Raw genomic sequence first — 57671 nt, forward strand, 5'->3', positions numbered from 1 at the left:
CTTGTTCATGGTGGATGGTTTGTTGTTTGCTGGTTTCCGACTTCGACAATCAGATTCTCAGCTGAAACCTCCACCGCCTACAATCTCCCGCCTCAACTCCCCCGTACACCACTTCCGACTTTAGCTCTTCTGCAATCCGGCATTTCTGCTGCCTGTCCTTGAGCGGACGGCTCGCCTCGGAAGGCGAATGTTTATACAGGGTCGACTTCTGCCGGACACAGAACGTCGACGGCGGCTACCTCGACTGTCTCGGCGTCGGACCGGGTTCGGCCAACAACGGACCTTCGCCCACGCTTGTGCACGGACGTTCGAGCGTCGGCTTCGACCCAGGCAACGGACGTTAGCGTGCCAATTGCGTCGGTTGTGTCGTCAGCCGAAGCCGACATTGGGGGCCGAGCGGTGCGACATTATGGAGTGTCCGCTATCAAGATACGGAATGCGCTCGACTGTTCAGCGTGAAGCCTGCGGAGAAACTCAATCTTTGCCTTCCGGTGCTGCCAGCCCACGAAGGTTCCACAGGGGAACAAGGACTGTCTTGTCTTCGCTATTTTCCGTTGAATGATGAGCATCAACGGAAGGCGACAACAATAGGGCCGCCTTTTGGGCGGCCCTATTGTCTACCTGCAGAGCGCACGATACGGTTTGAACGCCTCTCGCAACTCAGGAGACAGCCCGTCAGGTCGACGAGTTGCCTTCAACGGTCGTCGCCATCGCGACCCGCAGACGCCGGCCGCGGCGGGCTTACGGTAATGGCGGCGCCAGTCAGTACCCAAGCCCGCTGGCTGGGCGCAAACCGCGGCGCCAGGGAGCCGTCATTGATTTCGCGCGTCACGGCAAAGCGACGGAACGAAGTCGCCGGCAAGAACAGACGGGAATTGTCCGGGAACCCATCGCTGGCCGTATCCACGTCTCCCTCGCGTGCCGAAATGACGCCGTCGCCATTGGTATCGACCCGTTTGACTTCGGCCACATAGGCGTCGTACAACCGCTGCGGGAATGGCGTGCCCTGCTCGAACGATGCCACTCGCACGTAGGTGTCCAGGTAGATTTCGTGGGCCAGTCCGCTCGGGATGAAGCGCTGGCGGTATTCCCGCTGGTTATCGACTGTGGCATCGAATCGGTCGGGGTCGCGCGGACCTGCACCACCCAGCGGGGCCGCATTGTTCGGATCGTCACCATAGTCGATCGGACTGTTCTTTACGCCTGCCGGTCCAGAGCCGGGAATCAGTGACGAGAGCGCGCCAACTTTGCCGGCTTCAAAGGTACCGGGGATACCGCCGGTAAAAGGCAACTCGTAGAGTGGATGGATCCAGTTGGTCGTGTAGTTGAATTCCCAGTAGCCGTGACAATCAGACTGCTGCATGCAGTTGAGCGCCCCCATGCTCAGCTGGATCGGCACGATATTGGTCTGGCGGTCGGGGAAGTGGTCTGAAGCTTCGGGCAAATGCGGTGCCTTGCCATCCATTGTGAATAGCTGGCCCGGCACGTTGTGGTGCGTGCCCATCGCCCGCAAGGCGGCCGCGTCCGCGACTGTCATTGTGCCGAACTGGGCGTGCCCGTCGGGACGGGGTGGTGCGACATTCGGCACTTGCAAATCGTGGATCATCCAGCCCTCGTACCAGCCGCTTTCGTTGTTAATCACAAACAGATATGACAGGTCGGTAAATACATCGATGAAGGCGCGAACGTTATTGGGATCAGTGGGCAACCCCGGCTTCGGCTCGACCACCAGGCGTACCGCACCGATGGTTGGCAAGCCGCAGTTGGCGCCAGTTGCCGTCAGCATCGCCTTGTCGTTGATGCCCGGGAATCGTGTCGTGAACGGATTGGGTTCGAATCCTACTGTGGACAGCAGGTAATACTGGAACAGCTGGCTCGGTTTGTCGGCCTCGGCATAGGCCTGAATCGGCAAATAGGTATGGGGCCGCTCGGCTATCCTTTGGAGGAGATCCTGCAGCGGATCTGGCAGGTGCGCGATGTCGCCGCGCTGGCGCACCAGCGCGGCGTCAGCGGCAGCGTTCGGATTCGGATGGCAAGGTGGCGGCGGCTGTTCTGCGCATGCCTGGCCTGCGGCCAACGCGCCGATGAAGGCGGCAGCGGACAGACTGGCAGCTCGAGAAGCCAGTGGTCTGAAGCTGCGGGGCTTGAATAGCGATTTCATGATTGCTCCTGAGGTTGACCCGCTTCGACGGACAGATCTGCGGTTAGGTATTGATGTGTGGCTTAACCTCCTTTGAAAGTTGAGTCGCGGGTTGTCCATGGCCGGGCAGCGGGTCGCCTGTCTCGACCATGACGCTGCCTCGCGGTGGGCAACCCGCGAGGCGATGTGACTGGGTGAAATCGGCAAATCGGATGCCGCGAGAGAAGTGTCGAGTAAACGGGTTGGAGGAAGAGATATTCCGGGCGCAGCTAAGGAATGCAGCGGCAGTCATGCCTGTCGGATCCATTGCGCGCGTACTAGCCGCAACATCCGGCTGTATTCGCGCACTACCTTAAGGCAGGCTGAAGAAGTCGCCGTTCGTCGTTGCCGCAGCAGCAAAGTTGCGTCAAGTTGCAGGCGTAACGGCATCGCCGTCGTTTGATCGCGCCACGCCGCCCTCGGAAGGCCGATGGCGTCCAATAGCGCATTTGCGCGCGCGGTGAAATCCGGACTTGCTTGTCCCGCGATTCATTTTCGTCGCACCGCCAGAGCGGACGCTCGACATGGGTTGTTACGGCCGTGCAACCAACGACAGCGATGGCCGTTCATGTCGCTCAGCGCGGGATGTCGGATGATCGCTGTTCCGGAGTAAGCTGCCGTTGAGGTGACGGAGCTTCGAACGACGGCAGTGCGTCGAAAGTACGCGTTCGCCGAACGGAGCACGAGATTCAGAGCGGATGGTTGGCGAATGCCCGGTTAGCGTGCTTCAGCCGACTCCCGCACGCCCACACATCAATGACCGCAAAGGCCGACAGAACAAACCTCAAGACACAAGACAGGATGACTTGCCGGCTGGCTCCGAGGGATGAATGACCGCCGCATCCTCAAAAGCTGCACATGATGTGGTGCTTGGCCCGGTGTCCGGAGTGGGCGAATCCGCCCAGTCGCGATATGGGGCAACTAGCAATGTGCTGTTCGATGCGCCGCGTGATGCGTGATCTACACATCCTTTGAAAACTGATCGTTGCAGGCAGATCGAATGGCAGCGCGTTGGTCCACTCTGACAACCCTGCGGACGTTTCATGGAAACGTGAAGTCTGGCAGACTCTTCTGGCTACTAGCGGATAGGGGTTTTCCCTGATGGGGCAATCGGGCATCTAATTGTGATGCACAGATTCCATGAGTGGCCGTCCGCGCCGGAGCCGACAACAGCCGATGGATCTCCGAGAAAATAGTTTAAGTATTTGTTTTTAATGTAAATTATCCGGCGACCTCGAATTTTTGTTGCGTTGCAAGATTCAGACTTAAGCGAACAAAGTTCAAACTCAAGCGAATCTCGAGACCAGCACTGCCGCTACTCCTCACTTCTTGAATTTGTCACTACCCGTCCATATAATTAGCACTCGCTGCACGAGAGTGCTAACAACATCTCCGGTTGGCTCAGCCAGCCGGGTTTTCTCAGCGTTCTTCAGTCTCAATCAGAGAGGAGTATGTATGAACCTTCGTCCTTTGCATGATCGCGTGATCGTCAAGCGCCTGGATCAGGAAACCAAGACTGCGTCGGGCATCGTGATTCCCGAAGCCGCAGCGGAAAAGCCGGATCAGGGCGAAATCCTCGCAGTCGGCCCGGGCAAGCGCGACGACAAGGGCGCAGCCATTGCGCTCGACGTAAAAGTCGGCGACCGCGTCCTGTTCGGCAAATACGCAGGCCAGACCGTCAAGGTCGACGGCAACGAATTGCTGGTAATGCGCGAAGAAGACATCATGGCCGTGGTGCAGAAGTAAGCGCAAGGTCGCTACTTCCCCGGTTACATCCAAAGTATTCAAGGAGTTAGAAGATGGCAGCTAAAGACGTCGTATTCGGAGATTCCGCCCGTGCCAAGATGGTCGAAGGCGTGAACATTCTCGCCAACGCCGTGAAGGTCACGCTGGGTCCGAAGGGCCGCAACGTGGTCCTCGAGCGCAGCTTCGGCGGCCCGACGGTCACCAAGGACGGTGTGTCGGTCGCAAAAGAGATCGAACTGAAAGACAAGCTCCAGAACATGGGCGCGCAAATGGTCAAGGAAGTCGCTTCCAAGACCAGCGACAACGCAGGCGACGGCACGACGACCGCTACGGTTCTCGCGCAATCGATCGTCCGCGAAGGCATGAAGTACGTCGCATCGGGCATGAACCCGATGGACCTGAAGCGCGGTATCGACAAGGCCGTTACAGCCGCAATCGAAGAACTGCGCAAGATCAGCAAGCCGTGCACGACCAACAAGGAAATCGCCCAGGTTGGCGCGATCTCGGCGAACAGCGATTCGTCGATCGGCGAGCGCATCGCTGAAGCAATGGACAAGGTCGGCAAGGAAGGCGTGATCACCGTCGAAGACGGCAAGTCGCTGCAAGACGAGCTGGACGTCGTCGAAGGTATGCAATTCGACCGCGGCTACCTGTCGCCGTATTTCATCAACAACCCGGACAAGCAAGTCGCCGTGCTCGAGAACCCGTTCGTGCTGCTGCACGACAAGAAGGTGTCGAACATCCGTGATCTGCTGCCGGTGCTCGAGCAAGTCGCGAAGGCTGGCCGTCCGCTGCTGATCATCGCTGAAGACGTCGAAGGCGAAGCGCTCGCAACGCTGGTCGTCAACAACATCCGCGGCATCCTGAAGACCGTTGCCGTCAAGGCTCCGGGCTTCGGCGATCGTCGTAAAGCGATGCTGGAAGACATCGCGATCCTGACCGGCGGTCAGGTCATCGCTGAAGAAACCGGCCTCACGCTCGAGAAGGCAACGCTGGCTGAACTGGGCCAGGCGAAGCGCATCGAAGTGGGCAAGGAAAACACCACGATCATCGACGGCGCTGGCGAAGCTGCAAACATCGAAGCACGTGTGAAGCAGGTTCGCACGCAAATCGAAGAAGCGACCTCGGACTACGACCGTGAAAAGCTGCAAGAGCGCGTTGCCAAGCTGGCAGGCGGCGTTGCAGTGATCAAGGTCGGTGCTGCGACCGAAGTCGAAATGAAGGAAAAGAAGGCACGTGTCGAAGACGCACTGCACGCAACGCGCGCGGCTGTGGAAGAAGGCATCGTGGCCGGTGGCGGCGTCGCGCTGATCCGTGCACGTAAGGCAATCGATGGCCTGAAGGGCGCTAACGCCGATCAGGACGCAGGTATCAAGATCGTTCTGCGCGCAATGGAAGAGCCGCTGCGCCAGATCGTCACCAACGGTGGCGAAGAAGCGAGCGTCGTCGTGGCAGCGGTTGCGGCTGGCAACGGCAACTACGGCTACAACGCAGCGACCGGCGAGTACGTCGACCTGGTTGACGCAGGTGTCGTGGACCCGACGAAGGTGACGCGCACGGCGCTGCAAAACGCAGCTTCGGTTGCCGGTCTGCTGCTGACGACCGACGCAGCTGTCTGCGAACTGCCGAAGGAAGATGCTCCGATGCCTGGTGGCATGCCCGGCGGCATGGGCGGCATGGGCATGGACATGTAATTCCGCTCGGGCCTCGTGGTCCGGCCGCGTGGTTGACCACAGCGGCCGGGTCACGGACGAGGCCCGGCTGGAAGTCCATGTGGGGAGTGCGCCGCGAGGCGTGCTTCCCAAACGAACAAACCCGCTTATGCGGGTTTTTTCGTTTGGGGTCGGCGTTGACGTGGGGACCGGGGGGGCGCTTGTGGATGCCCGCCGTGCGGATCAGGCGCCTGCCGTGTGAGCGGAACGATCAGTCGACGTTCCGAGGCACTTTTCGCGCAGGTAGTCGAAGATCTGCGCGACGCTTTCCTCGCGGGGGAGCGTTCCCGTATCGACGTACAGGTCGGGATCGATCGGCGCTTCATAGGGCGCTGATACGCCGGTGAACGAGCTGATTTCGCCAGACCTCGCTTTCGCGTAAAGACCTTTGGGATCGCGGTTCGCGCAGATGGCGAGCGGGGCGCACACGTAGGTCTCGACGAACTTGTCGGGTCCGATGATCTCGCGCGCCATCGCCCGGTCTTCGCGTATCGGCGAAATCAGCGCGGTAATCACGATCAGGCCCGCGTCGTTCATCAACTGGGCGACGTGCGCGACGCGGCGGATGTTTTCGCGCCGGTCGTGGCGCGCGAAGCCGAGGTCGCTTGCCAGACCGTGGCGGATATTGTCGCCGTCGAGCACATAGCAGGCATGACCGAGCGCGATCAGCTGCTCCTCGAGCGCGAACGCGAGCGTCGATTTGCCGGCGCCGGACAGGCCGGTCAGCCAGATCGTGGCCGGCGTCTGATCGAATAGGCGTATGCGGTCTTGCACCCCAATGTTGCCGTGGAAGCGTTGCACGAAGCTCGGCGGCTCTTTCATGGATAAGTTCTCCCGACTCTTCTGGCTCACTCGCAGTGCCAGCCTTGCCGCCACGTGCCGGCGTTGTGCAGGCGTTCGGTGGAATTGGCGATCGTAACGCAAAAGCCTTCCGGGATGCCGTCCGGCAGTGGAATCGAAAATCCGCTGTTCGAGCTGGGATAGCCGGCGCTCGCTACATCGGGCCGCGGCTCGCCGCTGTAGCCGGTCGCGACGATCTGCGCGCCGACCCGCACTTCGAGCGGCACCTGTCGCTCGGGCCGGCTCAGATTGACCGCCCAGCCCGACACCCCGGCGTCGCTCACCGTGTCGACGAAGCCCTCGAAGAGGTCGATCGGCGCGCGCTGGCAGCTTTGCGCGAACTCCAGATAGGCGTCGATCGGCGCGAGATCGAAGCGGCGGATCACCTGATGCACGCGCGACAGGAACGAGCCGTCGAAGCCAAAAACCGGCGAGCTATAGACGTGAGGATTCTCGAGCTGATTGATTTCGGACTGAATCAGCCGGACCAATTCGAGCGCATTCGAAAAGACGCTGCCTGTATCTTTCGCATAAGCTTCGACGATCCGATTCGCGTCGTCGAACAGCTCGTAATCAAAGCGATTGTCCGCGATAAACTTTTTTCTTGCTGCCTCGCTGATGTGAGCCTTGCCTTTCGACGCGCCATTGGTGCGATTCGTTTCGAAATAAAACGGTAGTTTCATCCCGGTCGAACCGCAAAGCCGCAGTAAGAATTCACTCATCTCCTCACAGGCGCCGACGGTCTCGATCTGCTCACGCAAATGGATTTGCGCGACAGCGAGGCTCGCTTCGTCGACCACCGGTTCGCCGCTCAGCATCTGCACGAAAAGGTTCTTGCCGGCGAGCGATTCGCTGACCCACTCATCCAGCGACAGCGCGCCTTGCTGCGCCAGAGCCTCGGGCGTCGACACGCTGACGCCGCGCGTGACCTCGCCGTTCTTGCCGTTCGCCGCATACCAGTAGTGCGAGACTTGCCGTGCGAGCGGATCGCGCAGGATCGTGCAGTAAGTGAGCGGATGTTTGATCGCCCGATGAATGCCATACGGTTGATGCCCGCCGCCGACCTGCGTTTCGAGCAGCTTTGCGCGGCAGTTTCCCCACCCATCCTGATCCCAGATAAAGCTAATGAATTGGTCACTACCTTTATTCAAATCAAAACACGAAATTACGGTCGAGCCGCCGCATTTCGGTGGATGGATGAAAAAGCTAGGGAAAGACATGTGGTGACATATGACAGTTCGCGATCCGTAAAGTCTAGCCAAAGGGTGTCGCGGAGGTTGTAACGTTTAATTACGCGGCAAAACGTCTGTTGCCGCGGCGCCAGCATCATTTCATGCTGTCATGCGAAATGGATTGGCCAGAGCGTCCACAATAGGCGCGGGGCGCGGCAGTAGCGATAGCGGGCATCGAATTGCGCTATTCATTTGGAATAAATCGAATGAAAATTCGCCGTAACCACGAAAGAGGCATGTAATAAAAAACCCGCCAAAAAGCGGGTTTTCAATCAATACAAACGAATGACGGGGTCAGTGCCGTGCTTCTCCGGGCGCCGCACCCTTGCCTTGCGCTGGCGGGGTTTCATCGTCGTCGCTGCTGCGCGCCCAGAAGAAGCGATCGGGCATGTATGCCCCCATGCCGGGCCGGAACGCATTGCGCACCGCCTGATACAGATACTCCTGGCTTTCGCGCACCGCTTCCGCCGGCTCCTGGCCGTTAGCGAGCAGCGCGGCGATCGCCGCGCCGAGCGTATCGGTCAGTCCGGTCAGCCGATGAGGCGCGCGGTCCCACATGTCCTGACGCAACTGGCCGTCCTCGCTGAACAGCGTATTGACGAGCCGATGCGTGCCGGTTTCGGTCGACAGAATGTACTCGCAGCCCTGCGACAGCAGATGCGAGATCGCCGCGTCGAGGCTCGGCGCCTCGGCGTCGCCGTCGGGCTGCGCGAGCGCGAGCAGCGTGGACGAGTCGGCGACCAGCAGCGTGGTTTGCGGCGCGAGCAGATCGGCGATCGCTTCGCGCAGTTCGTCGGCGGCGAGCACGTGTTCGTCGTCGAGCGTGAAGTCGGGGACGAGGATCAGCGGGATGTCGTCGTAATCGGCGACCACTTCGGCGATCGCGCTGACCACTTCGGCGCGCGTGCACGCGCCAACCTTGAACGCGGCGATCGGCATGTCCTCGAGCAGCATGCGCGCCTGCGTCGCGACGACGTCCGGGTCGAGCCCGGTGACTTCGTCGCAGTTCGCCGAATCGCGCACGGTATAGCCCGTAAGCACCGAAACGCCGTGGCAGCCCATGCTGGCAAGTGTCAACAGGTCCGCCTGCAGGCCTGAGCCGCCGGTGGGATCGGAGAGGCCGAAGGTGAGGACGATCGGAGGCGTGTCGCTGGGCATGAAAATGGATAAAGAAAGCAGGATTTCGGCGCGCAATGCGCAATTGGCTCAATTATGCGGCCTAAACCGTGGAGAGGGCGTTTTTTCGCGCGGCGGGGATCGCGAGAGGCTGGCTCGCGGCCCGCTGACGCGGGGCGGACGGGGATTGCTTCGAGGTTGCCACGCTAGCGCCGCGAGCGTCGCCCGCACACCGCTGAAAGCCGGTCCACGTTACGGTTGCGCGTTTTCGATTGCTAGGCATGGGGGCGGCAACACGGTACCATCATGGCTCCCGCTTCCACGGACTCAACGACGCGACAAAAGAATGGAATATCAAAGCTGGATGTGCCTGATTTGCGGCTGGATTTACGACGAAGAGGCCGGCTTGCCGGACGAAGGCATTGCGCCGGGCACGCGCTGGGAAGACGTGCCCATCAACTGGACGTGTCCGGAGTGCGGAGCGCGCAAGGAAGACTTCGAAATGGTCCAGATCTGAAGTTGGGCAAGCCACCGGCGTCGGCTGGCCGGCCGTTGCCTGGCTGATCGATGGTTCCGGCGCCGCGGTTTGACGGGTTCATGCGACACGCCGCATGCGGCGCCGCCAAAACCTCGTCCCGAGGTTCGATCCCGAAATTCAGCGGCGTCATTCGCCGCGTAATTCCTGCAATCGCTTGAAGCGTCCGGCGCGGCCGGTGCCCGTCTGAGCGCGCCGGCGCGGAACATCGCAGCGCGCGTCGTGTCGCAACGGTAGTCTGTCATTGTCCTGTCGCCGGTTCGCGCGTTGGCCGATCACTCAGCACGCGGCGCGAAGCGACGGCCCCGTCAGCTTCGTGTCGCCTGCCCATGACTTTTCGATCCGCAGCACCCGTTTCCATCGATGCACTGCCGAACCCGCGCGGCGGCGCGGTCCGCCCCGCGGAACTGGCGCTCGCCGAGGCGTCGCTCGCGTTCGAGCAGCGCGACGAGAGCGGTGCCGCGCTGCTGCGCGCGTCGCACGCGCTGCGCACGGCGGGCTGGCTCAGCGCCCAGCGTTTCGCCGACACGCTCGTGCGGCTGTCGCCGCTCGCGTGCGGCGAGCCAACCGAAGCGGAAGGCGCGCGGCCGGTGTTCGGCGCGGCGCTGCACGACTTCCGCGCGGCGCTCGAGCGCCACAACCTGCGCGAGCTCAGTTGCTCGCCGACGCTGTTCGACCACTATCGCGAGCTGTGCGCGCAACTGGTCGAACCCGCGCCGGGCTCCGCCGTCGCGTTCGAAGACCTCGCGCTGTACGGGCGGCCGGTGCCGCCGGCGTCGCTGCACGTGCAATCGGCCGATCAGCTTGCCCATCTGCGGGCACGCTACGAGCGCGCGTTGCTGCCGGTGCTGCGCTCGCAGGCCGACACGGGCAGCGCGGTGGCGCTCGCGGTCACGAATGCCGCGCTCGACGAGCTCGACGCCGTGTTCGTCGAACTGGCTGGCCCCGATCCCTATGATTTCTGGCGGCTCGCGCGCGCCTGCGCCAAGGCGCTGCGCGCGCGCGGCCACGCGATCCGCGATATCGAGGCACGGCGCTTTTACGCGCGCTGCAACCTGGCGCTCGCCGATCACGCGCGCGGCATCGAGCGCGCGCCGCGTTCGCTGGTGCGCGCGACGCTCGCGCTGCTGTGGCGCGATTACGCGCTGTTCGGCGCGGCGCCGCAAGACGCCGACCAGGTCGAGGTGTTGCACGACTACGGCTTGACGGTCGACTGGCACGTCGCCGGCACGCAGTCCTCGGAAGCGCTGTGGGAGGCGGGCGCGCTCGAGGCGCAGGCGCTGCCGCACACGCGCGATCTCGGCGTGCTGAGCGTCAACGCGAGCGCGTATGAAGACTTCCTGCAGAGCGCCGACGCGTCGATCGAGGCGCTCGCCGCCCATGCCCGTGCGGCCGATCAGCCGGAGAAGGCCGACCCGAGCGAAGCGCTGCAGGCGGGCGACGCCGCCTACCGGCTCGGCTCGGCCGCTTGCGCGCTCGGCCTCGGTCACGTCGCGCTGCTTGCCGATGCGCTCGGTCTCGCATGGCGGCGTCGCGCGCATGCGGGCGTCGCGACGCCGGCGGTGCGCGCGCACGTGATCGTCGGCGCGCCGCCCGCCGATACGCTCGAACAGGCCGCCGAGGCCTTGCGCGCGACGCTGCACAAGGTCGCCGCGGGCGTCGCGCCGGTCCGCGGCAGCCTCACGCAGGCGGCGCTCGGCGCGCTCACGCGCGCGATCGAGCAGGGCGGCGCGTGAAGCGCGGCCCGCGCCGCGCCGAACGCGCGACGTGGCCCGCGACTTGCGTCCGTAACGTCTCGACTCACGCGCACACGACGGGCAGAAGCCCATTGTGACAACACACCTTCCCGCCGCTTCGCGACGCCCGCCGAACGCGCCGTTCTGCGCGGTGTTTCGGCGCCTGATCGCGAGATGGCGCGAGTCGCGCGCGTGATAGAGTGCAACTTGATCCGGCGTCGATGGCGCGGCACGTCGCATGCAGCGCAACGCGCTGCAGCGCTCAAAGCAGCCCGCCATCCCGCATCGTCTTTGCTAAAATCCGAACTATGTCCAAGAGTACCGATCGCATCAATCTGACCAACCAGTTCCTGATCGCCATGCCGAACATGGCCGATCCGACATTTTCAGGAACGGTGGTCTACCTTTGCGATCACAGTGAGCGCGGCGCGCTCGGCCTCGTGATCAACCGGCCGACCGATATCGACCTGCAGGCGCTCTTCAATCGCATCGATCTGAAGCTCGAGATCGAACCGCTTCTCCATGTTCCCGTGTATTTCGGCGGCCCGGTGCAAACCGAGCGCGGTTTCGTGCTGCACGATCCGAAAGGCGGCAGCGCGTACACGTCGTCGATGTCGGTGCCCGGCGGGCTCGAAATGACCACGTCGAAAGACGTCCTCGAAGCCGTCGCGAGCGGCACCGGCCCGGAACGCTTTCTGTTGACGCTTGGCCATGCCGGTTGGGGCGCCGGTCAGCTCGAGGACGAAATCTCGAAGAATGGCTGGCTGACCGTCGAGGCCGATCCGAAGATCGTCTTCGACGTGCCCGCTGAAGATCGTCTCGAAGCGGCGCTCGCGCTGCTCGGCGTGTCGCTGTCGATGCTCTCGGGCGAGGCCGGGCACGCATGAGGGGCCGCGCATGACTGTGCCGGCCGGACGTGAGGCGACGCTGCTTGCGTTCGACTACGGAGAGAAACGCATCGGCGTCGCGGTCGGCAATTCGCTGACGCGCCGCGCGCGGCCGCTCGTCGTGGTGCAGAACCGCAGCAAGGAGTATCGCTTCGAAGCACTCGGCAAGCTGATCGCCGAATGGAAGCCCGATGCGCTGGTGGTCGGCTTGCCGATGCACCCCGACGGCACGCCGCACGAACGCACGCAACTCGCGAAGCGCTTCGGCAACCAGTTGAACGGCCGCTTCAATCTGCCGGTCACGTGGGTCGACGAGCGCTACTCGTCGGTCGAGGCCGAGGCGGAAATCCGCGCCGGCAACGCCCGCGCCGACATGCTCGATGCCGAAGCCGCGAGCATCATCCTCCAGCAATATCTTGACGGACTTTCCGACGATCATGAGTTCCATTGACGCCGAAGCGCTGTATCGCGCGTTGCTCGACCAGATTCGCGCGGCGTACGGCGACCATCTCGCCGCCACGCAAGACGGTGCCGAAGCGGCGGTACTGGCCGGTATCCATAGCGGCGGCGCGTGGATCGCCGGGCGGCTCGCGCGTGACCTGAAGCTGGCGAGCTTCGGCGTGGTGAACGTCGCGCTGCATCGCGACGACTACGCGAAGAAAGGGCTGCACGCGCAGGCGAGCCCGACCTCGCTGCCGTTCGCGGTCGACGGCCGCCGCATCGTGTTGGTCGATGACGTGCTGTACACGGGCCGCACGATTCGCGCGGCGGTGAACGAGCTGTATGACTATGGCCGGCCGGCATCGGTCGAACTCGCGGTGCTCGCCGATCGGGGCGGACGCGAGTTGCCGGTGGCGGCGCGCTTCGTCGGTGGCGTGGTCGACGTACCCGCCGACGCGACGCTCGTACTGGCCCGTGAAGACGACGGCGCCGGCGGCCAGCGGTTTTCTTTTCACACTGAGGCACGCGTCGATTGAAACGCGCGTGAGCGGCGTGTCGACGCGACCTCGATCACGTCGAAGCCCGTATTTGACGCAGGTACATCATGAACACGGCCACCCAGGCTCCGCAAGATTCCTCCGCCAGCGCATCCGAGCGCTTCCGCTACGGCTTCCTGAAGGGCAACCCGCAGCTCACGAAGAACGGCGAGCTCAAACATCTGCTGTCGATCGAGGGGCTGCCGAAGGCCATCGTCAATCACATTCTCGAGACCGCCGACCAGTTCGTCAGCGTGACCGATCGGGAAGTGAAGAAGGTGCCGCTGTTGCGCGGCAAGTCGGTGTTCAACCTGTTCTTCGAGAACTCGACGCGCACGCGCACCACGTTCGAGATCGCGGCCACGCGGCTGTCGGCCGACGTGCTGAACCTGAACATCAACGCGTCGTCGACGAGCAAGGGCGAATCGCTGCTCGACACGATCAACAACCTGTCGGCGATGCACGCGGATCTGTTCGTCGTGCGTCATGCGTCGAGCGGCGCGCCGTTCCTGATCGCGCAGCACTGCGCGCCGCACGTGCACGTGATCAACGCCGGCGACGGCCGTCACGCGCACCCGACGCAGGGTCTGCTCGACATGTACACGATCCGCCACTACAAGAAGGACTTCACCGGGCTGCGCGTGGCGATCGTCGGCGACATCCTGCATTCGCGCGTCGCGCGCTCGGACATTCATGCGCTGACCACGCTCGGCGTGCCCGAGGTGCGTGCGATCGGGCCGCGCACGCTGCTGCCGGGCGGCCTCGAACAGATGGGCGTGCGCGTGTTCCACAACCTCGACGAAGGCCTGAAGGACGTCGACGTGATCATCATGCTGCGCCTGCAGAACGAACGCATGAGCGGCGCGCTGCTGCCGTCGTCGCAGGAGTACTTCAAGAGCTGGGGGCTGACGCCCGAGCGTCTCGCGCTCGCCGCCCCCGATGCGATCGTGATGCACCCCGGCCCGATGAATCGCGGTGTCGAGATCGACTCGCAGGTCGCGGACGGCCCGCAATCGGTGATCCTGAATCAGGTCACGTTCGGTATCGCGGTGCGCATGGCGGTGATGGGGATCGTCGCGGGCAACAACGACTAAGCAACGACTGATCAGGAAGCCGAACATAGGCTGAACCGCAGGTTTAACAAAGGCAGCGCATGAAGATTCATATTCAAGGCGGCACGCTGATCGATCCGGCAGCGGGCACCGAACAGCAGCAGGACGTCTTTATCGAGGCGGGCAAGATCGCCGCCCTCGGCAACGCGCCGGCCGGCTTTCAGGCCGAGCGCACGATCGACGCACGCGGCCTCTTTATCGCGCCGGGTCTCGTCGATCTATGCGCGCGTTTGCGCGAACCGGGCTACGAGCACAAGGCGACGCTCGGCTCCGAAATGGCCGCGGCGCTCGCGGGCGGCGTGACGAGTCTCGTGTGTCCGCCGGACACCGATCCGATGCTCGACGAACCGGGCCTCGTCGAGATGCTGAAGTTCCGCGCGCGCAACCTGAACAAGGCGCACGTGCATCCGCTCGGCGCGCTGACGGTCGGTCTCAAAGGGCAGGTCATCACCGAGATGGTCCAGCTGACCGAGGCGGGCTGTGTCGGCTTTTCGCAGGCCGATACGCCGATCGTCGACACCCAGGTGTTGATGCGCGCGCTGCAATACGCGAAGACTTATGGCTTCACTGTCTGGCTGCGTCCCGTCGATGCGTACCTCAGCAAGGGCGGCGTCGCCGCGAGCGGCGCGCTGGCGTCGCGGCTCGGGCTGTCGGGCGTGCCGGTGGCGGCCGAAACGATCGCGCTGCATACGATCTTCGAACTCGTGCGCGTGACCGGCGCGCGCGTGCACGTTTCGCATGTGTCGTCGGCGGCGGGCGTCGCGCTCATGCGCGAGGCGAAGGGCGAGGGGCTGCCGGTGTCGTGCGACGTCACCGTAAACCACGTGCATCTGATCGACCTCGACATCGGTTATTTCGACGCGCAGTTCCGGCTCGATCCGCCGCTGCGTCAGCAACGCGACCGCGAAGCGATCCGCGCGGGCCTCGTCGACGGCACGATCGACGCGATCTGCTCGGCGCACACGCCGGTCGACGACGACGAAAAACTGCTGCCGTTCGCCGAAGCGACGCCGGGCGCAACCGGCCTCGAGCTGTTCCTGTCGCTGACGGTGAAGTGGGCCGACGAAGCGGGCGTGCCGCTCGCGAGCGCGCTCAATCGCATCACGGCGGCGCCGGCGCAGGTGCTCGGCCTCGAAGCGGCTGGCCGCATCGCGCCCGGCGCGGTGGCCGACCTCTGTGTGTTCGACCGTCACGCTCACTGGCGCGTCGAGCCGCGTGCGCTGAAAAGCCAGGGGCACAACACGCCGTTCCTCGGCTACGAGCTGCCGGCGCGGGTGCGCGCGACCGTGGTGTCCGGTCAGCTCGCGTACGAACAGCGCTGAACGGTATCGTTTCGGTCTAGTCAAGGAAAGCTCCGGCCATGAAGCTCGCGTTACGCAAGGTCCGTCTGATCACGCATCTGCTGCACGGCATGTGGACCGTCGCGACGCGCTTTCCGAACGCGAGCGCCGAGCGGCGTCACGCGCTCAACCGCGCGTGGTCGCTGAAGATGCTGCGTCTGTGCGGCATGCGCCTCGTCGTGCATAACGACGCGGTGCGGCTCGATCGTGGCGCGCTCGTCGTCGCCAATCACATCTCGTGGATCGACATCTACGTGATCAATGCGTGGCGGCCTACGCCGTTCGTGTCGAAGGCGGAGATCCGTCAATGGCCGGTGGTCGGCTGGCTCGCGCAGCAGCTCGACACCGTGTTCATTCAGCGCGACAAGCGCAGCGACGCGAAGCGGATCATGCACGAACTCGCCGCTCGGCTCAGCGCGGGCGAGCTGATGTGCGTGTTCCCCGAAGGCACGACGTCGAATGGCCTCGCGTTGCTGCCGTTTCACGCGAACATGTTCCAGGCCGCGGTGTCGGCCGGCGTGCCGGTGCAGCCGCTGTGCATCATGTACGAGGACGCGCAGGGCCGGCAGTCGACGGCACCGGCGTATATCGACGATCTGTCGTTGTCCGATTCGCTCGACATGCTGTTGCGCGGCGCTCCGCTGACCGCCCACGTGTATGTCGGCGCACCGCTCGCGCCGGACGCGGACCGGCGTGCGCTCGCGGCGCGAGCGCAGCACGTGGTGGCGGGCGCGCTGCGGGAGATGCAGGCTGGCAACGCGGTGGCGGGGACGGTCGCGGAAGAGGGCGAGGTTGCGGCTGCTGCGTCGTCGAGTGACGCTGCTGCGTCGCCGGAAACGTTGATCGAGCCAGTCGATCAGCCGCGCCGCTCGGCCTGAGCGGCGGCGCTGCCGCACAGCGCCGTTTTCGGTTTAATTTCCGCCGCGCTGCACGCCGCACGAATCGCAATCGACCTGCGTCAACGTCCGCTCGGCCGGATCTCGCGCGAGCCGTACCGCCGATAGCTTCGCTCCCCACACGCAACCCGAGTCGAGGCCGATCAGGTTGTCGCGCAACACCAGGCCGAGCGCGGCCCAATGACCGAACACGACGGTCACGTCGGCGGTCTTGCGCGACGGCACGTCGAACCACGGCATGCAGCCGCTCGGCGTGCAGGCGAGCGTGCCGCTGCTGCTGAAATCCATCACGCCATCGGCGTTGCAAAAGCGCATGCGCGTCAACGCGCTGCACGTGACACGCAGCCGCTCGATACCCTTCAGGCCAGGCGTCCAGCGATTCGGCTCGTTGCCGTACAAGCCGGCAAGCGTCTCTTTCCAGTTCGGCGCGCGCAGCGCGCGTTGCAACTCGTCGGCGAGTTCGAGCGTCAGCGTCGCATCCCATTGCGGCAGCACGCCCGCATGCACCATCAGCATGCCGTTGTCGAAATGCGCGAGCGGCCGATGGCGTATCCACTCGATCAGGTCGGCGGCGTCGGGCGCGGCGAGGATGTCTTCGATGGTGTCGCCTTTCTTCGACTTGCGAATCCCCGCCGACACCGACAGCAGATGCAGATCGTGATTGCCGAGCACTGGCACCGCGCGTTCGCCGAGCGCGATCACGTCGCGCAACGTGTCGAGCGAATCGGGGCCGCGGTTGATCAGATCGCCGGCGAACCACAGCGGCGTGCCGTCCGGCGGCGCGGCTTTGGCGAGCAGTTGCTGAAACGGTCCGCGGCAACCTTGCAGATCGCCGAAAGCAAGAGGGACGAGCGGAGCGGACGTGCAGGAAGCGTTGAAGGGTGTCATCGAGGAAATCAAAAACGATTCGGTACGCGCGGTGTTGCACGACGCGTGCCACGCTGGGCAGCCCAGCAAGCTAGCGTGACATAATAGCCCGTTTGGGGTTCGGATATCGCGCGGTCACGTCGCGGGACGCGGCTGGAACGTCGGCGCGACTCGGCAAGGCGGCACCCACGCATCGACCGCGCGCGCTATTCCTATACAACAACAGGATGACTCTCTCGTGAACGAAGCCAGCATGTCGTCTACCGCGGCGAAGCAATCATTTCGCACGCTCGTCACCGGTGCGAGCGGTTTTACCGGCCGCTATCTGGTCGAGAAGCTGACCGGGCGAGGCCATACCGTGATCGAAGCGGTGTCCGGCCGCGACGAGCCCGATACGCCGACACGCGTCAAACTCGACATCACGTCGCCGGATGCATGCCGGCGCGTGCTCGATACCGTGCGTCCCGATTACATTGTGCATCTGGCCGCAATCAGCTTCGTGGGTCACAACGATCCGCTCGACTTCTATCGCGTCAACGTGGTCGGCACGCAGAATCTGATCGAAGCCTGCGCAGCGATCGGCCATGTGCCGCGCAAGCTGCTGATCGCGAGCAGCGCGAACGTGTACGGCAACGTCAGCAGCGCCGCGATCGACGAGAGCTTCCCGCTCACGCCGGTCAATCACTACGCGGCCAGCAAGGCGGCCATGGAAGCGCTGGTGCGCACATGGTTCGACCGCCTGCCGATCCTGATCGTGCGGCCGTTCAACTACACTGGCCGCGGCCAGGCCGTCAACTTCCTCGTGCCGAAGATCGTCAGCCACTTCGCGCGGCGCGCGGCGTCGATCGAACTCGGCAATATCGACATCGCGCGCGACTTCTCGGACGTGCGTTATGTGGCGAGCGCGTACGAGGCGCTGCTCGACGCCGACGTCGCCGCCGAAATCGTCAACGTCTGCACCGGCACACCGTATTCGTTGCGTCAAATCCTCACGACCGCGAGTGAACTCACCGGTCACGACATCGAAGTCCAGGTCAATCCTGCCTTTGTCCGGCAAACGGACGTCAGGATGCTCGCCGGCTCGCCCGCCAGATTGCGCGCGCTGGTGCCGGCGGTCGAATCGATTCCGTTCATCGATACGCTGCGCTGGATGCTCGCGGCCTGAGCCCCGTCGCACACGACGCGGCGCGCATCATGAAAAGCATCAAAATGCGCGTAACCGCACCGAAAAATCGCATTTGATGGGATAACGGCAACGAATTCTGTCAAGCTGTTTCAAGTTGTTAGGGTTCTAGTTTTTGCACTGGGCGGCTTTATAATTGGGGCTTCCTAAAATTGGCGTTTAAGTGTCCACGCTCCGGGCGGGCACGACAGGCGGCTACAGAAACGGACACCACCATGCGGGGTGAGGCAGGCTGCAAGCTCTTGGCTGCCTGTCACTAACATCGACAAGGGAATTACATGATCCTGGTAACGGGCGGTGCCGGCTTTATCGGCGCCAATTTCGTGCTCGACTGGCTGAATGCGTCGGATGAAGCGGTGCTCAACGTAGACAAGCTGACCTACGCGGGCAACCTGGGCACGCTGAAGTCGCTACAGGGCAATTCCAAACACATTTTCGCGCGCGTCGACATTTGCGATCGCGCCGCGCTCGACGCGCTATTGGCCGAACACAAGCCGCGCGCCGTGCTGCATTTCGCGGCCGAGAGCCATGTGGATCGCTCGATTCACGGTCCGGCCGATTTCGTGCAAACCAACGTGGTCGGCACCTTCACGCTGCTCGAAGCGACGCGCAGCTACTGGAACACGCTGGGCGAAGCGGAGCGCGCCGCGTTCCGCTTCCTGCACGTGTCGACCGACGAAGTGTTCGGCTCGCTGTCCGCTACCGATCCGCAATTCTCCGAAACCACGCCGTACGCGCCGAATAGCCCCTATTCGGCGACCAAGGCCGGCTCGGATCACCTCGTGCGCGCCTATCATCACACGTACGGCCTGCCGGTGCTGACCACCAATTGCTCGAACAACTATGGCCCGTACCAGTTCCCCGAGAAGCTGATCCCGCTGATGATCGCCAATGCGCTCGGCGGCAAGCCGCTGCCGGTGTATGGCGATGGGCAGAACGTACGCGACTGGCTGTACGTCGGCGACCATTGCAGCGCGATCCGTGAAGTGCTCGCGCGCGGCACGCCGGGCGAGACGTACAACGTCGGCGGCTGGAACGAGAAGAAGAATCTCGAGGTCGTGCACACGCTGTGCGACCTGCTCGACCAGCAACGTCCGAAGGCGGCCGGCTCGTATCGCGACCAGATCACCTATGTGACGGATCGTCCGGGTCACGATCGCCGTTACGCAATCGACGCCCGCAAGCTCGAGCGCGAACTCGGCTGGAAGCCGGCGGAAACGTTCGAGACGGGCCTCGCCAAAACGGTCCAGTGGTATCTCGACAACCATCAATGGGTCGACGAAGTCGCTTCGGGCGAATACCGGAAGTGGGTCGAGACCAACTACGCGCAGCGCGCGTAAAGGCACGGCAATGGCGCGCAAAGGCATTATTCTCGCGGGTGGTTCGGGCACCCGCCTGTATCCGATCACGCACGTCGTCTCCAAGCAGCTGCTGCCGGTGTACGACAAGCCGATGATCTACTACCCGCTGTCCACGCTGATGGTGGCGGGTATTCGCGACGTGCTGATCATCTCCACGCCGCAGGACACACCGCGCTTCGAGGCGATGCTCGGCGACGGCAGCCAGTGGGGCATGAACATCCAGTACGCGGTGCAGCCGTCGCCGGATGGGCTCGCGCAGGCGTTCATCATCGGCCGCAAGTTCGTGAACAACGATCCGTCGGCGTTGATTCTCGGCGACAATATTTTCTACGGCCACGATCTCGCGAAGCAACTCGAGCGCGCCGACGATCAAACCGACGGCGCGACCGTGTTTGCCTATCACGTGCAGGACCCGGAGCGCTACGGCGTGGTCGAATTCGACCAGCAGTTCCGCGCGTTGTCGATCGAGGAAAAGCCCGCGAAGCCGCGTTCGAACTACGCGGTCACCGGTCTGTACTTCTACGACAAGCAGGTCTGCGACATCGCCGCCGACATCAAGCCGTCGCCGCGCGGCGAGCTCGAAATCACCGACGTGAACTCGCGCTACCTCGCGAACGCGGCGCTGAACGTCGAGATCATGGGCCGCGGTTATGCGTGGCTCGACACCGGCACGCACGATTCGCTGATCGAAGCCGCGACCTTCATCGCGACGCTGCAAAAGCGCCAGGGTCTGGTGGTCGCGTGTCCGGAAGAGATCGCGTACCGGCGTCAGTGGATCGACGGCGAGCAGCTGCTCGCGCTCGCCAAGCCGCTCGCGAAGAATGCCTACGGGCAATACCTGCAAAACATTCTCACGGATCACGTCGCATGGCCATCCAGGTAACCGCTACCGCGCTGCCCGAAGTCAAGATCATCGAGCCGAAGGTGTTCGGCGATGCGCGCGGCTTCTTCTTCGAAAGCTTCAACGCGCTCGAATTCGCCGAGAAGGTCGAGGCGGGCGTCGAGTTCGTGCAAGACAATCACTCGCGTTCGGCGAGAGGCGTGCTGCGCGGTCTGCACTATCAGATCCAGCACGCGCAGGGCAAACTCGTGCGCGTGGTCGAGGGTGAAGTGTTCGACGTCGCCGTCGACATCCGCAAGCGCTCGCCGAACTTCGGCAAGTGGGTCGGCGTGACGCTGTCGGTCGAGAACCATCGGCAACTGTGGGTGCCGCCCGGTTTCGCGCACGGCTTCGTCGTGCTGTCGGAATCCGCGCAGTTCCTCTACAAGACCACGGATTATTGGTTTCCCGAGCACGAGCGCAGCATCGCGTGGAACGATCCGGCGATCGGTATCGAATGGCCGATCGACTTCGAGCCGTTGCTCGCGGCCAAGGATGCGGCGGGCAAGCGTCTCGCCGACGCCGAAGTCTACGCATAAGGGGATCGCATGAGCGCACGTGAAGCGAAACCGACGATTCTCGTTACCGGCGTAAATGGCCAGGTCGGTTATGAACTCGCGCGCACGCTGCAAGGGCTCGGCAACGTGGTCGCGGTCGACCGCTCGCGGCTCGATCTATCGAACCTCGATCAGATTCGCTCGGTGGTGCGCGACGTGCGTCCCGCGCTGATCGTCAATCCGGCCGCTTATACCGCGGTCGACAAGGCCGAAGAAGAGCGCGATCTCGCGATGCGGATCAACGGCGAAGCGCCTGGCGTGCTCGCCGAGGAAGCGAAAAAGCTCGGCGCCGCGCTGATCCACTATTCGACCGACTACGTGTTCAACGGCACGAAGGAAGGCGCGTACGTCGAAGACGATCCGACCGATCCGCAGAACGTCTACGGCCGCAGCAAACTCGCGGGCGAGCAGGCGATCGCGGCGAGCGGCGCGAACCACCTCGTATTGCGCACGAGCTGGGTGTACGGCACGCGCGGCAAGAACTTTCTGCTGACGATGCTGCGGCTCGGCGCCGATCGTCCCGAGTTGAAGGTGGTGGCCGACCAGTTCGGCGCGCCCACCTGGTGCAACACGATCGCGACGCTGAGCGCGCATCTGTGCGCCCAGTCCTTCGCCGCCGAAGACGGCGCGAAGTGGTGGAGCGAGCGCTCGGGCATCTATCACCTGTGCGCGGGCGACTCGACGTCGTGGCACGGCTTCGCGTCGGCGATCTTCGAACTCGCGGATTTGCCGAACAAGCCGACCACGCTGCCGATTCCCGCCGCGGATTACCCGACGCCCGCGAAGCGCCCAGCCAATTCCAGAATGTCGAACGACAAGCTGGCGCGCGTGTTCGGGCTCGCCGCGCCGCATTGGCGCGACGCGCTGAAGCTGTGTCTGACGAACGGTTTTCCGAAGTCGCCGGCGGTGCGCGCCTGATTCGCGGATTCGACGCGGGGGCGCGAGCGCCGCTGTGGCAAACGAAACACAATCGGACGATCGTTCCCTGACAATGATGAAAGGGGGCAGCGGTAGAATGTTGCTCGACTGAAGGGCGCGCTGGGCGCGGATTCGACGGTCTATGCGCAGAAGATTGCAAACGTGTGCGTCAACCGTGCGCAAGCCAATATGGCCACGTAATAAATACGGTATCGAGAGGGAGCTGTGAGTTTGTTACCGATCATTCTGTGCGGCGGAGCGGGATCGCGGCTGTGGCCGGTTTCGCGCGAATCCCACCCGAAGCCGTTCATCCGTCTCGCGGACGGCGAAAGCCTACTGCAGAAAGCCTTCCTGCGCGCCGTCGCGTTGCCCGACGTGAAGGAAGTGCTCACGGTAACGAACCGTGAGCTGTTTTTCAAGACCGAAGACGATTTCCGCGAGGTGAACGGCAAGCACATCGCGATCTCGTTCATTCTGGAACCGTTCGGCCGCAACACGGCCGCGGCGGTCGCCACGGCGGCCTTGCATATCGCGAAGGTGCATGGCGAAGACACGGTGATGCTGGTGCTCGCCGCCGATCATTTGATCGCCGATCAAACCGCCTTCGCCGCAGCGGTCGCGCGTGGGCAGACGCTGGCGCAGGCCGGCAAGGTGGTGACCTTCGGCATGCATCCGGACACGCCCGAAACCGGCTACGGCTATATCGAAGCCGATGGCGAGCGGGTCGTGCGCTTCGTCGAGAAGCCGTCGCTGGAGAAGGCCCGCGAGTATCTGGCGTCGGGCAAGTTCGTGTGGAACTCGGGCATGTTCTGCTTCACCGCGGGCACGATCCTGAAGGAGATGCGCGAGCACTGTCCGGACATTCTCGATGCCGCGGCCGAATGCATGGACAAGTCGCCGTCCGCCGAAGGCGAGAGCGGCGCGCAGGTGCGTCTCGAGCCGGGCTGCTTCGGCGCGGTGCCGGAGCTGTCGTTCGACTACGCGGTGATGGAGAAGTGCGAGCACGCGGCGGTCGTGTGCTGCGACCTCGGCTGGACCGACGTCGGGTCGTGGACCGCGCTGTCCGACCTGTCGCCGGCCGATGCGAGCGGCAACCGCGTCGAAGGCGAGGCGCTGCTGGTCGACGTGAAGAACTCATATCTGCGCAGCGGCGGGCGCCTGATCGGCGCGATCGGCGTCGATGACCTGATCGTGATCGATACGCCCGACGCGCTGCTGGTCGCGCACCGGGACCGCGCGCAGGATGTGAAGCAGATTTTCGCGGAACTGAAGTCGCGCGGGCACGAGACGTACAAGGTGCATCGCACCGTGCACCGGCCGTGGGGCACCTACTCGGTGCTCGAAGAGGGGCCGCGCTTCAAGATCAAGCGCATCGAGGTGAAGCCGGGCGCGAGCCTGAGCCTGCAGATGCATCATCACCGCAACGAGCATTGGGTCGTGGTGAGCGGCATGGCGAAGGTCGTCAACGGCGAGAAGGAATTCTTCGTGTCGACCAACGAATCGACCTACATCCCGGCGGGTCACAAACATCGCCTTGAAAATCCGGGCGTCGTCGAGCTCGTGATGATCGAAGTGCAAAGCGGCGAATATCTGGGCGAAGACGATATCGTTCGCTTCGAAGACATTTACGGACGTACTTGAGATGGATATCAGTTTTACCAACGACTCGGAAGACCTGACACGTCACAACGAGCACGACGATCTGCTGGTCGGCATGAAGGCGGTGCGGGTCTGGGGCACGCTCGGCTGGCACGACATCCGGCAGCGTTATCGCCGCTCGGTGCTCGGGCCGTTCTGGTTCACGCTGAGCACGATCATCATGGTGGTCGTGCTCGGCGCGTTGTATTCGACGCTGCTGCACCAGGAACTCTCCGACTACCTGCCGTATCTCGCGGTGGGTCTCGTCGTGTGGGCGTATCTGGCGTCGGTCGCCAACGAAGGCTGCATGGCCTTCATCGGCTCGGCGTATCTGATCAAGCAGATCAGGCTGCCACTGACGGTCCACGTTTGCCGCATCGCGTGGCGCAACTTCGTGATCCTGCTGCATAGCCTGCCGGTCGTGGTCGTGCTGCTGATCGTGTTCGGTCACTGGCCGGGCTGGGAAATCGTGCTGGTGCCGTTCGCGCTCGTGATCCTGCTGATGCACGGCGTGTGGCTCGGCGTCACGCTCGGCGTGCTGTGCGCACGCTTTCGCGACATTCCGCCGATCGTCACGAACCTGATCCAGGTCGTGTTCTTCTTCACGCCGGTCATGTGGTCGCCGGAAATCCTGAAGGACCGCGCGTGGGTCGCCGATTACAACCCGCTGTATCACCTGATCGAAACGGTGCGCGCGCCGCTCACCGGCCGCCCGACCTACTGGGAGTCGTGGGCGTGGTCGATTGGTCTCCTGATCGTCGGTTTTGCGTTCGCGCAGTTCCTGATGAAGCGTTTCCGTAATCGCGTTCCTTACTGGCTTTGATATTGTGAGTTCTTCATCGATTGTCGCTCGTAACATCTCCGTCGAATTTCCGATTTACGAGAACTCGCATCGCTCGCTGAAAAAGGCGGTGCTCAATCTGACGACGGGCGGCCGGATCGGCCAGGACGCGGGTCGCCATGCGATCGTCCGCGCGATCGACGACCTGAGCTTCACCTTCGGCGAAGGCGAGCGCATCGGCCTGATCGGCCACAACGGCTCGGGCAAGACGACGCTGTTGCGCACGCTGTCGGGCGTCTATGCGCCGGTGCGAGGTGAGCTGAAGGTGCAGGGCAAGATCGCCTCGCTGCTCGACGTATCGATGGGCCTCGACCCCGACGCAACCGGCTTCGAGAACATCTATCTGCGCGGCATTCTCGATGGGCTGAAGCCCGCGCGCATCCGCAGCAAGATCGACGAGATCGCCGACTTCAGCGAACTGGGCGACTACCTGAATCTGCCGGTGCGCACCTATTCGAGCGGGATGATGCTGCGCCTCGCGTTCGCGATCTCGACGAGCGTCGAAGCCGACATCCTGATCATGGACGAATGGCTGAGCGTCGGCGACGCCGAGTTCAGCGTGAAGGCGGCCGAGCGTCTGGAAGGTCTCGTCGGCAAGGCGGCGCTGCTGGTGGTGGCGTCGCACGATCCGTCGCTGGTCGCGCGCGTGTGCAACCGCAAGATCTCGATGGAGCACGGCAAGATGGTCGCCGACGAACCCGTGTTGCCGCCGGAAAAAACCGACGAGCCGCTCATCAGCCACGTCGCGCAGTTGCCGCACTGAGCACGCGGGCGCGGCGCCCGCGCCAGTCCCGCAGTTCAGCAACACCCTCGGGGCAGGCCCCGAGGCGTAATAAGGTTCGAATTCGATGCGAGCTAATCACCCATTTCTGCGCTACTCCGAATCCCTGCTCGTGCGTCAGCCGTTTCGCACGCTGAAGGGTTTCGCGGGCGGCTATATCGCGTATCCGATCGCGGAGAACGCCGAAAAACGCAACGTGCGCCCGAAAATCCGCGAACTGCGCGAGCACTATGCGCTGCCGGTGCCGCATCGCCGCCGCATTGCGCTCGAACGGCTGGTCGCCACGCTCGAATTCGCCGGCGCGAAGGTGCCTTACTATCGCGATCTGTTCCAGGCGAAGCAGTTCGATCCCGCCAGGGTCAAGGACGACCCGCGCTACCTGCAAGAACTGCCGTATCTGACCAAGGACATCATCCGCGAGCAGGGGCCGCGTCTGTTGTCGGGGCCGCTCGTGGCGGGCAAGCACCACGCCTGCAAGACCGGCGGCTCGACCGGCCTTTCGACGACGATCTACTACGACCAGCAAGGCGCCGATTATTCGTCGGCGGTCACCAACTATTGCCGCGAGCGTATCGGCAAGCTGCGCCATCGCTCGGAGTTGCACTTTGCATGCCGTTTCCCGGATCAGGCCGTGCCCGAGTGGCCATCGCGCGAGGACTTCAAATGCTTCGCGATGAATCGCAGCAATGTCTTCTTCGACCGCATCGACGATCAGGGTCTCGAGGAAATGTGGCGCACGCTGAAGCGTCGCCGTCCGTATCTCGCGCACTCGCATCCATCGACGATGTACGCGCTCGCCTGCTACGTCGAGCGCAAGTACGGCGGCGGCAACGCGTTCCAGGTGTTCGAGTCGAGCGGCGAGCTGCTCGAGCCGCATGCGCGCGAGATGATCGCGAAGGCGTTGCGCTGCCGCGTGATCGACCGCTACGGTCTCGCCGAGCTCGGTGTGATGGCCTACGAGCTCGACGGTCACGAAGGCGGCTTCCAGATCCTCGAATCGGAAGGCTGGCCGGAAAGCCGCGTCGCGCCGGACAACCCCGACGGCGCGCATGAGCTCGTGTTCACCGGTTTCCGCAACCGGCTGATGCCGTTGATCCGCTACACGACCGGCGACCTCGCGCGCGTGCGGGAGACGGACAAGGGCTTCTTCCTGACCGACGTGGTCGGCCGGATTCACGACGTCGTGCCGATCAACGGCGTCGCGCATCCGACGCACCACATCCAGGACATGCTCGATCACCGCGTTGGCGGCATCCAGGAATTTCAGATCGATTTGCGCACCGCGCCGCCCACTTTGCGCATCGTGCTCGAACCGCACGCGAACGCGGAGGACACGACCGCGAAGCTGCGCCACTTCTGGCAGGATGCGTTCACGATCGCCTACGTCGGTCACGACGATTTCGTACGCGTGGGCAGTCGCGCCAAATTCCGTCACGTGGTGAGCGCATGATCGGCGTCGCGTTTCCCGACGCCCGAGCCGACGCCGGCCAATACGTGCTGGCGGCGCTGCGGCGCTCGGTCAGCGTGACCCAGGCGCAGGCGATCACGCGCAATATGCTGCACGAGATCGCGCCCGACGTCGTGGTCGCCGTCGACGCGCCCGACGCGTGGAGCGCCGACCTGATCGCGTTCGTGAATGCACGGCCGCGCAAGCTGATCGTGTTCGGCCATATGCCGATCGCGCTCGCGGACTATCTGCGTTATCGGCCCGCGGCCTTGCCGCCCGAACTTGCAGCGGCGAGCCGCAGCGCATCGGCGCCTTCCGGCGAGTCGCGCGAAAGCGCGGCGGCGGTGCGCTACGGCGCGCTCGCGCAGACGCTCGGCGGCGCGGCATGGCATCGCCCGTTCGAGCGCTTCGATTTCACCGACGAATGGAACAACCTCGGCTACGGCGCGATTCGCGCCGACGGCTCGATTTGGGCGCTCTCGGAAGCGCCCGACGTACCTGCCGAAGCGGAACTGGCCTCGGTCGTCGTGAACGGCGATCGGCAGTTCGCGTACGCGGCGCTGTGGGATGCCGGCGCATCGGGCGTGCTGTGGTTCAACCGGCCGGTCGGCCCGTGCGATTCGTTCGAATGGCGCCTCGTCGAGCAGTTCCTGTGCGGCTACCGGGGCGATGCGCTGCCGTGTCAGCCGGTGCTGAGCGAACTGCCGTGGGGCTACGACGCGGCGATCACGTCGCGGCTCGATTGCGACGAGGACGTCGAATCGGCGCGTCCGCTATGGCACGCGTATCAGCGGCTCGGCGTGCCGTTCACGCTCGCGGTGCATACGCACAACCTGCAGCGCGGCGGCCAGCACGACATCCTGCGCGAGCTGCTCGCCGACCGGCAGCAGGGCGCGGTGCTGTCGCACACGGCGACGCACTCGCCGAACTGGGGCGGCAGCTACGACACCGCGCTCGCGGAAGGCGCGCAATCGGCCGAACTGCTCGAACACGCGACCGGCGTGCCGGTGCGCTACGCGGTGTCGCCGTTTCACCAGTCGCCGCCGTACGCGATGCTCGGCCTGATCGACGCGGGCTACGCGGGCTGCATCGGCGGCATCATCCGCAACGATCCCGAGTTTCTGAGTGCGCGCGGCGGCGCGTTGGCGGGACTGCCGGCGGGTTTCGTCGGCCATAGTCAGCAGTGCATGCTGCACGGCGACTGCATGCTGAAAGAGGGCGACCCGCTCGCGATCTTCAAGCAGGCCTTCGACACCGCGTACGCGACCAACACGCTGTTCGGCTATCTCGACCATCCGTTCTCCGAGCGCTACGCGTACGGCTGGTCCGGCGAGGCGGCGCGCATCGACGCGCACGAACGGTTCATCGCCTACATGCGCGGCAAGGCGCAACGGCCGCTGTTCCTGCACGAGGAAGCCGCGCTCGATTTCCTGCGCTTCCGGTCGTTCGCGCGGATCGTCGAACACGACGGCGCATTCAGCGTCGTCACGCCATATGCCGACACGACGCCGCTCGCGCTCGGCGTCGAGTTCCGGGGCGCTCATACCAAGGTCGAGGCGGGGAAAGCACTGCAATGAAAGTCATGGTGGTGATGGGCACGCGGCCCGAGGTGATCAAGCTCGCACCGCTCGTGCGAGCGCTGCGCAGCGAGTTCGACACGATCGTCTGCGCGAGCGGACAGCACAAGGACATGGCTGCGCAGGCGCTCGAATTCTTCGGCATCGAACCGGACATCACGCTCGAAACGATGCACCCTGGCCAATCGCTGAATGCGCTCGCGTCGCGCCTGATCGCCGCGCTCGACCGCGCGCTCGACGAAACGCGTCCAGACTGGGTGATCGTGCAGGGCGACACGACGACCGCGTTCTGCGCGGGCTTCGCGGCGTTCCAACGCGGCATTCGCGTCGGTCACGTCGAGGCGGGGCTGCGCACCGGCGATCTCACGAGTCCGTTTCCCGAGGAAGCGAACCGCAGCCTGCTCGGTCGCATCGCGACGCTGCATTTCGCGCCGACCTCGCGCGCGCGTGACAGCCTGCTTGCTGAAGGGGTCGCGGCGGAGAAGATCGTCGTAACCGGCAACACGGTCGTCGATGCGATCGGCGAAGTGCGCGCGAGCTGGAACGTCACGCCTGCGGCGAGTCCGCTGCCCGCATGGCACGGCGCGCAGCAGCAGCACGTGCTGGTCACGTGCCATCGCCGCGAGAATTTCGGCGACGTGCTGCAGGACATTTGCCGCGTGCTGCGCGATCTATGTCAGCGCTATAGCGACTACCGCTGGGTGTTCCCCGTGCACCTGAACCCGGCCGTCCGCGAGCCCGTGCATCGCGAGCTCGATGGCATCCCGAACCTCGCGCTGATCGAGCCGGTCGACTATCCGACGAGCCTTTATCTGATTAGCGGCAGCGCCGTCGTGGTCAGCGATTCGGGCGGCATCCAGGAAGAAGCGCCGACCTTCGGCGTGCCGGTCGTCGTGATGCGCAATCACACCGAGCGTCGCGAAGGCGTCGACGCCGGCTTCGCGACGCTCGCGGGCCAGAGCGCCGCGAGCATCGAAAGCGCGGTGATCGGCTGGCTCGACGATCCCGCGCGGCGCGCCGCGCTGCGCGATCGCGCCAATCCGTATGGCGACGGGCTGGCGTCGCGGCGCATCGTCGACAGCTTGCGCGGCCGACCGGTCGAGGTGTTCGTTGGTTGACGGCGTGAACCCCGTGCTTGCCCCGCAAGACTGCGTGCTCTTTTCGACCGCCGACTGGGACGAGCCGTACTGGACCAACAAGCAGCACACGGCGAGCATCCTCGCCGCGCGCGGCTGGCGGATTCTGTATGTGGAAAGCGTCGGATTCCGCTCGCCGAAAGTGGCCAGCGGCCGCGACTGGTCGCGACTGTGGCGGCGCCTGTGGCGCGGCGTGCAGTCGCTCGTGCTCGGGCCGCCGCGCCGCGCCGACAACATCTGGGTGCTGTCGCCGCTGATGGTGCCGGCGGGGCATCATCTGCCGTTCGTGCGCTCGCTGAACCAGGCGATGCTGCGCTTTTCGGTGAACCGCTTCGCGAGGTCGCATCGCTACGACGAGCCGGTCGTGTGGACGTACCACCCGTACATGCTCGATGCGATCGCGACGTTGCCGCGCGGGCCGCTCGTCTACCACTGCGTGGACGATATCGCGGCGATTCCGGGCGTCGACGTCGATGCGTTCCGCAACGCGCAACGCGACCTGCTCGGCCGCTGCGAGGCGGTGTTTACGACCGCGCAATCGCTGAAGGACGTGTGCCTGCCGTTCAATCCCAATACGCATTTCTTCGGCAACGTCGTCGATGAAGCGCACTTCGGCGCAGCGCGCGCGGACGGCCCGTTGCCCGCCGAGCTCGCCGCGATCGACGAGCCGCGGCTCGTGTATCACGGCGTGCTGTCGGACTTCAAGGTCGACCTGCCGCTGCTGCTGCAAACCGCGCAGGCGCGGCCGCGCTGGCAATGGGTGATCATCGGCGAGGAGCGCGAAGGACAGCGCAGCGACCTGCTCGCGCAGCTCAAGCGTCTGCCGAATGTGCATCTGCTCGGCTACCGGCCGTATCGCGTGCTGCCGCAGTATCTGCGCGGCATGCGGGTCGGCGTGCTGCCGACGTTGATCAACGAGTACACGCACTCGATGTTTCCGATGAAGTTCTACGAATATCTCGCGGCCGGTCTGCCGGTCGTATCGACGCCGCTCGATTTCGCGAAAGAGCCGCGCGCCGGGCTCGAAGTGGGCGGCGATGCCGACACGTTCATCACGGGGATCGAAAGGCAACTGGCACGCGGCAAGCTGAGCGCGGAAGAAGCGCGCGCGGCGGTTGGCGAAAATACGTGGGAGGCACGGCTCGACAAGATGCTGGCCATCACGTTCCACTGCCGCCAGGCGGACGGCAGCAGCGCGCAGCAGCACGGCGCGGAGGTGCGCACGTGAGGGTCGTTCATGTGTATCGCACGTACTTTCCCGACCCGCCTGGCGGCCTGCAGGAAGCGATCCGCCAGATTGCGCTATCGACGCGCGAGCGCGGCGTCGAACCGCGCATCCTGACCCTGTCGCCGTGCCCGACGCCGACCGTCGTCGAACGTCCCGAAGGGCAGGTGGTGCGCGAGAAATCGTGGGCGGCGCCGGCATCGTGCGATCTCGGCGGTCCGTGCGCGGTGATGAAGTATCGCGAGATGGCCGACTGGGCCGACGTCGTGCACTTCCATTTTCCGTGGCCGTTCGCCGATGTATTGCACCTGCTCGGACGCACGAACAAGCCGACGGTAATGACGTATCACTCCGACATCGTGCGGCAGAAGCTGCTCGGCGCCGTCTATGGACCGCTGATGCGGCGCACGCTGCGCAGCATGTCCGCCGTGGTCGCGACGTCGCCGGCCTATGCGCGGACCAGCGAGGCGCTCGCCGCCTGCGTGTCGAAGGAGCGGCTGAAGACGATTCCGCTGGGCATCATCGACTATCGCGACGAGCCGCAGCCGCTCGACGCGCAGCGCAAGCTCGAGAGCCGGCTCGGTCTGGCGCCAGGCGAGCCTTATTTTCTGGCGCTCGGCGTGTTGCGCTACTACAAGGGGCTGCACACGCTCGTCGAGGCAGCCCGGCATGTGCGGGCGAAAATCGTCATCGCGGGCTCGGGACCGGAGCGCGAGCGGCTCGCCGCATTGGCGCGGGAGCATGGCGCGAGCAACGTCGTGTTTGCCGGGCAGGTCACGCATGACGAAAAGGTCGCGCTGCTCAAGGGCTGTCGCGCGATGGTGCTGCCCTCGCATTTGCGCTCCGAAGCGTTCGGGATGGTGCTGGTCGAAGCAGCGATGTTCGGCAAGCCGATGGTGTGCTGCGAGGTGGGGTCCGGGACTTCGTTCGTGAACGAGGATGGGGTGACGGGGTTTGTCGTGCCGCCCGAGGCGCCCGAACCGCTGGTCGCCGCGATCAACCGGCTGGCGCTCGATGAAGCGCTTGCGCGCGGTATGGGGGCGGCGGCGCGGGAACGGTATGAGCGGTTGTTTTCGGGGCCGGCGTTGGGAAGCGCATATAAATCGCTGTATGAACAGGTATTGTGTTCGTGAGTCGTTATTTCCTCGGTCCATTTCGCCCATACACTCGCGAGAAATCGGTAATATCTGCGCAAATTAGACGGGCACACTGCCTTCCACACTCTTTTCTGCCTTGCGGCGGCTCACTGAATGAGTAGCAAACCCCTCGTTGTCGACCTTGATGGAACACTCATTCGCTCGGACGTCCTGATTGAATGCGGGTTTGCTTTCACCAGATCTGCACCGCATCGGTTCTACGAGCCGTTTCTCTGGTTCCTGCGCGAGGGCAAAGCCGGACTCAAGGCCCGGTTGGCCGAAGCGACCGATATCGACGTCACCGTCCTGCCGTACGACGCCACGGTCATCGAGTGGCTGAAGGAGGAGCGGGCCGCCGGGCGTTCGCTCGTGCTCGCGACTGCTAGCCATGAACGCTACGCGAATGCGATTGCCGATCATCTTGGGCTCTTCGACAAAACGTTCGCCACGCATAGCGATATCAATCTGTCCGCGCATCGTAAGCGCGACAGGCTCGTGGCGGAGTTCGGCGAGCAAGGCTTCGACTATGCAGGCAATTCGCACGACGATGTCGCGGTCTGGGCCGCCGCTGAGCGTGCCTATGTCATCAATCCGTCCAGCGGCGTAGAGCGCGCGGCGCGCAAGCAGGGCAACGTCGAGCGCGTCATCGGCCAACGGTCCGCGTGGCCGAAGACGTGGGCAAAGTCGTTGCGACTGCATCAGTGGCTGAAAAATCTGCTGATCTTCGTGCCGCTGCTCGCGGCGCATCAACTGTCGGACGCCGCGCTGGTCATTTCCGCGCTGCTCGCTTTTTTTGCCTTTGGTATCTGTGCATCGAGCGTCTACCTGTTGAACGACCTGCTCGATCTCGAGGACGACCGGCATCATCCGACCAAGCGCAAACGCCCGCTTGCTTCGGGCGCGTTGCCGCTGGTTTGGGGCGCGGCGCTCTTTCCGGTTCTGCTGGTCGCGGGTGGTGCGATCGCGTGGCTCTGTCTGCCTCATAAATTCGCCCTGGTTTTGCTCGGCTATTACGTACTCACGCTGGCCTATTCTTTCCATCTGAAGCGGCGAGTCATGATGGACGTGGTCGTGCTGGCCTTGCTCTATACGACCCGGATCATCGCCGGAAGCGCAGCGATCGACGCGCGGCTCACCTTCTGGCTGCTGGCGTTTTCGATGTTCATTTTTCTCAGCCTTGCGCTCGTCAAGCGGTATGCGGAACTGCACGCGTTGAAGGAGCGCGGCCTCGCCAAGTCACGCGGCCGCGGCTATGTGGCGAGCGATCTGCCGTTGATTTCGTCGCTCGGCGCGGCCTCGGGCTATCTTTCCGTGCTGGTTCTCGCGCTTTATATCCAGGATGGCAATACCACGAGCCTCTATCGGCATCCGCAGTACATCTGGCTGGCCTGTCCTCTGCTGCTTTATTGGGTGAGCCGCACATGGATCATCGCGCATCGCGGCTCCATGCATGACGACCCGATCGTATTCGCGGCCAAAGATCGGAGCAGCTGGCTGATCATGGCACTATGCGGCGCCGTGTTCTGGATGGCGACCTAGCCATGTCCAAAGTTCAGTCCTGGGGGCGCTATCCGTATGCGCTGCAAGATGCCCATCCGATCGCATGGCGTGATACGGCCGCGGCGGTATGGCGAAGTGTCGGCAGCGCGGAGCGCACGACCCTTGCCTTTGGCAATGGGCGCAGTTACGGCGACAGTTGCCTTGCGTCGTCAGGACACGTGGTCCACATGCTGCCGCTGGACCGGATGATTCTGGCTGACTGGCAAAACGGCGTATTGCGTGCCGAACCAGGCATGACGCTCGAGCAGATTCTTGACGTGGCGATTCCACGTGGATGGATGTTGCCCGTCACGCCGGGGACGAAGTACGCGACGTTGGGCGGCGCAATTGCCAACGACGTGCACGGCAAGAATCATCATGTACGCGGCACTTTTGGCCGACACGTGCGGCGTTTCTCCCTACTGCGAAGCGACGGTACGCAGTTCGAATGTACGCCGGAATCGCACCCGGAGTTCTTCGCCGCAACGATTGGCGGCCTTGGCATGACAGGGCTGATCACGTGGGCTGAAATCCAGTTGATACCGATCAAGTCGAGCATGCTCGACGTGACCAGCATCCGTTTTGCCAACCTCGACGAGTTCTTCGTGCTGTCCGAACGACTAGACGACCTGCATGAGTACAGCGTGGCCTGGGTGGACTGTCAGAGCCGCGATGCCGCGTTGGGCAGAGGCATCTTCATGGTCGGCGATCACGCTTCCGATGGGGGGCTCAAGGTCGGGCGCCGCAAGACGCGTACGGTGCCGTTCACGTCGCCGATCCCCGTTTTCAACCGGCTGACCCTGCGCGCCTTCAACGAGTTGTACTATAGGCGGCAACGCGCGGACGAGGTCCGTTCGACGGTCAGTTACGACTCGTACTTCTATCCGCTCGACAGCCTGCTCGAATGGAACCGTATCTACGGCCGCTCGGGCTTTCAGCAGTATCAATGCGTGATACCGGCGCCCGTTGCGCGTGATGCGACGCGGGCCATTCTCGACGCGATTGCCCGCAGCGGCACGGGATCGATCCTTGCCGTGCTGAAGCGCTGCGGCGACATCAAATCGCCGGGCTTGCTGTCTTTTCCGCTCGAAGGCACATCGCTCGCGCTTGACTTCCCGCAGCGCGAGGAATCGAATCGCAAGCTCTTCGACCGGCTGGATGCGATCGTGCGCGAGAGCGGCGGCCGTTTGTATCCCGCCAAGGACGCGCATATGTCGGGCGAAGATTTTCGCGCTGCCTATCCGCAGTGGGAGCAGGTCGAAGCGCTGCGTGATCCGGCCTTGCTGTCACGCTTTTGGGAACGAACCACTCGAGTATGAAAAACATCGTTATCGTTGGCGCCACTTCGGCGATCGCCATTGCCTGTGCACGGCAATGGGCAAAACAGGGCGCGCGGTTCTTTCTCGTCGCGCGCAACATGGAGCGCCTCCAGCAGGTTGCTGACGACCTCAAGGCACGTGGCGCGCAAGACGTGCTGTGCCAGCAATTGGACATCGATCAGCTTGGTGAACACGCCGCCATGATGCAGCGCTGCTCGGCCGAGTTCGGCGCGCTCGACATCGTGCTGGTGGCTCCCGGCACGCTGCCTGATCAGCAGGATTGCCAGAACGATGCCAACGTCGCAGTCCGAGAGTTCAACACCAATGCGGTCTCGATTATCGCGTTGCTGACGCGTTTTGCGAATGTGATCGAGCAGCAACGGCGCGGCACGATTGCGGTCATTTCGTCGGTGGCCGGCGATCGCGGTCGGCAGTCGAACTATCTGTACGGCAGCGCGAAAGCAGCGCTCTCCGCGTTTTGCGAGGGCCTACGGGCGCGCCTGTTCAAAGCGGGCGGGCACGTGGTGACGATCAAGCCTGGCTTTGTCGCTACGCCAATGACAGCGGGACTCCCTTTGCCGGGACCGCTTGTTGCCACGGCGGATAAGGTCGCAGGCGATATCGTGCGCGCGGTGGAAAAGGGCAGGGATGTCATTTATACCCCCTGGTTCTGGTGGGGCATCATGCTGATCATTCGCTCCATTCCTGGCCGCGTGTTCAAGCGGCTCTCGTTGTAATGCATTGCATGCATCGCGACCGGTCTGCCGTGCTCCACGGCAACCGTCGCCGCGCAGCGAGCGCATGGTGCGGCGAACGTTTGTCTGACCTTTCTGATTTGGTGTGCCTTTCGTGAACTCCTCGGCAACTTCCATGAGCGCGTCGCGCCTCGTGATTTTCTACGCGATATTCGCGGCGATTTCGATCGCCGCGAATATCGGTCTTCAGAAGCTCTCGCTGATGACCTATTCGGGAGCGTTCAGCGTGCCGCTGTCCGTGGTCGTCGGAACGGGTGGTGGGCTGGTGGTGAAGTTCGTACTCGACAAGCTCTGGATCTTCCGATACCGCCATCGCGATCTGTCGCACGGCATACAGAGTTTTCTGCTGTATACGGTGATGGGGCTCGCAACTACCGCGATTTTCTGGGGCTTCGAGTTCGGCGCGGACGCGATCTATCACTCCGAGCCTGCCCGCTTTACGGGCGGCGTGATTGGACTCGTGATTGGTTACATCGTCAAATATCGGCTCGACAAGAAGTTCGTTTTTGCCTGATTCGGGCAATGCGTCGATTTTTAGAAGTTGCGTCGCTGCTGGACGAGCGCAACCAGAACTTATTGGCCAATGAACATGCAACGATTGAGGCGGTACCTTGCGGAGAATGCGCTTCTATTGGTGATCACGATTGCCGTGAGTGGCTGTCTCGCATGGAAAACGCGCAACTATCAGCTCGATGATTCGCTGATCTACCTGCGATATCTGCGCAATCTGTTTGACGGAAATGGCCTGACCTACAATGCCGGCGATCGCTTCAACGGGCTGACGTCGCCGTTGTATTCCTACATGCTGATCGTCGCCAACGCTGTGTCGGGGAATCTGCAATATACGGCGATCTTCCTGTCGTTCGTCTTTCTGTGCGCGGCTGCAATCACGGGAGCGCATCTGCTGGCGAGCGGGAAATACGAACAGACGCTGTGCGCGCTGATCGTTGTTTCCTTCAATTATTTTTACTACACCTTCGGGATGGAGACTTCGCTGTTTCTGTTCCTTTCCGCGCTCGCGTTGCTGCTCTATCGCAGAGAGCAATTTTTCGGCCTTGGCGTTGTGCTGGGCCTGCTGTTCATTACGCGCAGTGAAGGTGTGTTCGTTGGCCTCGTCGTGGTCGTCGATTACTTTATCAGGAACAGAAAGCTGCCTCATGTTAAGTATTTGGTCGCGCCAGTCATTTTGCTCGCGGCCAATTTCATATTTAACTACTACTACTACGGCGCGTTTCTTCCGGCTACCGGTAATGCGAAGCTCGGCCAGGGCAAGTCAGGGTACTGGGGCGAAGGACTGATTTTTCTTCACGTACAGTACATGAAGAATGCTTTCTTCGGCGGCGATTTCCGGCTGCTCGCGTTCATGCTGCCGGTCGGTCTTGTCGGCGTGGTGTCGAGTCTCGGCAAAAGGATCGGGTGGCTCACCATGGTCTATCTGGTGCTGCTGGGTTCGTTTTATGTGTTTATGCAGATTCCAAATTACCACTGGTACTACGCGCCGTTATTTTTCTTCGGCTTGTTGTTCGTTGGTGTCGGCGCGTGGAAGCTGCTCAACTTCACGTATGAGCGGTCCCGGGAGAGTTCTGTTTTCCTTACGCTGTTCCTTGCGTTTTTTCTTGTCACGAGCGGATTCGTTTATCACAGTTTTCGTATTTCGAATGTGCAGCGCGGCCCGATTGACGCCTACAAGAATATCGGTGAATGGATAAAAGCCAACACGCCAGGTAATGCGGCAGTCGCCAGTGTCGAGATCGGGACCGTCGGCTGGTACTCCGACCGATACATCATCGACATTCTCGGTCTGACTAATCGCTATAACGCGGACTATATTGCCCGCAGAGATCTTTACTCGTGGCTCACGAAGTACAGCCCGGATTACATTCTCGTGCATCAGCCGCTCTGGAGTTTCGAGGCAAGCGCGAATTGTTTGCTTGCGAGCCAGGCCTATGCGCCCGTGGACGCATTCAATTTTGCTGGTTACCTCCTGCTACGGCGGAGTGACGCCGCGGGCACGCAGCAGCAGATTCAAACATGCGCAAAAGGGCCGCAGACCTGAAGCTCGCGCCGAACGGGGCGGTTCAGATTCCTGATCGTCCACCCGCCCATTAGGTCCTCTGGAATTCCCTTGTCGCGATTGTTACCTCGTTTCAGTGGCAACCGCAGCGGGGGCAACCGCAGCGGGGGCAGCGTGAGACTCGGGGGACCGCCGCAATGCCCGCCCCTCCCGCCACCCATATTGCAGGTAATGCTGACCCGCATCCACTCCGGCCGCCGCCACGTCCGTATTGACGGCGAGATATTCCTGTTCATTGAAATCCGGCGGCAATTTGATCGCTGTGACGGGGTCCAGCTCGCTACGCTGTCCGCATACGCGCTGCGGGCTCTTGCTGTCGTCCTGTCCCGAGCATAGCTCCCGGAGTTTGCGGTGCGTGCGCCAGAACGGCACGGCCGGCGTTACGTCGCTGGCGTGCCGCTCCATACGCCGCCAGCTCTCAGCAATGTATTGCGAATCGCGCGAGCGCCTCATCACGACGGAAAACTCAATATCGTTACGCATCGTGTCGCAGAAGTCTTCACAGGCGAAATCAATCAGCTCCATTTCGCAAAGATCGGCGATCAGTTTCGCAAACGAGCGCGGCGTGAACACCCAGCAGTGAACGTCGTGATACGTGCCGTTTTCGAATGCGTCGCGCGCAAGATGCAGCGCGCCTTGCCATGTGTGATGCCGCCTGACCGAGTGCGGGTCGATCCGCTTTTGCCACGCTTCCTGCGTCGACACCTCGGCGGCGGACAGGCAGTGATCGAGCAGCGAGTAGGGCTGCGGTACCCGCGCACGCGCGATATAGCTGGCCAGTACTTCGGGCAGCCGGCTTTCGCGACGGAAATAATCGAAGGTGTAGCGTCGGTCGGGAACGACGAGACGCACTTCGCCGGTCGGTTTGAGGACCGCGCCCAGTTCTCTGAGCCACGTCACCAGATCGGGAACATGCTCGACGACATGAGAGGCCACCACGTAGTCGACATAGCGACCCCTGATCGCTTCATGCAGCGTGTTGCGCCCCCACACCGCGTCGACATCGACGATCTCATTAACGTCGAGATGAGGATCGTCCTTGTACTTCTGACGCAGGTGAGGCGTGTCCGTATGGTCGACGTAGATGATTTCACCGGCGTCGCTGCGTCGCACGAGAGGCCAGCACAACGGGCCTATCTCGACGCCCACGCTTTCCTTGACGTTCAGTCCTTTCAGCAGACGGCAACGCCGCTTATCTCGAATTTCACCGATGCTGAGAGCATTGTCTTCCTTCGCCATGTTGCCTCCTCGTATTGGACGGCACAGCTTCCAGTTATGACCGATGTTCACCGCATTGCGCGAGACCGTTCACACCACTAGGTTCGCATCTGCACCTTGATGGAGTGTGAACTTTTATCACTGGCCAGACGGAAGGCCTCGTCAACGTCGTCGAGGCTCAGTTCGTGCGTGATCATTGCGCGCAACGTATCGCCCTTGCGCGCCAGCAGATCGATTGCGAGCGCGAAGTCGTGTTGACCGTCGATATAGCCGTAACAGTTCGGCAGATGAATCGTCAGTTCCTTGATGTGCGGCTTGATGATTTCAATGTTCTTGAAGCCGTGATCGAAAGCGCCGAGCACGCACACGTGACCGAGCGGGCGCACGAACTGACACGCGAAGTCGAATGTGTCGGCCGTGCCGCCGACGGCTTCGATCGCATAGTGCGCACCCAGTCCGCCGGTTGCCTGTTCGACGATGGCGAGCGCTTCGGCGCGATCGGCCGGCAGGATCGCGGTGGCGCCCATCGCCAGCGCGGCGCGCGCCTGAGCCGCGTGTCTTGCGACCACATAGACTTTATCGCTGCCGGCGTCCAGCGCCGCGGCGAGTGCCGCGAGGCCGATGGTGCCCGCGCCGATCACGACGCCGACCGAGCCTCGCGCAATCGGCATCTTGCGGCAGCCGTGGATGCCGACCGCCACCGGTTCGACGATGGCGCCGAGCTGATCGTCGACGGCATCGGGCAGCGGGAACACGCCCGCCTCTTTGCTGCGCACGTATTCGGCAAAGCCGCCGCCGAACGGAAACTCGCGCGCGCGGCAGTGAATCGGCGTGCCGAGCTTGCAGTACTCGCATTTGCCGCACGCGGTGCCCATCACCATGTCGAGCGTGACGCGCTGGCCGATACGCACGCTCGTCACGCCCTCGCCGATCTCGACCACGGTGCCGCTCAGTTCGTGGCCGTTCGGAAAGCTTTGATGGACGTCGACGTTCCGGTAGGCGTGCAGATCGCTGCCGCAGATGCCGACGCTCGCCACCTTGACGATCACGGTGCCGGGTAGCAGTTCAGGCACCGGGATGCGGCCGACCTTCATCGTGCGCAGGCCGTCTTGCAAGCCGGCTCGCATGGACGCGCCTTCGGTGCGATGCTCGAGCGCGTGCGTCGAAGTCATCGATGAATCTCCTCAAAACGTGAAACGCCTGCGTTGCGACGCCTAACGGGTCTTGCGAATCCAGAAGCTCGCACCGGGATTGCGCATGAACAGCGGCATCCGTGTGTTCATCAGCTCGGCGTGGAAGTGTCCCATGAAGGTATTCATCAGTACGACTTCGAAAGCGCTGTTGTACTGAAGGAAGGCACGCAGCAAATACGCTTCGTTCCATGCGCGGCCCTCGTAGATCCACTGCGGCGGGTATTCGAGCGGCAGGAACACGTCGTGAAAGTGCACATGCACGCCGGGCGCGAGGATCGGCAGTATCTCGAAGAGGATGCGGTTCACGTCGCTGCCGATCTTGCTCACGTGCGACGAGTCGACGAACAGGATGTCGTTCGCTTCGAGCTCCGTGAAGACAGACAGGTCGACGTCCTGCGCGAGCGACTTGACAATCTTCGAGGTGACCTTGTCCTTCTCGGTCAGCAACGACAGCAGGCGTTCGTTGTTCGGCTCGACGAAGGTGCACTGGATCTGGCCGTCAAAGAACAGGTCGTTGGTATCGAGCGAAACGGCGGACGAAAAACCCGAGCCGATCTCGACGATGCGGCGCGGCCGCAGGTGACGAATCATGCAGTACAGCGACGTCGCGTCGCCATACGAGAACATCACGTTTTCGAAGTAGAAGCGCAGGCCATCCTTCTTGTGCGGCTCGAACGGCATCTCGCCGTAGTACTGGTCCGCGAACTCGCCGACGAGGCGCACCTGCGCCTCTTCGTTGAACTCGATGCCGGGCAGCGTGCGCGAGACGTTGCCGAACAGGCGTGCTTCGTCCTGTTTGATGTCTTGGATCGACGGGATCGGCGAATAGTAGTGGCCAGGGGGCACGTCGCCGAGGTTCGAAAAGTGCGGAACGTTGACCTGAAGCGCGTCGCGATACTTGTCCCGTTCAGCGATCAGTTCTGCAACCTCGGGATGCTGCGCGGCAAGTGAATCGAGAAGCTCGGGCGATGCCGACATCTTGTTTCTCCGCTTGAAAGAATTTGCGAAAAGCCACGTCAGAAGGGCGAATCGATAACGCTATGCCGAATGGCTGGCGGCCCGGCATTTCCGGCCGGCCAATCTATCGTACCGCGAGTATTCTGCACGCCCAATATGCGCTGTTGTTTCAACATGAGCCAGCATTTACCGTTTCTTACAAATTATTCGTCGTAGCAATCGACACAGCCACGAGCGCAAAGGGTACGTGCCCTTCGCTTCGCGCGGAAGGGTGCGCGTGGGTCGCGATTGCGGGCGGAAAGGGCTGGACGGCGACTGTTTCCGTAAGCCACGTAAGCTGACGAAAGCGTGGAGAGGGTGCTTGCCGGGTCGCCCGGGGCGGTCGTTAGCGTTACGATTTGGCGTAAAATCAAGCCCCTGCCAATAGTGGTCCGCGCCTGTTTCGCGCGTGGCGCGAACGCGTGAATTCCGCACCGTCCAGCGGACGGCAGCAGCGCCCACGATACGGGACGATTCGGGACGGAGCCCGCAATATGCATTTTAAAATTCTCCTGACCACTCACAGTACCGCGTTCATGACGAGCGGTGGTGGTGAGTCGGAACTCGTGCAGGTCGCCGAACTTCTGAACGATTCGGACGTACAGGCCGACATTTACGGCATTCGCAGTCGGCCGCTACGCTTTTACGACGCGGTGATGCACTTCTCCGTTCATGCGGACGGCGAAGCGATCATTCGCGAAACGGTGAATCAAGGCAAGAAGCTGTTCCTGTGGCCGAACGTCTGGTGGTTGAGCGCGCCCGACGCGGCGGAAATCAGCCGCATCGAGGCGCTCGTGCAGCGTGCCGAGCGGCTGCTCTTCAAGTCGTCGACCGAGCTGGCGCACTTCAACACGTACATCACGGTCGATCCGGGCAAATGCGTGGTGGTGGGCTCCGGCATATCCGACCGGTTCCTGTTGCCGGCCGACAAGGATTTGCTCCCCACGGTCTGCGACGTGTCGGATTACGTGCTGTGCCTCGGCTTGATCGAGCCGATCAAGAATCAGCTCGAACTGATCCGCGCGCTGAACCAGCTCGACATGAACGGCCTGATGGTCGGCGGATTCAGGGACGAGGCGTATTACCGGCAGTGCGTTCGCGAAGCGCGTCGCGGCATTCATTTCCTGCCGTTCATCCAGCCGTGCAGCGCGCTATTGCGCTCCGCGCTCGCCAACGCGCTGGTGGTGGCGGAGCCGAGCTTCGATCCGCCCGGGCGCTCGTGCCTCGAAGGCGCGTTCGTGAAAAAGCCGCTCGTTATGGTTGATGGGGATTGGCAGCGCGAACACTTCGACGACAATGTCTGGTACCCGGCTTCCACCCGCGCGCCGGACATCGTTCCCGCCATTCAGGCCGCCCTGACCGACCCGGACAGGGATGAAAAGATTGAAAGTAACTACGAACGCGTCTATGCACGGCACTCGTCGAGCACGGTAGCAGCAGACCTAATCAGACACCTGATCGATGCCGGCCTCACAAATTACTAAAATTCCCCGACTGCTCGTCGTTCAGCGGCGCTCCATGACCGATGGGCGGATGAATTCGCGCACCATCGGCGCGCGCTTCGCGCCTTTGCTTTCGTACATGCAGCGCCATCAGCTGATCGAGTGGGAGCAGATCTCGGAGGCGGACGTCGGCGTCAGCCACCTGCATCGCTTCGACGTCGTGCTGTTCAACAAGCACGTGTCGAACCTGTCGCTGAAAATCATGCGGATGGCGAACGAACTCGGCCTCCATACGATTTACGATCTCGACGACTGGTTGCTCGATCTGCCGTCGTGGAGCGTGCTCGAAATGAACGAGGACGTGCTCTACAACGTGCTCGCGATGATTCGCGAAGCGAGCGCGGCCACCGCGTCGAACCCGCTGTTGCAGGAGCGCATGCGCAAGGTGCGTCGCTCGGACGACGTGCTGATCATCCCGAACGGTTTCGACGATCAGGCGTTCGACCTGTCGCCGGAACTGTGGACCGAAAAGCAGCCGCCGAAAATCATCTTCTCGAACCTCGACGGCATCAAGCTCGTGAGCTTCCGCAAGGCGTTTTTCGACACCTTGCGCAACTTCCTCGCGCGCCACGAAAACGTATCGATCGACTTCTGGGGCGATCCGTTTCCGGAACTCAATACGATTGCCCGCATCACGCATCGCGGCAGCCGCGGCAACCTCGAATACAAGAAGGCCATTCGCGACGAAGGCTACACGTTCGCGATCGTGCCGCTCGGCGCCGAAGAGGATCCCGAGACGCTGTTTTTCAACTCATGCAAGTCGCCGATCAAATACGCGGATTACGGCAGCCTCGGCATCCCGAGCATTTACTCCGATTGCCCGACCTACCGCGAGAACGTCAGACATCGTGAGACGGGATACATTGCGTCGAACACGGCTGAGAGCTGGGCACGAGCGCTGGAGGACATGCTGGGCGACCCGCGGCTTCGCCAGTCGATCCGCCGCAACGCTTATGCCGACGTGTTCGACCGTTTCAGCGTGCGACGCATCTCGTCGATGTTCCTGAAGGCCTTGCCCGACCCCAAGCCCCAAAGCAGCTAACACCTATGGATCTTCTTCTGATTCGCCACGGCCAATCGCACGCCAACGTGGCTGGCCTGTTGAACTCGACCGAGCAGGACGAGTTGACCGAACATGGCCTGCGGCAGGCCGCGAAGCTACGCACGCTGATGGAAAGCCACGGTTTCGTGCCCGACCGCGTTTTTTCCAGCCCGTGGCGGCGCGCGTTGCAGACCACAGAAGTGCTGTTCAAGGACAAGGCCGACTGGACCGTCGACGCCCGTCTCGGCGAAACCAATGCGGGGCGGTTCGCAACCTGGAAGGCCGAAGACTTTCGCGAGGCGTTTCCCGACTGGGGCAAACATCTATCGGACCGTTACGAGGGCGGCGAGTCGCATCTCGAGTTGGCCGCGCGTTCGGTGAACTGGCTGGAGGAGGAGGTGCTGCGGCACGCCGAGCAGTCCGGCCTGGTCGCCGCCGTATGCCACGCGGGACCGATCTCGGTGATCTCGCAATACCTGCTGAACGTGCCGTTGTCCCGCTTCCCCAACGTGCTGGTGCCGAACGCATCCGTCACGCTATTCCGGCGCAACCCGCATACCGGAAACTTTTATCTGCAGATCGCAGGGCTGTCATGAGTGCATCGATCAAGATTTTCGAGCCGCTTTACGCGCCCGGGCAGGTGCTGTCCGAACCGGTTTTTCACCCACTCGAGTTGCGCGACAACGCGCACGCCGCGTGGCGCGAGTTCTATATTCTCGTCGACATGTACCGCAAGGGCATGCATCGGCAGCAGCAGATCACCGGCCTTTTTTCGCCGAAATTCGCACTGAAGGCGCGCATCGACGGCAGCCGGTTTCTGGAGTTCGTGCAGGCCAATGCCGACGCCGGCGTCTGGATGATCAATCCTTTTCCGCAGCTCGCGTATTTCTCGTACACCGCGTGGATGCAGGGCGAGCATGCGCATCCGGGACTCGTCGAACGCAGCCAGCAACTGCTCGACGCCTGCGGCATTGCGTGGAATCTGCGTGAGGCGCCCCGGCAGTCGCCGCACACGCTGTGCTACTGCAATTTCTGGGTCGGTACCCAATCGTTCTGGGACAACTACGTCGGCAAGGTGCTCGAGCCGATTGCCACGTTCCTCGAAACGCGGAGCGACACTGAAGCTGCGCGCGGTGTGCTGGAGCCCACGATCCACTCGGACGACGCACCGTTCCTGCCATTCGTGGCCGAGCGTCTGTTCAGCACGTATCTGTCGCTGCATCCCGGGCTGAAGGTGGCCGCCTATCCGATCGAAGGCGACCAGGTGCTGGACTATTGCGTCAGTGACTTCGAAAAAGACATCGTGCGCTATATGCAAAAACCGATCGACGCGGCGGATCGCGCGCCGGTGTTTCCACCCGAGCAGATTGCGTTGATGGATTTGCTGTGCACGCTATCGCAGAAGTACGTGCGCGCGCATTTCTCGTTCACTCCGCACCCGCATACGGGCCAAACGATCGACTTCGACAGGACCGGTAAGTCGTTTGCGAACGAGTGAGGCGGCGCCGACTAGCTATCTCTTCTCGGAGGAAACGGTCTTGGCACCCGCGCGCGCATGCCTGGGCGCGCCCGCCATGCCGACACCGACGCCGATGAAGATGTTGCGCCACACCTCGTCGCTGGCACGTTGCAGCATGCCGTCGGCGTGTTTGACGAAGGCCGCGTCGATCGGACTGCGGCCGTGGGTCTGGCCGAGGCGCTGCGTGATCGCCGGTATCCAGGCGGCGAGTTCGGCATTGGCGTCGAACACGCAGTCCGGCGGACAAATCTCCTGAGCGGCCGTGCCGCCGCGCACGAATACCGGCTTGCCGTAATGCATCGCTTCGAGCACCGGCACGCAGAAGCCCTCGTGGCGGCTCATCGCGAGCAGCGCGTTGGTGGATTCGTAGCACTCGAACAGATCGGCGTCGTCGAGCATGCCCTTGAAGTCGACCTGCTCGAGCACGCCGAGGCGCCGCGCGTGATTGATCAGAAACTTCAGATAATCGTAGTTCGGCGTGCTGCCGACGATGCTTAGCGTCGCGCCGAAATCACGCTGTTTCAGCAGTGACAGAATTTCGATGCCGTCTTCGATGCGTTTATGCGGCACCACGCGGCCCACCATCAGCAGGTTCGGCTCATGGCGCTTGCGGCCCTTGCGCGGCCCTTCGCGCCGGAACACGTACATGTCGGGAAAGATCGGCGGCACGACCTTGATGGCGTCTGCGGCGACGATACCGGCGAGGCTCGCAGCCGTGCTGCGCGAATTCACGACGACGGCGTCGAAGCCCGTGAGCAGCGGCAGTTGCGCGAGTGCCTTGTCGCACAACTGCGCAGTGCGTGGTTCCAGCGCGCGCAGCAATTGCGGGTCGGTCACGCCGTGGAAGTAGCCGATCTTCCGGCAGTCGAGCGCGAGTATCCGCTCGAGGTACGGATCGTAGATCGAGTAACTCAGCAGGACCACATCGTCGCGAGTGACCTCGTCGAATAATGCGTCAAGCGGTCGCACTCCATTTGTTCCCTCCTCGAAACCGCTTGCATACAGCTCGGCCCTCATGCCGAGACGTTCAGCCATGCGTACGAAACCGATGCAGTGATTACCCACCGCATCGCCCGAGAAAATGTCCGGAGCACATACCCGCAGCGTCATGTTTTCTTCGCCTCCGCAATGTCGGTCAACCGTCGCGCATATGCGCGTGCGACTGCTTCAACTGAGTAGTCGCGCTCGATGCGCGCCTTCCCCGCCAGGGCGATGCGCTCACGCAGCGGCGCATCGTCGATCATGCGTTTGAGCTGTTCCGCCGCGATCGACACATCCGGATCGCACCAGTACTGACCTTCGGCGAACAGATAGTCGCCGGGGCGCAACGGCACGAGTTCGCCGTCCACGAGGAACGCGGTGTCGGGTTCGCAGAAGTCGACGTTGCCCGAGAAATTCGTGACCACGGCGGGCTGCCCCAACGCCATCGCCTCGGCGATCACGCGGCCGAAGCCTTCACTACGGTGCAGCGAGATGTAGGCATCGCAGCAGGCCATGAAGTCGGTCGAATCCTGGCGGCTCAGGCGCTCGGACACGATGTGGATGCGGCTATCGCCCGCGGTGAGGTCGAGCACGGCGCGCCACACCGGGTCGTCGTCGCGCACGTTCATCGCCTTGATGACGAGCCCGACGCCCGGCGAGCTGTTGCCGAACGCCTGCTTGAACGCCTGTACGCCGGCGAGCGGGTTCTTGCGGCTCAGCCACGAGTTGCCGTCGAACATCAGATAGAACAGGAACTCGTTGGTCGGCAGGCCAAAGCGCTCGCGCTTCGGCTCGACCGGCGCGGGCACCTCGACCGCCATCGGCATCCGATAGACCGGCGTATTGCCGAGGCGGCTGTAGACGCTCTGCACGAAGCGGCTCTGCGCCCAGATTTCGTCGACCATCTGATGCACGTTGCCGAACGCGTTCGGCCAGTGGGGCAGCTCCCACGGCCATGCGCCGATCTTGTGCGTGGGCGCGTCGATCAGCTTGCGGCCACCTTCCAGCGCGAGCCGCACCATTTCCGGCGCCGGCAGGCAGATCAGGCTGATGTTGTACTTGAGCTCGTCGCTGATCAGGTGGTCGACCGAGTGGTCGAGGCGCGCGGGCCCCGCCATCGGCGCGTTGAGCAACGTGACCGGCGTCGAGCCGAGTTGCAGCACGCGCGCGGCCATGCGCGCGTCTTCGCCGAGACCGAGCACGCCTTGCGGGAAGCCGATGATGTTGACGCCGAAGTCGTAGCCGACGCCTTCGACGCGCGCATGATAGCGGGCGGGCTCGCGTGCGTCGTCATCGGCTTCGTCGTCGGCGGTGTCGGCGCCATCGGCGCTTTCGGCCCAATGCACTTTCAGCGAGCCGACGAGCGGATATTCGGTCGACGCCCACTCGTTCCACCAGCGCACCAGCTGGTCGCGGCCTGCCTCGGTGTTCAGATCGTACGCTTCACGCAGATCCGGGCGGTCGCTCGCGATCATCGTCAGGAAGCGCGGCAGCAAGGTGTCGTCGGCCGGCTGCTCGTCGTCGATTCTCGCGAGCTCTTCGGCGAGATGAGTTGGCGACCACTTGATCGCGTAGTACTCGTCGTGCCCATGCTTGTCCCACCACGAGATGAAGCCGAGCCGCTCGCTGAAGCTGTTCAGATTGAACGATGCCTGCAGGTCGGGCCGCTCGTTCCAGATCAGCAGCAGAAAGCGCGGCAGCAGCGGCAGCGCGCCTTCCTCTCCGGCTTCCGCGGCGAACAGGCTGTCGGGCAACGGCGGGATGGCCCACTGAAGTGCCGGATACTGATGCTGCCCGTGTTCGATCCACCACGACAGGCACTTCAGGCGTCCGGTGAAGCTGTCGAGCGAGCAGAGTGCCTGCAGATCCTCGCGCTCGCCATGCAGCAGCCGCAGGAAGCGCGGCACCGGCAGCCAGTCGGCGTGCGTGCCCCATTCGGGCTCGAACATCAGTGCGGGCGTGGAGGGCGGCACCCACTTGATCGAGGGTTCTTCGGCGAGATGAGTCGGCGACCATTTGATCGCGTAGTACTCGGCGTGTCCGTGCTTCTCCCACCACGAAATGAAGCCGAGCCGCTCGCGGAAGCTGCTTAGATTGAACGACGCCCGGAGGTCGGCCCGCTCGTTCCAGATCAGCAACAAAAAGCGCGGCAGCAGCGGCAGCGCGTCTTGCGCACCGGCTTCCATGCTGAACAGGTTGTCGGGCATCGGCGGCACGCCCCAATGAAGCGCCGGATACTGGTGCTGACCGTGCTCGATCCACCACGACAGGCACTTCAGGCGCCCGGTGAAGCTGTCGAGCGAGCAGAGCTCCTGCAGGTCGCGGCGTTCGTCGTGCAGCAGCCGCAGGAAGCGCGGCACCGGCAGCCAGTCGGCGTGGGTGCCCCATTCGGGCTCGAACATCGGCGCGGGCGTGGTGGGCGGCACCCATTTGATCGAGCGGTACTGATGCTGGCCGTGTTCGATCCACCACGACAGGCAGCTGAGCCGCCCACGCAGGGACTGCAGCTCGAAGGTTGCCTGCAGGTCCGGCCGGTCTTTGTAGATCTCGCAAAGAAAGCGCGGCACGTAAGGGCCGCCGTCCGCGGGCGGCGCTTCGGGCTCGAGCATGAAGCCACCGATCGGCGGCTGCGACCACTTGATGCGCGGATACTCGCGCTGGCCGTGGTCTTCCCACCAGCTGAGCGCGTTGAGCCGCGACGTGAAGCTGCTCAGATTGAACGCGCTGCTCAGATCGGGCCGCTCGGTCGTGATCAGCGCGAGGAAGCGCGGAAACGGCATCGCGTTGGAACCGGCCGCGTCGATCGGTTCCAGCAGCCCGGGCCACGCAATCGGCGGGCGCCACGTCACGCGCGGACAGGTGACCTGGCCGTACTGATCCCACCAGTCGAGGCAGTTCAGATAGCCGGTCAGCGTGTTCAGGTTGAATGCCTGGGACAGATCGCCGCGATTGCGCACGATCATCGTCATCAGCTTCGGCAATTGCAGGCTGGCTTCCGCGAGCACGGTGACAGGTTCGTGCAGCGTTTCGCTCAGGTGCTTCGCATCGAGCACGCTCGGTTTGGTCGAGCCGAGCCAATACGTGACGGCGTCCGGGTGGCGCTCGATCAGCGTGTCGTTATCGAGCTGACGCAAATATTCGAGGTCTTCCTGACGCAGTACCCAGTCGAAGTCCGGATACGTTTCGCGCGCCGACATTTCCCACCAGAAATACAGCGTGACCCGGTCATCCAGCACTTTGGAATTGAAGCGCGCAAGATCGGCTCTGAACTTCATCAGAAAGTAGATCGCGCTCGGCAGGCAGAACAGTTCCCCCGGCGATGGATGGCGGTACTCCGCCAACCATCCGGTCTTGTTTTTTTTGGGTCCCAGATTAATCAAGATTTGCAATCCTTGAAGGCCAAGCAAAGGAAAAATCGTCGGCAGTCAGTGTCAGATTGGGCGAATAGCAGGGGTCGTTCATCAACAGATGCCCCCAGCGCTGTCTGACCAACTCAGATTCCTGGTTGAAGCGGCTGATTTTTTCCGGTGTGTCTTCGGCGCCGCGGGTTGCCGATTCGTGATGATAAAGCTCCGCGTAGGGCGTCCACACATTGCGGTAACCCGCTTGCCGCACACGCAGGCAAAAATCGATGTCGTTGTAAGCGACGTGTAACTGTTCGTCGAGGCCGCCGACTTCCTTGTAGATCGACTGGCGGATCAGCAGGCACGCGGCGGTCACCGCGCACATCACGTTGCGCAGGCGCGCACGCGCGAAGTAGCCCGGGTGCGAATTGGGGAAATGCTTGTGCGCATGGCTCGCGATACCGCCGACGCCGAGCACCACGCCGCCATGCTGGATCGTGTCGTCCGGATACAGCAGTTTCGCGCCGACCGCGCCGACGTTCGCCTGCAGCGCGACCGACACCATTTCCCCGAGCCAGTCGGCATTGATCACTTCGATGTCGTTGTTCATCAGGCAGACGAAGTCCGCCGTGCTCGCGAGCGCGACGCGGTTGTTCAACGCCGAGTAGTTGAACGGCGAATCGTCGCGCACGACCTTGATCCGCTCGTCCTGCTGCAAGCTCGCGAACAGCTCAAGCGTTTCCTGCCTGACCGAGCCGTTGTCGATGATCGTGATGCGGAAGTTCGGGTAGCCCGATTTCTGCCGCACCGATTCCACACATTGCTCGACGAGTCCGGCGGAATCGCGCGTCGGAATGATGATCTCCACCGACGGCAGCACCTCGGGCAGTTCGTACACGACCTTGTTGAACGCGTCCGTGCCGGGCGCGTGCTCGGTGTGGGCGGTGATGCCGTTGCGCGCGAGGTGTTCGTCGAGCGCGCGCATCGCCGCGATATGCGCGTACGGCTTGGCTTCATGGCCGGCCGCGGTGCTTTCGGGAATCATGCGCCAGTGGTACAGCGCGCGCGGCACGTGATACACCGTGTGATGACCCGCGCGATCGATCACGCGCAGCGCGAGGTCGTAATCCTGCGAGCCTTCGAAGCCGGTTCTGAAGCCGCCGACCTCCTTCATGACCGAAGTCTTGTACACGCCGAAATGCGAGATCATGTTCTGGCTCAGGAACAGATCGTAGTTGAAGTCGCATTTGAAGTACGGGTCCGAGCGGACCCCGTCGATCGAGATCTTGTCTTCGTCGCTGTAGATCACCGTCGCGTCCGGATGCGCGTTGATCAGTTCGGCGACGCAGTAGAGCGCGAGCGGATGCAATTCGTCGTCGTGGTCGAGCAGGCCGACGAATTCGCCGACGGCAAGCTCCAGCGCCGTGTTGCTGGAGTTGCTGATGTGGCCGTTGGTCGTGCGGTACGCGACCTTGATGCGCGGATCCTTCGCGGCGTAGCTGTCGAGCACCTGCTTGACCTCGGGGTTCGTCGAGCAGTCGTCGGCGATACAGAACTCCCAGTTTTCGTAGACCTGGTCGACGACCGAGTCGATCGCCATGCGCAGCCATCTCGCCGGCGTGTTGTAGGTCGGCATCACGATGCTGATCAGCGGCTGCAACGCCCACGCCTTCGAGCGCGCGCGCAGTTCCGGGTAATGCGACGCGGGCGGCTCGTGCCGCTCGATCCATTCCTGATACGTGTGACCCACGGTTGCCGGCGGCGCGGGCTGCGCGCCGCCGCCCCATGACGCCATCCGGCGCGCGCGTTCGAGCAGTTCCGTCGGGCACTCGGCGTCGGCCACCAGTTCGACGTTGAAGCCGTTGACCGAAAACAGTCCCGAGCGCGCGATCGGATCGAGGCGCAACGGACCGACGAGCGGGGGAAACGCGACGACCTGATCCACCTTGCCGTCGGCGTCGACCAGCAGACCGATCGTCGCGTGCTCCGACATGCCCGCGCCCGCATCGAAATAGATCATGCACGGCGAAGACGGCATGTCCGCTTTCGCGAGTTCGAACGAAATACGCGCGGCGCGACCCGACAGATCTTCCCATCCCGTCAGCTCGAACTGCGGATCGCTGTTCGTCGCGTGCCACGCGAAGCCGGAATTCGAGGACGCCTCGACGTTATTCAGGGGACGAAGTTCGAAGTTCTTCATGAGGTTCGTCACGGGTTTTGTCATTTCGTCAGCAGGGAATCGTAGAGGTCTTTCAAGGGCGACAGGACGGCCTGCCAGGTCAGATCTCGCGCCGGGGCCGCGGCAGCGCCGCGTGGTTGCGCGAGCGCCGCGCGAATCGATCCGGTGATGCTGTCGACGTCGAACGGATCCAGGTAGGCGACGTGCTGCGCGAAATATTCTTCGGTAGAGCCAACTTTTGTCACCGCGATGCGAGAGCCCGCGGCGTGCGCTTCGAGCGCGGCAAGCCCCGGCGTTTCCAGCGTGCTCGGCAGCACGAACGCTTCGCAGGCCGCGTAGGCGGAGCGCAGCAGCGGCGAATCGTGAGGCAGCGTGCCGGCGTAGACGACCTGCCCGCCGCCTTCGTCGAAGCACGCCTTCGCGTATTCGGGATCGCGCTGATGGCCGATCAGCACGAGCTTCAGTTCGGGGAACGACTTCATCGCCCGGATCAGCGCGAGCTGGTTCTTGCGCGGTTCGATGTTGCCGACGTTCAGGATGAAGTGTCCGTCGATGCCGGACTCACGCCGGAACAGCTCCGCCGCGACTGGCTCGTAAAAGCTCGGTTCGACGCCGTTCAACACGCTCGCGAACTTCTCACGCGGCAGATCGAAGATGCGCGCGAGCGTGTCGCACTCGATCTCGGAGTTCGCGACCACGCGGTCCGCGAGAGAAAACTGGTGATGAATCTCGCCGATCGGATACAGATGCCTGGTTTCCTCCGTCACCCACAGGCTCGACGACACGACGAGCGGCAAGCCGAGCTGCTTGATGAAGTTGCAAAAGTGCACCGAGCCGCCGACACACGAGAAGAAATGCACCACGTCGTGTTCAAGAAAACGCGGCTTCCACGGATCGAACAGCGTGACGTCGACGCCATGCGCGGGCAGATGCTTGTGATACGCAAGCAACTGGATTTCTCCGCCGCCGGGGGTATGGAAAGCCATCGGGTAGGTGGCGAACAACACTTTCATAGGTGGGACTCTAGGGTCTGTTTACATATGGAACACACGTGCGTTGCCGCGAGAAGGGCCGCTTGCAAGGACTGCGACGCCGCGAATACTCGACGTATTCGCAAGGAGCATGACGCAGCGAGCGGCCCTTCTCGCGGCAACCCCATTGCGTGGAATATTTCAGGGGAATGCCCACTATCGGCCTCATGGCGGCGTCGCGCGTCGCTCACGTGGCGAGGCCACGCGGCGCTCCTTACTCCTTGCCATGAGGCCGATAGTGGGCATTCGCACGTGCGTTCCATATGTAAACAGACCCTATCGCTCAAACAGTTCTTTTCTTCAGACCAGCATGCGTGGCCCGCCGCTCGCGCGCAACGCGCGGGCTCGGCGGCGAGACCGGCAGGTTTCGGGGCATTCACGTAGATGCTCGCCGCGCGCTTGCGCGGCCTTCAGGCGCCGGCTCGCCAGTGCGCGGGCCGGGGCCGGTTCGCGCGGCCAGCAAGCAGGCCTGAGTGTGCTGTTGTCGAGCACGTCGGATCGATACCACGAATTCCACATGCGCGAATATGTTTGAGTTGTTACGAAGTGTACGAACGACGCGCCAGCAGGCGCCGGTCCGTTTTATTATCACGGCCCGAATACAATACGTTCCAAGCCAGACTTCCTGAGAAAGCACCGCCGATGCCTGATTGTATCGTGTCTGATCCGCCTTTCCCGCCGTTGGCGGCCGCGTCGAATGCTGACGGCGACCGTCTGTTTGCGTGGGTCGCGCGGCAGGGCGTGGGCGCGATCGTGCGCCGCGAAGTGCGTGACGGAGCATCGCGATGAGTCTGCAAATTCTCGTCACTGGCGCCAACGGCTTCGTCGGCCAGGCGGTATCGCGCGCGTTGCTGCGGCGGGGCGATCGCGTGATCGGCGCGGTGCGCCGGCCGCAGACGGCCGCCGAGGGCGTGCGCGAATGGCTGCTCGATACCGAAGACTTCGCGGGCATCGACCAGCGCTGGCCGGTCACGCTCAGTTGCGATGCGGTGATCCATCTGGCGTCGCGCGTGCACGTGATGCGGGAGACCCTGACCGAGCCGCTCGCCGCCTATCGCGCGACCAATGTCGAGGGCAGCTTGCGCGTCGCGGCCGCGGCGCGGCGCGCGGGCGTGAGGCGCTTCGTGTTCGTCAGCAGCATCAAGGCGATGGGCGAGGCGAGCACCGGCCAGCCGATCGCCGAAACGGATCGGCCCGCGCCGTCCGATGCTTATGGCATCTCGAAGCTGGAGGCCGAGCGCGCGCTGTTCGACTACGGCCGCTCGGCGGGTCTCGAAGTCGTCGTCGTGCGGCCGCCGCTGGTCTACGGGCCGGGTGTGCGCGCGAACTTCCTGCAACTGATGAACGCGGTCGCAAAGGGCATTCCGTTGCCGCTCGGTGCGGTCAATGCGCGCCGCAGCCTGGTGTTCGTCGACAACCTCGCGGACGCGCTCGTGCATTGCGCGACCGATCCGCGGGCGGCCGGCGAGACTTTCCACGTGACCGACGGCCGCGACCTCAGCGTGCCGGAACTCGCGCGGCTGCTCGCCACACAGCTGCACGTGCCCGCGCGGCTGGTGCCGGTGCCGGCCAGCGTGCTGCGTGTCGCGGGTCGCCTGACCGGCCGCTCGGCGCAGATCGACCGGCTGGTCGGCGAGTTGCGCGTCGACAGTTCGCATATTCGCGAATGTCTGAACTGGGATCCGCCGCATACGGTCGAGCATGGGCTGCTCGAAACCGCGACGTGGTATCGCTCCACGCATTGACCACCTGTTGAACCCGGCTTGACTCCGACCTGAACCGCTTACCCTATCGATGCCGCTCGCTGCACATTCCGCCTCTTCCGTCGTCTCTCTATTGCCGTGGGGCGCCACCGCGCTCGCCGCCTGCGCGGCGATCCTGTGGACGCTGCTGCGCACCGGCCTCGCGTGGCGGCTCGCCACCGACGTCCCCAACGACCGCTCGCTGCACACGCGCCCGACCCCGCGCGTCGGCGGCTGGGGCATCGTGCCGGTCGCGGTGCTGCTGATCGCGCTCGCGGCGCCGTCGCTGTGGGTGCCCGCGCTTGCCGCGGCGCTGCTCGCGGCGCTGTCGCAGATCGACGATCGACGCGGCCTGCCCGCGCGCGTGCGCTTCGGCGCTCACGCGGCGGCGGTGGCGGCGCTGATCGCCGTCTATCCGGCCGACGTGCCGTGGTGGGCGCTCGCGTGCATGGCGGTTCTACTCGTGTGGCTCGTCAATCTTTACAACTTCATGGACGGCTCGGACGGCCTCGCGGGCGGCATGGCGTTGTTCGGCTTCGGCGGCTATGCGGTGGCCGCGTCGCTGTCGTCGCATGCGGACCCGGCGCTCGCGACGGCGAGCCTGATCGTCGCGGGCGCGGCGGGGGGCTTTCTGCTGTTCAACTTTCATCCGGCGCGCGTCTTTCTCGGTGACGCCGGCTCGATCCCGCTCGGCTTTCTGGCTGGCGCGCTCGGCTATTGGGGCTGGCGCGACGGCGCGTGGCCGGTGTGGTTTCCTGCGCTGTGCTTCGCGCCGTTCATCGGCGATGCGTCGGTCACGCTTGTTAAGCGTCTGTTGCGCGGTGAAAAATTTTGGCAGGCGCATCGTGAACACTACTATCAAAGACTGGTGCAGTCGGGTTGGGGGCACGCGTCGACCGCGTGGATTTGGTATTTGTTCATGGCGGTGGGCATAATGCTTGCTGTTTGGGCGCTGCAATTCGCTCTTCTGTATCAATGGCTGGTTGTCGTCGCATGGGCTGCCGTGCTGGTCATCGCGGGGCTGTGCATCGATCGCCGCTGGCGGCGCCATGTGTCCCGTTCCGGGCCAATCTGAGGTTCTGCGCAATGAAAAGCTTCAAAGCCAGATGGCTTTCGTTCAGTGCGTTTGCGTTCGACCTGTGCGCGGTGGCGATGGCTTGGCTGCTGGCCTATGTGATCCGGTTCAACGGGCCGGTGCCCGCGCCGTTCTGGTCGAGCGGGCTGCATGCGCTCGTCTGGGTGCTGCTGATCTACGCGGTGATGTTTCGCAGCTACGGCCTGTATCGCGGCATGTGGGTGTTCGCGAGCCTGCCCGATCTCGTGCGGATCGCGAAGGCGATCGGCGTCGGGGCGCTGGTCGTCGTGATCGGCTCGGCGCTGTTGCAGCCGGCGCCGGTCGTGCCGCGTTCGGTGCTGATCGTGTCGCCGATGCTGCTGTTCCTGACGATGGGCGGCTCACGCGCGCTGTATCGCGCGGCCAAGGAGTTCTATCGCTACGGCGGACTCGTCGGCCAGGGCAAGCCGGTGCTCGTGCTCGGCGCGGGCAATGCCGGCGCGAACCTCGTGCGCGAGTTGAAGCGCTCGGGGCAATGGCGCCTCGTGGGTCTGCTCGACGACGATCCGATCAAGCAGGGCCGTGAAATCTACGGCTATCGCGTGCTCGGTGCGATCAGCGATCTGCACCAGATCAGCGCGGAACTGAAGGTCGAGCATGTGATCATCGCGGTGCCGTCGGCGTCGGTGGAAGCGCATCGGCGCATCGCCACGCTGTGCGTGCGCGCCGGCGTACGCGCGATGACGCTGCCCGCGCTCACGCCGCTCACGCAGGGTCAGGCGTTCCTGTCGCGGGTGCGGCAGATCGATCTCGAAGACTTGCTCGGCCGCGACCCGGTGACGATCGACACCGAGCACGTCGCCGCGCTGCTGAAAAACCGCGTCGTGATGGTGACGGGCGCGGGCGGCTCGATCGGCTCGGAGCTGTGTCGGCAGATCCTGCGCTTCGGGCCGGTGCAACTGGTCGCGTTCGACATCTCCGAGTTCTCGATCTATCGGCTGAACGAAGAGCTGCGCGACAAGTATCCGGAAGTGTCGGTGGTGCCGCTCGTCGGCGACGTGAAGGACTCGCTGCTACTCGACCAGGTGATGGCGCGCTATTGTCCGCACATCGTGTTTCATGCGGCGGCCTACAAGCACGTGCCCTTGATGGAAGAGGTCAACACGTGGCAGGCGGTGCGCAATAACGTGCTTGGCACGTACCGCGTCGCGCGCGCCGCGATCCGCCACGACGTCGCGCATTTCGTGCTGATCTCGACCGACAAGGCCGTCAACCCGACCAACGTGATGGGCGCGAGCAAGCGGCTCGCGGAGATGGCGTGCTCGGCGCTGCAGCAGCAGGGCGCGCGGCGCACGCAGTTCGAAACCGTCCGCTTCGGCAACGTGCTTGGCAGCGCGGGCAGCGTGATTCCGAAGTTCCAGGAGCAGATCGCGCGCGGCGGGCCTGTGACGGTCACGCATCCGGAGATCACGCGTTTCTTCATGACGATTCCCGAGGCGTCGCAGCTCGTGTTGCAGGCGTCGAGCATGGGGCGCGGCGGCGAGATCTTCATTCTCGACATGGGCAAACCGGTGCGAATCGCCGATCTCGCGCATGATCTGATCCGGCTGTACGGCTTCACCGAAGAGCAGATTCGCGTCGTGTTCACGGGCCTGCGCCCGGGCGAAAAGCTCTACGAGGAATTGCTCGCGGACGACGAAACGACCACGCGCACACCGCACCCGAAGCTGCGCATCGCGCAGGCGCGCGAGGTGCCGGACAGCCTGATCGACAACCTGCTGCCGTGGCTGATGCAGCATCGCGTGCCGGCCGACGATGAAGTGCGGCGCGATCTGCGGCGCTGGGTGCCGGAGTACCTGCCGGCGACGGCGACTACGTTGCGTAGCGTGGCGCCGGCGACGCGGGTGTCGTAGGCGTTCCGCTGCCGCGAGTCATCGGAGTAGTCGAAGCATCAGTACTCGCGAAGGCAGGTCATTCGACCCGTTGAAATTGGCCGTCGGATGTTTATCGATAAAAGCCCCTACAGACCTGCTGGGGCTTTTTTATTTTTGCCCAGGAGAGTACGACCATCGCGCACGCCCCGGCTTTCGGAGTTGTCTGAAGCCTGTGCCCGGCACATACGCCCAGCATTGAACCGTCGCCGCCCGGTACGTCAGGTGGCGGCTCTGTTGGCTCTTTTTCTGTGATGCAAAGGCTTTGGTTTTGCGCGCCCTTCGGGCGCGTTTTTTTGTCCAGGCGAAAGAGGCGGCAAATCCGGAATCGACCTGTAGCGCGCCAGCGGCACGCGCGCGCTCACGGTCAAGGTTCACCAACGGAAGGAACCTATGC

The 57671-nt window shown here is 63.3% G+C and carries 49 protein-coding genes; 37 read left to right on the plus strand and 12 right to left on the minus strand.

The genetic code is table 11. From position 1 onward, the window contains the following. Nucleotides 1-694: 694 nt before the first annotated feature. Nucleotides 695-2161 carry a hypothetical protein gene (locus F6X42_RS28120; RefSeq protein WP_187637322.1) on the minus strand — a complete coding sequence of 489 codons (1467 nt, stop codon included), beginning with the start codon at nucleotides 2159-2161 and terminating at the stop codon, nucleotides 695-697. Between the two features lie 848 nt (nucleotides 2162-3009). On the opposite strand from F6X42_RS28120, the gene F6X42_RS45335 reads away from it, so the two are divergent. From F6X42_RS45335 to groL, 3 genes are all read left to right on the plus strand, one after another. Next, entirely contained in the window at nucleotides 3010-3138 is a 129-nt protein-coding gene (locus F6X42_RS45335) for a hypothetical protein (RefSeq protein ID WP_281394051.1), read from the plus strand. Nucleotides 3139-3634: 496 nt separating this feature from the next. Further along, nucleotides 3635-3925 carry a co-chaperone GroES gene (groES, locus tag F6X42_RS28125; protein ID WP_008923887.1) on the plus strand — a complete coding sequence of 97 codons (291 nt, stop codon included), beginning with the start codon at nucleotides 3635-3637 and terminating at the stop codon, nucleotides 3923-3925. A 53-nt stretch (nucleotides 3926-3978) separates the two neighbouring features. Further along, nucleotides 3979-5619, plus strand: a complete 1641-nt coding sequence (gene groL, locus F6X42_RS28130) for a chaperonin GroEL (protein ID WP_187637323.1) — start codon at nucleotides 3979-3981, stop codon at nucleotides 5617-5619. A 201-nt stretch (nucleotides 5620-5820) separates the two neighbouring features. On the opposite strand, the gene cysC is transcribed toward groL, so the two are convergent. The 3 genes from cysC to F6X42_RS28145 form a co-directional block, all read right to left on the minus strand. Next, a complete protein-coding gene (gene cysC / locus F6X42_RS28135; RefSeq protein WP_187637324.1) occupies nucleotides 5821-6459 on the minus strand; it encodes an adenylyl-sulfate kinase in 639 nt (212 codons plus the stop codon). A gap of 26 nt (nucleotides 6460-6485) precedes the next feature. After that, complete coding sequence (locus F6X42_RS28140; protein ID WP_187637325.1) at nucleotides 6486-7697, minus strand: chondroitin 4-O-sulfotransferase; 1212 nt, start codon at nucleotides 7695-7697, stop codon at nucleotides 6486-6488. Between the two features lie 306 nt (nucleotides 7698-8003). Beyond that, a complete protein-coding gene (locus tag F6X42_RS28145; protein WP_187637326.1) occupies nucleotides 8004-8867 on the minus strand; it encodes a hydroxymethylpyrimidine/phosphomethylpyrimidine kinase in 864 nt (287 codons plus the stop codon). Nucleotides 8868-9171: 304 nt separating this feature from the next. Between F6X42_RS28145 and F6X42_RS28150 the strand changes: the two genes are divergently transcribed. The 8 genes from F6X42_RS28150 (at nucleotide 9172) to F6X42_RS28185 (ending at nucleotide 16290) form a co-directional block, all read left to right on the plus strand. Next, nucleotides 9172-9342: a rubredoxin gene (locus F6X42_RS28150; protein WP_006047743.1), complete on the plus strand. Its 171-nt coding sequence runs from the start codon at nucleotides 9172-9174 to the stop codon at nucleotides 9340-9342. 347 nt (nucleotides 9343-9689) lie between these two features. Beyond that, nucleotides 9690-11096 (plus strand): FimL-related protein, encoded by a 1407-nt coding sequence (locus tag F6X42_RS28155; RefSeq protein ID WP_187637327.1) that lies wholly within the window; start codon nucleotides 9690-9692, stop codon nucleotides 11094-11096. Between the two features lie 308 nt (nucleotides 11097-11404). Next, entirely contained in the window at nucleotides 11405-11983 is a 579-nt protein-coding gene (locus F6X42_RS28160; RefSeq protein ID WP_027196846.1) for a YqgE/AlgH family protein, read from the plus strand. Nucleotides 11984-11993: 10 nt separating this feature from the next. Next, the gene (gene ruvX, locus F6X42_RS28165; RefSeq protein WP_187637328.1) at nucleotides 11994-12434 is read left to right on the plus strand and encodes a Holliday junction resolvase RuvX; all 441 of its coding nucleotides are present in this window, start codon (nucleotides 11994-11996) and stop codon (nucleotides 12432-12434) included. Then, nucleotides 12421-12960, plus strand: coding sequence for a bifunctional pyr operon transcriptional regulator/uracil phosphoribosyltransferase PyrR (gene pyrR / locus F6X42_RS28170; RefSeq protein WP_187637329.1), 540 nt, complete (start codon nucleotides 12421-12423; stop codon nucleotides 12958-12960). Before ruvX ends, pyrR begins: the two co-directional genes overlap by 14 nt. 68 nt (nucleotides 12961-13028) lie before the next feature. Beyond that, on the plus strand, nucleotides 13029-14054 hold the full coding sequence (locus F6X42_RS28175) for an aspartate carbamoyltransferase catalytic subunit (protein ID WP_187637330.1): 1026 nt from the start codon (nucleotides 13029-13031) through the stop codon (nucleotides 14052-14054). A gap of 59 nt (nucleotides 14055-14113) precedes the next feature. Continuing rightward, entirely contained in the window at nucleotides 14114-15394 is a 1281-nt protein-coding gene (locus tag F6X42_RS28180; protein ID WP_187637331.1) for a dihydroorotase, read from the plus strand. A 38-nt stretch (nucleotides 15395-15432) separates the two neighbouring features. Next, nucleotides 15433-16290 carry a lysophospholipid acyltransferase family protein gene (locus F6X42_RS28185; RefSeq protein ID WP_187637332.1) on the plus strand — a complete coding sequence of 286 codons (858 nt, stop codon included), beginning with the start codon at nucleotides 15433-15435 and terminating at the stop codon, nucleotides 16288-16290. 33 nt (nucleotides 16291-16323) lie between these two features. On the opposite strand, the gene F6X42_RS28190 is transcribed toward F6X42_RS28185, so the two are convergent. Then, a complete protein-coding gene (locus F6X42_RS28190; RefSeq protein ID WP_187637333.1) occupies nucleotides 16324-17196 on the minus strand; it encodes a symmetrical bis(5'-nucleosyl)-tetraphosphatase in 873 nt (290 codons plus the stop codon). A 232-nt stretch (nucleotides 17197-17428) separates the two neighbouring features. Between F6X42_RS28190 and F6X42_RS28195 the strand changes: the two genes are divergently transcribed. From F6X42_RS28195 to F6X42_RS28280, 18 genes are all read left to right on the plus strand, one after another. Then, complete coding sequence (locus tag F6X42_RS28195; RefSeq protein ID WP_187637334.1) at nucleotides 17429-18340, plus strand: GDP-mannose 4,6-dehydratase; 912 nt, start codon at nucleotides 17429-17431, stop codon at nucleotides 18338-18340. Nucleotides 18341-18636: 296 nt separating this feature from the next. Beyond that, nucleotides 18637-19698 (plus strand): dTDP-glucose 4,6-dehydratase, encoded by a 1062-nt coding sequence (gene rfbB, locus F6X42_RS28200; protein WP_187637335.1) that lies wholly within the window; start codon nucleotides 18637-18639, stop codon nucleotides 19696-19698. A gap of 10 nt (nucleotides 19699-19708) precedes the next feature. Further along, a complete protein-coding gene (rfbA, locus tag F6X42_RS28205) occupies nucleotides 19709-20602 on the plus strand; it encodes a glucose-1-phosphate thymidylyltransferase RfbA (protein WP_187637336.1) in 894 nt (297 codons plus the stop codon). Further along, a complete protein-coding gene (rfbC, locus tag F6X42_RS28210) occupies nucleotides 20587-21138 on the plus strand; it encodes a dTDP-4-dehydrorhamnose 3,5-epimerase (protein ID WP_187637337.1) in 552 nt (183 codons plus the stop codon). Before rfbA ends, rfbC begins: the two co-directional genes overlap by 16 nt. Nucleotides 21139-21147: 9 nt before the next feature. Next, nucleotides 21148-22074 (plus strand): dTDP-4-dehydrorhamnose reductase, encoded by a 927-nt coding sequence (gene rfbD, locus F6X42_RS28215; protein WP_187637338.1) that lies wholly within the window; start codon nucleotides 21148-21150, stop codon nucleotides 22072-22074. A gap of 225 nt (nucleotides 22075-22299) precedes the next feature. After that, entirely contained in the window at nucleotides 22300-23715 is a 1416-nt protein-coding gene (locus F6X42_RS28220) for a mannose-1-phosphate guanylyltransferase/mannose-6-phosphate isomerase (protein ID WP_187637339.1), read from the plus strand. Between the two features lies 1 nt (nucleotide 23716). Next, nucleotides 23717-24535 (plus strand): ABC transporter permease, encoded by an 819-nt coding sequence (locus tag F6X42_RS28225; protein ID WP_187637340.1) that lies wholly within the window; start codon nucleotides 23717-23719, stop codon nucleotides 24533-24535. Nucleotides 24536-24539: 4 nt separating this feature from the next. After that, a complete protein-coding gene (locus tag F6X42_RS28230; RefSeq protein ID WP_187637341.1) occupies nucleotides 24540-25316 on the plus strand; it encodes an ABC transporter ATP-binding protein in 777 nt (258 codons plus the stop codon). Between the two features lie 85 nt (nucleotides 25317-25401). Further along, a complete protein-coding gene (locus F6X42_RS28235) occupies nucleotides 25402-26784 on the plus strand; it encodes a phenylacetate--CoA ligase family protein (RefSeq protein ID WP_187637342.1) in 1383 nt (460 codons plus the stop codon). Then, nucleotides 26781-28358: a polysaccharide deacetylase family protein gene (locus F6X42_RS28240; RefSeq protein WP_187637343.1), complete on the plus strand. Its 1578-nt coding sequence runs from the start codon at nucleotides 26781-26783 to the stop codon at nucleotides 28356-28358. The genes F6X42_RS28235 and F6X42_RS28240 overlap by 4 nt, the downstream gene beginning before the upstream one ends. Next, the gene (gene wecB, locus F6X42_RS28245) at nucleotides 28355-29476 is read left to right on the plus strand and encodes a non-hydrolyzing UDP-N-acetylglucosamine 2-epimerase (protein WP_187637344.1); all 1122 of its coding nucleotides are present in this window, start codon (nucleotides 28355-28357) and stop codon (nucleotides 29474-29476) included. The genes F6X42_RS28240 and wecB overlap by 4 nt, the downstream gene beginning before the upstream one ends. After that, on the plus strand, nucleotides 29469-30722 hold the full coding sequence (locus tag F6X42_RS28250) for a glycosyltransferase (protein ID WP_187637345.1): 1254 nt from the start codon (nucleotides 29469-29471) through the stop codon (nucleotides 30720-30722). The genes wecB and F6X42_RS28250 overlap by 8 nt, the downstream gene beginning before the upstream one ends. Continuing rightward, nucleotides 30719-31852, plus strand: coding sequence for a glycosyltransferase (locus F6X42_RS28255; RefSeq protein ID WP_187637346.1), 1134 nt, complete (start codon nucleotides 30719-30721; stop codon nucleotides 31850-31852). The genes F6X42_RS28250 and F6X42_RS28255 overlap by 4 nt, the downstream gene beginning before the upstream one ends. Nucleotides 31853-31969: 117 nt before the next feature. Continuing rightward, nucleotides 31970-33394, plus strand: coding sequence for a UbiA family prenyltransferase (locus tag F6X42_RS28260; RefSeq protein ID WP_187637347.1), 1425 nt, complete (start codon nucleotides 31970-31972; stop codon nucleotides 33392-33394). A gap of 2 nt (nucleotides 33395-33396) precedes the next feature. Beyond that, a complete protein-coding gene (locus F6X42_RS28265; RefSeq protein WP_187637348.1) occupies nucleotides 33397-34713 on the plus strand; it encodes an FAD-binding oxidoreductase in 1317 nt (438 codons plus the stop codon). Next, nucleotides 34710-35450 (plus strand): SDR family oxidoreductase, encoded by a 741-nt coding sequence (locus F6X42_RS28270; RefSeq protein WP_187637349.1) that lies wholly within the window; start codon nucleotides 34710-34712, stop codon nucleotides 35448-35450. The genes F6X42_RS28265 and F6X42_RS28270 overlap by 4 nt, the downstream gene beginning before the upstream one ends. A 133-nt stretch (nucleotides 35451-35583) precedes the next feature. After that, nucleotides 35584-35982 carry a GtrA family protein gene (locus F6X42_RS28275; protein ID WP_187637350.1) on the plus strand — a complete coding sequence of 133 codons (399 nt, stop codon included), beginning with the start codon at nucleotides 35584-35586 and terminating at the stop codon, nucleotides 35980-35982. Nucleotides 35983-36009: 27 nt separating this feature from the next. Then, nucleotides 36010-37524: a DUF8728 domain-containing protein gene (locus tag F6X42_RS28280; RefSeq protein WP_246530255.1), complete on the plus strand. Its 1515-nt coding sequence runs from the start codon at nucleotides 36010-36012 to the stop codon at nucleotides 37522-37524. Nucleotides 37525-37605: 81 nt separating this feature from the next. Here F6X42_RS28280 and F6X42_RS28285 read toward each other — a convergent pair whose 3' ends face one another. From F6X42_RS28285 to F6X42_RS28295, 3 genes are all read right to left on the minus strand, one after another. Next, nucleotides 37606-38781, minus strand: a complete 1176-nt coding sequence (locus F6X42_RS28285; RefSeq protein WP_187637351.1) for a methyltransferase domain-containing protein — start codon at nucleotides 38779-38781, stop codon at nucleotides 37606-37608. Between the two features lie 77 nt (nucleotides 38782-38858). Further along, complete coding sequence (locus tag F6X42_RS28290) at nucleotides 38859-39932, minus strand: zinc-dependent alcohol dehydrogenase (RefSeq protein ID WP_187637352.1); 1074 nt, start codon at nucleotides 39930-39932, stop codon at nucleotides 38859-38861. 42 nt (nucleotides 39933-39974) lie between these two features. Continuing rightward, nucleotides 39975-40931, minus strand: a complete 957-nt coding sequence (locus tag F6X42_RS28295; RefSeq protein WP_187637353.1) for a class I SAM-dependent methyltransferase — start codon at nucleotides 40929-40931, stop codon at nucleotides 39975-39977. Nucleotides 40932-41443: 512 nt separating this feature from the next. Between F6X42_RS28295 and F6X42_RS28300 the strand changes: the two genes are divergently transcribed. The 4 genes from F6X42_RS28300 to F6X42_RS28315 are packed head-to-tail and all read left to right on the plus strand — an operon-like array spanning nucleotide 41444 to nucleotide 44991. Next, entirely contained in the window at nucleotides 41444-42433 is a 990-nt protein-coding gene (locus F6X42_RS28300; protein WP_187637354.1) for a glycosyltransferase family protein, read from the plus strand. 49 nt (nucleotides 42434-42482) lie between these two features. Further along, a complete protein-coding gene (locus tag F6X42_RS28305) occupies nucleotides 42483-43493 on the plus strand; it encodes a glycosyltransferase (protein ID WP_246530256.1) in 1011 nt (336 codons plus the stop codon). Nucleotides 43494-43498: 5 nt separating this feature from the next. Further along, a complete protein-coding gene (locus tag F6X42_RS28310) occupies nucleotides 43499-44089 on the plus strand; it encodes a histidine phosphatase family protein (protein ID WP_187637356.1) in 591 nt (196 codons plus the stop codon). Next, nucleotides 44086-44991, plus strand: a complete 906-nt coding sequence (locus F6X42_RS28315; RefSeq protein ID WP_187637357.1) for a hypothetical protein — start codon at nucleotides 44086-44088, stop codon at nucleotides 44989-44991. The genes F6X42_RS28310 and F6X42_RS28315 overlap by 4 nt, the downstream gene beginning before the upstream one ends. A 15-nt stretch (nucleotides 44992-45006) precedes the next feature. Here F6X42_RS28315 and F6X42_RS28320 read toward each other — a convergent pair whose 3' ends face one another. The 4 genes from F6X42_RS28320 to F6X42_RS28335 are packed head-to-tail and all read right to left on the minus strand — an operon-like array spanning nucleotide 45007 to nucleotide 52529. After that, nucleotides 45007-46122 carry a glycosyltransferase family 4 protein gene (locus F6X42_RS28320; protein ID WP_187637358.1) on the minus strand — a complete coding sequence of 372 codons (1116 nt, stop codon included), beginning with the start codon at nucleotides 46120-46122 and terminating at the stop codon, nucleotides 45007-45009. Next, nucleotides 46119-49373 carry a glycosyltransferase family 4 protein gene (locus tag F6X42_RS28325; RefSeq protein ID WP_187637359.1) on the minus strand — a complete coding sequence of 1085 codons (3255 nt, stop codon included), beginning with the start codon at nucleotides 49371-49373 and terminating at the stop codon, nucleotides 46119-46121. Before F6X42_RS28325 ends, F6X42_RS28320 begins: the two co-directional genes overlap by 4 nt. Then, on the minus strand, nucleotides 49366-51561 hold the full coding sequence (locus F6X42_RS28330) for a glycosyltransferase family 2 protein (protein WP_187637360.1): 2196 nt from the start codon (nucleotides 51559-51561) through the stop codon (nucleotides 49366-49368). The genes F6X42_RS28325 and F6X42_RS28330 overlap by 8 nt, the downstream gene beginning before the upstream one ends. Further along, nucleotides 51558-52529 (minus strand): glycosyltransferase, encoded by a 972-nt coding sequence (locus tag F6X42_RS28335; RefSeq protein ID WP_187637361.1) that lies wholly within the window; start codon nucleotides 52527-52529, stop codon nucleotides 51558-51560. Before F6X42_RS28335 ends, F6X42_RS28330 begins: the two co-directional genes overlap by 4 nt. 675 nt (nucleotides 52530-53204) lie before the next feature. Between F6X42_RS28335 and F6X42_RS45340 the strand changes: the two genes are divergently transcribed. Genes F6X42_RS45340 through F6X42_RS28350 form a run of 4 tightly spaced genes read left to right on the plus strand, consistent with a single transcriptional unit; the run spans nucleotide 53205 to nucleotide 57256 of the window. Continuing rightward, on the plus strand, nucleotides 53205-53336 hold the full coding sequence (locus F6X42_RS45340; protein WP_281394052.1) for a hypothetical protein: 132 nt from the start codon (nucleotides 53205-53207) through the stop codon (nucleotides 53334-53336). Further along, nucleotides 53333-54292 (plus strand): UDP-glucose 4-epimerase family protein, encoded by a 960-nt coding sequence (locus F6X42_RS28340; protein ID WP_187637362.1) that lies wholly within the window; start codon nucleotides 53333-53335, stop codon nucleotides 54290-54292. The genes F6X42_RS45340 and F6X42_RS28340 overlap by 4 nt, the downstream gene beginning before the upstream one ends. A 49-nt stretch (nucleotides 54293-54341) precedes the next feature. After that, entirely contained in the window at nucleotides 54342-55364 is a 1023-nt protein-coding gene (locus F6X42_RS28345) for an MraY family glycosyltransferase (RefSeq protein WP_187637363.1), read from the plus strand. A gap of 11 nt (nucleotides 55365-55375) precedes the next feature. Continuing rightward, entirely contained in the window at nucleotides 55376-57256 is a 1881-nt protein-coding gene (locus tag F6X42_RS28350) for a polysaccharide biosynthesis protein (RefSeq protein WP_187637364.1), read from the plus strand. Nucleotides 57257-57671 lie beyond the last annotated feature (415 nt).

The organism is Paraburkholderia podalyriae (assembly GCF_014397785.1).
In the GTDB taxonomy this organism is placed as follows: domain Bacteria; phylum Pseudomonadota; class Gammaproteobacteria; order Burkholderiales; family Burkholderiaceae; genus Paraburkholderia; species Paraburkholderia podalyriae.

Coding starts and splice junctions, on each gene's coding strand:
- F6X42_RS28120 (WP_187637322.1), bottom strand. CDS start 2,161: ATGAAATCGCTATTCAAGCCCCGCAGCTTCAGACCACTGGCTTCTCGA.
- F6X42_RS45335 (WP_281394051.1), top strand. CDS start 3,010: ATGACCGCCGCATCCTCAAAAGCTGCACATGATGTGGTGCTTGGCCCG.
- groES (WP_008923887.1), top strand. CDS start 3,635: ATGAACCTTCGTCCTTTGCATGATCGCGTGATCGTCAAGCGCCTGGAT.
- groL (WP_187637323.1), top strand. CDS start 3,979: ATGGCAGCTAAAGACGTCGTATTCGGAGATTCCGCCCGTGCCAAGATG.
- cysC (WP_187637324.1), bottom strand. CDS start 6,459: ATGAAAGAGCCGCCGAGCTTCGTGCAACGCTTCCACGGCAACATTGGG.
- F6X42_RS28140 (WP_187637325.1), bottom strand. CDS start 7,697: ATGTCTTTCCCTAGCTTTTTCATCCATCCACCGAAATGCGGCGGCTCG.
- F6X42_RS28145 (WP_187637326.1), bottom strand. CDS start 8,867: ATGCCCAGCGACACGCCTCCGATCGTCCTCACCTTCGGCCTCTCCGAT.
- F6X42_RS28150 (WP_006047743.1), top strand. CDS start 9,172: ATGGAATATCAAAGCTGGATGTGCCTGATTTGCGGCTGGATTTACGAC.
- F6X42_RS28155 (WP_187637327.1), top strand. CDS start 9,690: ATGACTTTTCGATCCGCAGCACCCGTTTCCATCGATGCACTGCCGAAC.
- F6X42_RS28160 (WP_027196846.1), top strand. CDS start 11,405: ATGTCCAAGAGTACCGATCGCATCAATCTGACCAACCAGTTCCTGATC.
- ruvX (WP_187637328.1), top strand. CDS start 11,994: ATGACTGTGCCGGCCGGACGTGAGGCGACGCTGCTTGCGTTCGACTAC.
- pyrR (WP_187637329.1), top strand. CDS start 12,421: ATGAGTTCCATTGACGCCGAAGCGCTGTATCGCGCGTTGCTCGACCAG.
- F6X42_RS28175 (WP_187637330.1), top strand. CDS start 13,029: ATGAACACGGCCACCCAGGCTCCGCAAGATTCCTCCGCCAGCGCATCC.
- F6X42_RS28180 (WP_187637331.1), top strand. CDS start 14,114: ATGAAGATTCATATTCAAGGCGGCACGCTGATCGATCCGGCAGCGGGC.
- F6X42_RS28185 (WP_187637332.1), top strand. CDS start 15,433: ATGAAGCTCGCGTTACGCAAGGTCCGTCTGATCACGCATCTGCTGCAC.
- F6X42_RS28190 (WP_187637333.1), bottom strand. CDS start 17,196: ATGACACCCTTCAACGCTTCCTGCACGTCCGCTCCGCTCGTCCCTCTT.
- F6X42_RS28195 (WP_187637334.1), top strand. CDS start 17,429: ATGTCGTCTACCGCGGCGAAGCAATCATTTCGCACGCTCGTCACCGGT.
- rfbB (WP_187637335.1), top strand. CDS start 18,637: ATGATCCTGGTAACGGGCGGTGCCGGCTTTATCGGCGCCAATTTCGTG.
- rfbA (WP_187637336.1), top strand. CDS start 19,709: ATGGCGCGCAAAGGCATTATTCTCGCGGGTGGTTCGGGCACCCGCCTG.
- rfbC (WP_187637337.1), top strand. CDS start 20,587: ATGGCCATCCAGGTAACCGCTACCGCGCTGCCCGAAGTCAAGATCATC.
- rfbD (WP_187637338.1), top strand. CDS start 21,148: ATGAGCGCACGTGAAGCGAAACCGACGATTCTCGTTACCGGCGTAAAT.
- F6X42_RS28225 (WP_187637340.1), top strand. CDS start 23,717: ATGGATATCAGTTTTACCAACGACTCGGAAGACCTGACACGTCACAAC.
- F6X42_RS28235 (WP_187637342.1), top strand. CDS start 25,402: ATGCGAGCTAATCACCCATTTCTGCGCTACTCCGAATCCCTGCTCGTG.
- F6X42_RS28240 (WP_187637343.1), top strand. CDS start 26,781: ATGATCGGCGTCGCGTTTCCCGACGCCCGAGCCGACGCCGGCCAATAC.
- wecB (WP_187637344.1), top strand. CDS start 28,355: ATGAAAGTCATGGTGGTGATGGGCACGCGGCCCGAGGTGATCAAGCTC.
- F6X42_RS28260 (WP_187637347.1), top strand. CDS start 31,970: ATGAGTAGCAAACCCCTCGTTGTCGACCTTGATGGAACACTCATTCGC.
- F6X42_RS28265 (WP_187637348.1), top strand. CDS start 33,397: ATGTCCAAAGTTCAGTCCTGGGGGCGCTATCCGTATGCGCTGCAAGAT.
- F6X42_RS28270 (WP_187637349.1), top strand. CDS start 34,710: ATGAAAAACATCGTTATCGTTGGCGCCACTTCGGCGATCGCCATTGCC.
- F6X42_RS28275 (WP_187637350.1), top strand. CDS start 35,584: ATGAGCGCGTCGCGCCTCGTGATTTTCTACGCGATATTCGCGGCGATT.
- F6X42_RS28285 (WP_187637351.1), bottom strand. CDS start 38,781: ATGGCGAAGGAAGACAATGCTCTCAGCATCGGTGAAATTCGAGATAAG.
- F6X42_RS28290 (WP_187637352.1), bottom strand. CDS start 39,932: ATGACTTCGACGCACGCGCTCGAGCATCGCACCGAAGGCGCGTCCATG.
- F6X42_RS28295 (WP_187637353.1), bottom strand. CDS start 40,931: ATGTCGGCATCGCCCGAGCTTCTCGATTCACTTGCCGCGCAGCATCCC.
- F6X42_RS28300 (WP_187637354.1), top strand. CDS start 41,444: ATGCATTTTAAAATTCTCCTGACCACTCACAGTACCGCGTTCATGACG.
- F6X42_RS28305 (WP_246530256.1), top strand. CDS start 42,483: ATGAATTCGCGCACCATCGGCGCGCGCTTCGCGCCTTTGCTTTCGTAC.
- F6X42_RS28310 (WP_187637356.1), top strand. CDS start 43,499: ATGGATCTTCTTCTGATTCGCCACGGCCAATCGCACGCCAACGTGGCT.
- F6X42_RS28315 (WP_187637357.1), top strand. CDS start 44,086: ATGAGTGCATCGATCAAGATTTTCGAGCCGCTTTACGCGCCCGGGCAG.
- F6X42_RS28320 (WP_187637358.1), bottom strand. CDS start 46,122: ATGACGCTGCGGGTATGTGCTCCGGACATTTTCTCGGGCGATGCGGTG.
- F6X42_RS28330 (WP_187637360.1), bottom strand. CDS start 51,561: ATGACAAAACCCGTGACGAACCTCATGAAGAACTTCGAACTTCGTCCC.
- F6X42_RS28335 (WP_187637361.1), bottom strand. CDS start 52,529: ATGAAAGTGTTGTTCGCCACCTACCCGATGGCTTTCCATACCCCCGGC.
- F6X42_RS28340 (WP_187637362.1), top strand. CDS start 53,333: ATGAGTCTGCAAATTCTCGTCACTGGCGCCAACGGCTTCGTCGGCCAG.
- F6X42_RS28345 (WP_187637363.1), top strand. CDS start 54,342: ATGCCGCTCGCTGCACATTCCGCCTCTTCCGTCGTCTCTCTATTGCCG.
- F6X42_RS28350 (WP_187637364.1), top strand. CDS start 55,376: ATGAAAAGCTTCAAAGCCAGATGGCTTTCGTTCAGTGCGTTTGCGTTC.